Source organism: Ramlibacter sp., assembly GCF_035554825.1.
Lineage (GTDB): Bacteria > Pseudomonadota > Gammaproteobacteria > Burkholderiales > Burkholderiaceae_C > Ramlibacter.
Genome location: NZ_DATMHS010000040.1, coordinates 1 through 54,731 on the forward strand (window position 1 = coordinate 1; position 54,731 = coordinate 54,731).

The following is a 54,731-nucleotide window of genomic DNA, read 5'->3' on the forward strand; positions in this document are numbered from 1 at the left end:
CCTCGGGAGCGCGGCGATGAACGCGCCGCTGCCGACCGGCGTGGCGCGGGGAGGCGCCAGGGCGTACGAGACCGTTTCGCAGCAGCACAACGAGGTGGCTGGCACGCTGGCGCAGCGGCTCGCGGCCGAGACCCAGGGCGACGTGCTGTTCTCCGCCGCCGATCGCGGCCGCTATGCCACAGACGCGTCGATCTACCAGGTGGTGCCGGTCGGCGTGTTCGTGCCGCGCACGAGCGAAGACGTGAAGGTCGCGCTGGACATCTGCCGCGACCTGCACGTGCCGATCGTGCCGCGTGGCGGCGGCACGAGCCAGTGCGGCCAGACGGTGGGCGCCGGCCTCGTGATCGACCATTCGCGGCACGTGCGCCGCATCCTGAACGTCGACGCGGACGCCCGCACGGCGGAGGTCGAGCCGGGCATCGTGCTGGACCACCTCAACCAGGCACTGAAGAAGACGGGGCTCTGGTATCCGGTCGACGTGTCGACCAGCGCCCAGGCCACGCTGGGCGGCATGGCCGGCAACAACTCGTGCGGCAGCCGCAGCATCGCGTACGGCAACATGGTGCACAACGTGCTGGGCGCGCAGGCCTGGACCTCCGACGGGCAGCTGCATCGCTTCGGCCGCTTCGACCGGAGCGTGGGCGCGGCCCGCGCCCTGGGCGAACAGGTGCGGCAGCTGGCGCAGCAGCTCGCCCCCGAGATCGAGCGGCGCTGGCCCAAGGTGCTGCGGCGGGTGGGCGGCTACAACCTCGACATCTTCCACAACCAGAGCCAGCGGCCGTACACCGACGACGGCTCGGTGAACCTGGCCCACCTGCTGGTCGGCAGCGAAGGCACCCTGGCCGTCACCAGGTCGCTGACGCTGCGCCTGGCCGAGCTGCCGCGCACCAAGGTGCTGGGCGTGGTGAACTTTCCCACCTTCTACAAGGCGATGGACTCGGCCCAGCACATCGTCAAACTCGCCGGGGATGCCGGCGCGACGCTCACGGCGGTGGAACTGGTCGATCGCACGATGATCGAGCTGTCGCTGCAGAACCCGGCGTTCGCCCCGGTGATCCGCACCGCCGTCATCGGCCAGCCGGACGCCGTGCTGCTGGTCGAATTCGCCGGCGCCGACAAGGCGGCGCTGGTGCGCAAGCTGGACCAGCTGGTGGAGCTGATGGGCGACCTGGGCCTGCCCAACGCCGTGGTGCGGATGGAGGACGAGGCGCCCCAGAAGAACCTGTGGGAGGTGCGCAAGGCCGGCCTCAACATCATGATGAGCCTCAAGGGCGACGGCAAGCCGGTCAGCTTCATCGAGGACTGCGCGGTGCCGCTGGAACACCTGGCCGAATACACCGACGCGCTGACCCAGGTGTTTCGCAAGTACGGCTCGCGCGGCACCTGGTACGCGCACGCCTCGGTCGGCACGCTGCACGTGCGGCCGATCCTGGACATGCGCCACGACGGGGCCGGCAAGATGCGGGCGATCGCCGAGGAGGCCTCGGCGCTGGTCGCGCGCTACAAGGGCGCCTACAGCGGCGAGCACGGCGACGGGCTCTGCCGCGGCGAGTGGATCGGCTGGCAGTTCGGACCCAGGATCAACGACGCCTTCGCGCAGATCAAGGCGCTGTTCGATCCGGCGCGGCTGCTGTGCCCGCAGCGCATCGTCAATCCGCCGCGCATGGACGACACGCGCCTGATGCGCTTTCCGCCGTCCTACCGCGTGATCCCGCTGGAGACCGCGCTCGACTGGAGCGGCTGGAACGTGCAGAACGATCCGGCCACCGAGCGCGTCACGCCGGCCGGCACCGGCGGCGATCCGGCCCACGGCTTCGCCAAGGCGGTGGAGATGTGCAACAACAACGGCCACTGCCGCAAGTTCGACGCCGGCACCATGTGCCCCAGCTACCGGGTGACGCGCGAGGAAAAGCACTCCACCCGCGGCCGCGCCAACACGCTGCGGCTGGCGCTGTCGGGGCAGCTGGGGGTCAGGCCGCTGCCGGCCGGCGGCCACGGCATCGAGCACGGCCAGGCCTGGTCGGCGTCGACCAGCTTCGGCAACAGCGTCGCCAGCACGCTCGACACGGTGACGCCGCACACCGGCACCTGGGACGACGGCGCGCTGGAGGCGGTGAAGGACGCGCTGGAGCTGTGCGTGAGCTGCAAGGGCTGCAAGCGCGACTGCCCGACCGGCGTCGACATGGCCAGGATGAAAGTGGAGTTCCTCGGGCACTACAAGGCGCGCTTCGGCTTCACGCTCAAGGACAAGCTGATCGGCGGACTGCCCGATTACGCGGCGACGGCGAGCCGCTTCGCCGGCCTGCTGAACCTGCGCAACCGCAGCGGCTGGCTGGCGGCGGCCGGCGAGAAGATGCTGGGGCTGTCGGCCAAGCGGTCGCTGCCCGAATGGCGCTCGACGCACTTCTTCACCGCGCCCTCCGACACGGCCGGCCGTGACGAGGTGCTGGCCGCCGCGCGGCCGGTGGTGCTGTTCGTCGACACCTTCAACGGCTACTTCGAGGCGCCCAACGCCCATGCCGCGGTGAAGGTGCTGCGCGCGGCCGGCTACACGGTGCACGTGGCGACCAAGCTGCGCGCGGACGGCAAGCACCTGTGCTGCGGCCGCACCTATCTGTCCAGCGGGATGGTCGAGCGCGCCAGGGCCAAGGCGCGCGAAGTGCTGGACGCCCTGCTGCCCTTTGCCGAGCGCGGCATCCCGATCGTCGGCCTGGAGCCGTCCTGCCTGCTGACGGTGCGCGACGAGATGCTGTCCATGGGCCTGGGCGACGGCGCCCAGCGGCTGGCCAAGGCCTCGATGCTGTTCGAGGAATTCCTGGCGCGCGAGTCGCGCGAGGGCCGCCTGGACGAACTCAAGGCCAAGCTGCGGCCGGTCACCCGGCAGGTGCTGCTGCACGGCCATTGCCACCAGAAGGCGTTCGCCGCCACCGCGCCGATCGTGGAAGTGCTCAAGCTCATTCCCGGCGCCAAGCCGGAGCTGATCGAGACCAGCTGCTGCGGCATGGCCGGCAGCTTCGGCTACGAAGCCAGCCACCACGAGGTCTCGATGAAGATGGCGGAGCTGAGCCTGCTGCCGGCGATCCGCCGGGCCCCCGATGCGATCGTCGTCGCCGACGGCACCAGCTGCCGGCACCAGATCGAGGACGGCGCGCAGCGCGAAGCCGTGCACGCGGCGCTGCTGCTGGCGCGCCAGTTGTAGCGGCCCGCCAGGCTCCAGGTTGCGCTTGGTCGCCAGGGTCTCTGCCTGCGCTGCGGACGTGACCGGCGCGCTGCCGGCGCCACTGCCCTGCCCTGGCCGTCGACCGCACGCGGCCGGCCGGCGTCACGAAGCGTGGTGCTGCGTCGCGCGCTGCGTCACCGCGGACAGCAGGCCCTCGCGCTGCCACGGGACGGACAGCCAGACGCAGGTTCCGCCTTCGGGCACCTGCTCGATCCTGAGCGTGCCCCCGAGCAGCCCGGCGCGGCGCGCCATCCCTTCCAGCCCGCGGCCGCTCGGGGCCGACTGGCCGATGCCGCGGCCGTTGTCGACGATCCGCAGCACCAGCGCGCCCGGCGGCCAGGCACAGCTCAACTCCACGATCAACCGGGTCGCGTGCGCATGCTGCATCACGTTGCTGAGCGCCTCCTGCACGATCTTGGTGAAGTGGTACGCGGCCGCGCCGCGCAGCACATCGCTCGGGATGTCGTCGCGCACCCGCCAGACCAGCTCCAGCCCCTGGCGCTCGACCACCTTCTGCAGGCGCCCGCGCAGGCTGCCCATCGTGTGCACGATCGGCACGCTCTCGGAGTGCATGAAGTGGATCACCGAATGCAGCTCCATGAGCGCCAGGTCGACCGCGAGCCAGGCCTCGGCATCGGTCTTGCGCGTGTTGCCGGCCAGGGCCAGCGCCGTGGTCAGATGGAAGCCCAGGCCGTCATGCAGGTCGCCGGCGATCCGGTCGCGCTCGGCCCGAACCACGCGTTCCTCCCCGAGCAGCTGCATCCCGTAGCCGGCGACCAGCAGCAGCACCAGCCCGCAGTTGGCCAGGAGCACGAACTGCGGCGGCACCCGCAGGCCCTCGTCGATCCGCGCCAGCACCTCCATCAGCACCCGGCACAGGACAAGGCTGATGCTCGCGGCGAAAAGCTCCTTCGTGGCCATGCGATGCCTCGGACGGGGGGCGGCGGCCTACAGCAACCCCCATCGACTGGCCCAACTGACGGCCTGTGCCCGATTCTTGACGTGAAGCTTCTGGTAGATGTTCTTCACGTGCGAGTTGACGGTCATGTGGCTGATGCCCAGACGCTCCCCGATCTCGGCGCTCGTCATGCCGACGGCGATCATGCGCAGCACTTCGCCCTCGCGCCCGGTCAGCGCGCATCGCGCCTGCATGGGGAAGCGCCGCGTCACCGCGTTGCCGCGGTCGAGGCGCTGCAGCAGCCGTCGCGCCAGGCTCGGCGTGATCGACGCGCCGCCGTTGGCCACCTGCAGCACCGACTGCACGTATCCGCCGAACCAGGAGCTCTTGACGATGAATCCGGACGCGCCCAGCTCGAAGGCCCGCATCACGTCCTCGTCGGCCTCGAGCACCGACACCACCACCGCTTCGACGCCGCCGCCCCGAAGCTCCTTCGCGTAGGCGATCAGGTCGTAGCCGCGGCCGTCGCCGAGGTTGAGGTCCACCAGGATCACGTCGAACTCGCGCTCGCGCACCACCCGCTTGCCCTCGCGCAGCGAGTCCGCCTCCCCCACCAGCAGGGTCCGCGGATCCCCCATCAGCTCCTGCGCGATCACCCGCCGAATGTGGGCGTCGTCATCGACGACGACGACGCGCACCGGCCGGTCGACCTGCCCCGCCATGAAGCTGGGCCACACGGCCGCCGAATTTTCATGCATGGGAGCCGTCGACGGTGTCCGCCGCCACGCCTGCGGCCAGGGATGCGGCTCCAGCGGCGGCGCGTCCCGCTCGAGCCAAGGGCCGTCGCGCGACGTGAGCGGCGTCTCCGGTCGAGAACTCCAATGTCGTTGCGGCGCGCATGTTGGCTCCCAGTGTCCCGAAGAAGCATAGGTATCGGCTGCAACGACGGACAAGGGGCAACCCTCGCGACTGGCGCGTGACAAATATCCCGCGTCTTCCCGGGAGCAAGGCGCGATCTCGCCCAGGGCGGCCGGCGTGCTCTCAGTGACGCTGCGCGGCGGGCCGGCCTCGCGAGTGTCCGGGCGCGGGTGCTGGCTCATACGGCGGCGAGGCGGGTTCCGGATCGTTCGGCGTGACTGCCCCGCCCGCCGGTCAGAAGAAGCGCCGGGCGATGCTGCGAAGTACCGCCACCTGGTCCGGCGCCATGTCCCCGTGGTGCGTGGCGGCCTGGCGCAGCGCCGCGCGCGCGCCCCGGCCATCCAGCGCGGTGGCGTGCGAATAGGCGACCAGGTGCGCGAACGCGGCGCCCAGGGTCCGTGCCATCGCGATGATTTCGGGCCGCCCGTCCGCCGCTCTTTCAGCCTGCTCCGTGAGCGCGGCGACCGCCTCGATCGCGACCGCGAGCTGCGCTGCGGAGACGCACGGGTGCGGCGCCGGCTCTGCCGCCGGCCGGCCGGTGCGGTGCGCGCAGGCCGATGGCGCACGCGCCGTCGCCCCGTCCCTGGCGCATTGGTGTCGTGGTGCAGTGGGCATGGTGTTGTTCGCGTCGACGCGCTGGCAGCCCCCACGGGGCCGTCTTCGCAGCTCCGGGGCCAGTGTCTGGCCGCAGCGCCGGGCAGGCAATCACGAGAACTGGGTACGTCGAATTGTTGAAGCCACCGGCGTGCGCCGCGACCGGCCGCAACGACCGCAGGGAGAACACCCCGCGGCCGGGCGGCTCGCTGCGGCATTCCTGGGCAGTAACCGAGGACAAGCCACGCAACCAGGTGTGCGCCGCGGGCCTATGATCGCGCAGCCACGGAGGCCAGCCATGTCCCAGCACGCGATCCGGACCCTCGAGCAGCTGCAGGCGCTGTACGGCGCCGTCGGCGAGGCCTCGAGCCGCAAGGAAGTCGACCACGTCCACCCGCTCTACCGCGCGATGATCGAGGCCTCCCCCTTCGCCGTGCTGGCGACGGCGGGCCCCGGCGGGCTGGACGCCTCGCCCCGCGGCGACCCGCCGGGCTTCGTGATCGTGCAGGACGAGCGGACGCTGCTGCTGCCCGAGCGGCGCGGCAACAACCGCATCGACAGCCTGCGCAACCTCCTGGCCGATCCGCGCGTCGCGCTGCTGTTCCTGATCCCCGGCACGGGCGAGACGCTGCGCGTCAACGGCAGGGCGTCGATCACGGTCGATCCGGGCCTGCTGGAGCGTTGCGCCGTGGACGGCAAGCGGCCGCAGTGCGTGCTGGTGATCCAGGTCGAGACCGTGTTCTTCCAGTGCGCACGGGCGATCCAGCGCGCCAAGCTGTGGCAGTCCGCGCCGCTGCCGGCGGTGCCTTCGGCCGGCGCCGTGCTCGAGGCGCTGACCGAAGGCGCCATCGACGGGCGCCGGTACGACCAGGAACTGCCGGCGCGCCAGCGCGCGACGCTGTACTAGAGCGCGTCGCGCAGCCGGTAGTACATCATCCCCAGCACCAGGGCCGGCGTTCGCATCAACGCGCCGCCGGGGAAGGCGTGGTGCCGCAGCCGCGCGAACAGGTCGAAGCGCTCGGCCTGGCCGGCGACGGCCAGCGCTACCAGCTTGCCGGCCATGCCCGCCAGCGCCAGCCCGTGCCCCGAGAAGCCCTGCAGGTAGTAGACGTTGTGGCCGAGCCGGCCGAAGTTGGGCGCCTTGTTCATCGTGATGTCGACGAAGCCGCCCCAGGAATACGGAATCGCCAGATCGGCCAGCTGCGGGAACACCTTGAGCATGCTGGCGCGGATGCGGCCCACCACGTCGCGCGGCGCATTGGCGCTGTAGCTGTCGCCGCCGCCGAACAGCAGGCGGTGGTCGGCGCTGAGGCGGAAGTAATCGAGCACGAAGTTGGTGTCCGAGGCCGCGGGCCGCCCGCGCATCAGGGCGTCGGCGCGGGCCGGCTCCATCGGCTCGGTGGCGATCATGTAGGTGCCCACCGGCATGATGCGCGCCGCCACCTCGGGCGCGATGTCGTCGCCGTACTCGCCGAGGTAGACGTTGCCGGCCAGCAGCACGTACTGGCATTCGCACTCGCCTTGCGCCGTCTTCACCCGCGGCTGGCGGCCCCGCTCCACGACGAACACCGGCGAGTTCTCGTGCAGCCGCGCGCCGGCCCGCGCCGCCGCTTCCGCCAGTCCCAGGCAGTATTTCAACGGGTGCAGGTGGCCGGAGGCCTCGTCGAGCACGGCGGCGTGGAAGCGCCGGCTCTCGATCCACTGGCCGATCTCGCCGGGGCCCAGCCAGCGCAGCGGATAGCCGTACGCCGCCTGGACATGGTCCATCCAGCGCCGCAGCGCGTCGGACTTGCGCGGCTTCACCGACAGGCTGAGATAGCCGCGCCGCAACTCGCAGTCGATGGCGTAGCGGCGGATGCGCTCGTCGAGCAGCTTCAGGCCCTCGACCGAGACGTCCCAGGCGCGGCGCGCGTCCTCGCGCGAGAACTGCTTCTCGATGGCGCATTCGCCGTCGCCGCCGAAGCCGACGATCACCTGCCCGCCGTTGCGCCCCGACGCGCCCCAGCCGATCCGCTGGGCCTCCAGCACCACGACGCGGTAGCCGCGCTCGGCCAGCTCCAGCGCCGCCGACAGCCCCGCATAGCCGCCGCCGACCACGCACACGTCGGCCGTGATCCGCTGCGCCAGCGGCGGCGCCGGTTCGGGCCGGCTGACGCTGGCCTCGTAAAAGGAGTTCTCGACGACCCCGAGTTCTTTCTTGAGCAGCATGAAGCGCCCGCGCGGCCGGCTCAGCCCACGCGGAAGTTGAGGAACTGCCAGGGATCGTCGGGGTCGATCGGCTCCGGAAAGAGGCGGCTGCGACCCTGCAGCGGGGTCCAGTCGCCCCATTCGCCGACGACCTCGCCCAGGTACGGCAGCGCCACCTCGAGCACCGTTTCGTGGTCGAGGTCGTCGGGCTCCACCAGCCCCGAATCGGGATTGCGCAGCGCCCACACCATGCCGCCCAGGATGCCGGCCACCACCTGCAGGCTGGTTGCGTTGTTGTACGGCACGAGCTCGCGCGCCTGCTCGATCGACAGCCGCGAGCCGTACCAGTACACGCCTTTCGGATTGCCCATCAGCAATACGCCGAGTTCGTCGACGCCGCTGCCGATCTCGTCGCGCATGATCCGCTGCCGGTGCTGCAGCTGCCAGTTCTTGCCGGCCACTTCGTGCAGCGACAGCACGGCGTCGTCGCACGGATGGTAGGCGTAGTGCACCGTCGGCCGGTACACCACCTGGCCGTTCTCGCGCAGCGTCAGGTGGTCGGCGATCGAGATCGACTCCGCGTGGGTGACCAGGAAGCCGTGGTACGGCCCTTCCAGCGGCGTCCAGCTGCGCACCCGCGTGGCGATGCCGGGCCGGTCCAGATAGACCGCCGCGTCGCTGCCGAAGCCGTGCCGCGCCGCGTCCGGCGGCCAGTGCCGCTCGTGGCTGCCCCAGCCCAGTTCCGCCGGCTGCAGGCCCTCGTCGACGAAGCCGGTGACCGACCAGGTGTTGACGAATTCGTCGCGCTCCTTGCGCCGCTCCGTGCTCTGGGTGTCGCGCTCGGCGACGTGGATCACCTTCACCTGCAGCCGGCGCGCCAGTTCCGCCCATTCCTCGTAGCAGGTGGGCGGCGCCACCTCGACATGCGTCTGCCGCGCCATCTCCAGCAGCGCCCGCTTGGTGAACGCGGACACCAGCCCGGGATTGGCGCCCTGCGTCAGCACCGCCGTCGGTCCCGACCGCTTGTCGAGGCGGAAGGCCAGCGCCTCCTCGCGCAACGCGTAGTTGGAGCGCTGCGAGGCGGTGAGCTGCGGATTGTCGTAGCGGCCGGCCCACGGCTCGTTGCAGGTGTCGAGATAGAACGCCCCGCGCTTGCGGCAGAAGCGGATCAGCGCCAGGCTCGACACATCCACCGAGAGGTTCAGCAGGAAGTCGCCGGCGCCCAGCAGCGGCTCGAGCACCGCCTCGTAGTTGCCTTCGTTGAGGGCGACGGCGATCACTTCGACCCCTTGTTCGGCGGCGATGCCGCTGCCGTCGGGCGTGGCCTTGACGATGCGGATGCGGTCCGGCCCGACCCCCAGCTCGCGTGGCAGCAGCGGCAACATGCCCTGGCCGATGCTGCCGAACCCGAGCATCACCAGCCGTCCGGAAAAGTTGGTCCGCTGCCGCCCCTGCTTCATCCGCCGCACTCCCCGGTCACGGATTGCCGGCCGGCCACACGAAGGTGGCGCGAGCGGTCTTGCCCTTGGCGGTGGTCAGGGTCTGTTGCCGGGTCTGGCCGTTGGCGGTGGCCTTCACCCGCCAGCTGCCGGCGCCCGGCAGGTCCAGCAGCATGATCGGCCCTTCGCACTTTGCCTCGAGCACGATCGCGCCCCGGCGGTCGGTGATCTGCACGTCCACGTCGGCCAGGTAGGCGCCGGTGCGTTCCGCGAACGTCAGCATGGCGTCGTGGTCGCGCGCCTGCGCCTTCATCGACTCCGATTCCGGCTGGCTGATGCCACCGCAGACAAAGCTCGCCGCGGCGCCCGCCGGGGCGGCGGCCTGGGCCAGCGCCACGGCGGCGGCCTGGGCGAGCAACAGCGAGACGGCCATCTTCTTCATCGGAGACTCCTTGTGCGCGGAACGGATGCCGCCCATCAGTGTCCGCGCTCCACCGGGGGCGGGCGTCAGCAGTTCGTGCGACCTGCTGTAGGACGCAGCGAATCGCCTCTCCAGTTGTAGTCGCTCGGGCGAATTTCTGCCGGCCTGCTACTCTTGACTGGTGTCCCCGCGGCCGCGAGCCGCGCTCCAGGAGGCCGGCGATGGATCTGCAATTTCTCGGCGCAACCGACACGGTCACGGGCTCCAAGTACCTGTTGCGCACGGCGCGCAGCAAGGTGCTGGTGGATTGCGGGCTGTTCCAGGGCTACAAGAACCTGCGGCTGCGCAACTGGGGCGCGCTGCCGGTGCCGGCGGTCGACATCGACGCGATCGTCCTGACCCATGCGCACATCGACCACAGCGGCTATGTCCCGCTGCTCGTCCGCCAGGGCTTCCAGGGACCGGTGTTCTGCACCCCCGCGACCTTCGATCTCTGTCGCATCCTCCTGACCGATTCCGGTCACCTGCTCGAGGAGGAAGCCGATTACCTCAACGAGCATGGGCTGAGCCGCCACAAGCCGGCGCTGCCGCTGTACACGCGGGAGGACGCGGTGCGCTCGCTCAAGCTGTTCAAGCCGGTGGAGTTCGACACCGCCTGGCACGCCAGCGGCGACCTGCAGGTGCGGTTCTCGCGCTCTGGCCACCTGCCCGGATCGGCCTTCACCCAGGTCGACGACGGACGGGTCTCGGTGCTGTTCTCGGGCGACCTCGGCCGGCCCGCCGATCCGGTCCTGCAGCCGCCGGTGCGGATGCGCAAGGCGGACTACCTGGTGGTGGAGTCCACCTACGGCGACCGGCTGCACGAACGCGAGGACGTGCTGGCGGAACTCGCGGGCGTCCTCAACCGCACGGCGGGGCGCGGCGGCGTGGTGCTGATCCCCGCCTTTGCCGTCGGCCGCACCCAGGCGCTGATGCACCTGATGCACCTGCTGCGCGAGCGGGGCGCGATCCCGCCGATCCCGATCTACCTCAACAGTCCGATGGCCGCCAGCGCCACCCAGATCTACCGCCGCCACCTGAAGGAACTGCGGCTCGGCGCCGAGGACTGCGAGGCGATGGCGCGCGACGTGCAGGTGGTCACGACGCCCGAGGAGTCGCGCGAGCTGAACCGCCGGCACGGTCCGATGATCATCATCGCGGCCAGCGGCATGGCGACCGGCGGGCGCGTGGTGCACCACGTCAAGGCATTCGCGCCGGACAAGCGCAACACCATCCTGCTGACCGGTTTCCAGTCAGGCGGAACCCGCGGCGCCTCCATCGCCAGCGGCGCGCCGACGGTGCGCATCCACGGCGAAGACGTGCCGGTGCGGGCCGAGGTGCACATGGTCCACTCGCTGTCGGCGCACGCCGACGCCGGCGAGATCATGGACTGGCTGCGCGGCTTCGAGCAGCCGCCGCGCCGGACCTTCATCACGCACGGGGAGCCGCCCGCGGCCGACGCGCTGCGCCTGCGCATCGAGCGCGAACTGCACTGGGCCTGCCACCTGCCCTACTACCTGGAAAACGTGACGCTGAACTGAGCCTCAGGCGGCGCACCACAACGCGATGCGGTGCGACAGGTCCATCCACAGCGCCCAGAGGGCCACCAGCACCAGCAGCGCGCCGGCGGCGCGGGTGCCCCAGTCCTGACGGAAGCGGTTGCCCCAGTGCGCCAGCTTCGCCAGCAGCGCCGGCGCCAGCGCCAGCGAGACGCCGCTGCCGAGCGCGAACAGCGCCATGGCCGCGGCGCCTTCGAGCGGGCCGCCGCTGAGCGAGGCCACCAGCAGCGCCGAATACAGCAGGCCGCAGGGCATCAAGGCCCACAGGGCGCCGGTGGCGAACACGCCGCCGCGCGCCGTGGCCACCGGCCGCACGCGCGACCAGATGCTGCGCCCGGCGCTGCTCACCCACATCGGCTGGCGCGCCTGGGCCACCAGCATCAGCCCCCAGGCCAGCACCGCCAGGTGAAACAGCGTCCAGACGGGACGCAGCGCCGCCAGGTTGGCAGTGAGCCAGCCCAGGCTCTGCACCGTGAACGCGGCGGCGGCCCCGGCCGTCGCATAGCCGGCCAGCCGCCCGGCGTGGAACGCCAGCAGCGAGCGCGAGGGGGTGCCGCGGCCGGCGCGGCTGAGGCCGGCGCACGCGGCGCCGCACATCGCGATGCAGTGGGGGCCGCCCGCCAGCCCCATCAAGAGCGCCGACAGCGCGAGCGCGAACGACATCGCCTCAGATGATCCGGGAGAACCGTGCGCGGTTGCGGTCCGCCTGCAGGTACTTGTCGAACACCATGGCCACCGCCCGCACGAAGTACCAGCCCATGGCGGTCACCTGGATGCCGGCATCGTCGACCACCACCAGGCCCTGCTCCTGCAGGGCCTTGAGCTGCTCCAGCTCGGGCGCGAAGTACTCGCGGAAATCGAGCAGCCACGCCAGCTCGATCGATTCGAACAGCACCTGGCCCTGGCACATGATGGCCATGATCACGGCGCGCCGCGTCAGGTCGTCGCGGCTCAGCGCCAGGCCGCGCACGACCGGCAGCCGGCCGTGGTCGATCAGGTCGCAGTACTCCTCCATCGTCTTGGCGTTCTGGCTGTAGGTGGCGCCCACCTTGCCGATCGAGGACACGCCCAGGCCGATCAGGTCGCAGTCCGAATAGGTGCTGTAGCCCTGGAAGTTGCGGTGCAGCCGGCCCTGCCGCTTGGCCACCGCCAGCGAGTCGTTCGGCAGCGCGAAATGGTCCATGCCGATGTAGACGTAGCCGGCGTCCTGCAGCGTGTTGAGCGACTGCGACAGCATGCTCACCTTGTCGGCCGCCTGCGGCAGCTCGGAGCCGATGATGCGGCGCTGCGGCTTGAAGCGTTCCGGCAGGTGGGCATAGGCGTAGACCGCGATCCGGTCCGGCCGCAGTTCCTTGATCTGCTCCAGGGTGCGGTCGAACGACTCGGCGGTCTGGCGCGGCAAGCCGTAGATCAGGTCGACGTTGATCGATTCGAAGCCGATCTCGCGCGCCTGCGCCACCAGCTGGAACACCTGTTCGGCCGGCTGGATGCGGTGCACCGCCTTCTGCACGTCCGGATCGAAGTCCTGGACGCCGAACGACAGGCGGTTGAAGCCGAGCTGCCACAGCGACTGCAGCCGGGCCTGGTCGATGGTGCGCGGATCGACCTCGATCGAATACTCGCCGCCGGGCGCCATCGCGAAGTTGCGGCGCAGCATCGCCATCAGCTCGCCGAGCTCCTCGTCGGACAGGAACGTCGGGGTGCCGCCGCCCAGGTGCAGCTGGCTCACCGACTGGCCGGTGCCCAGCCGGTCGACGTGGAGATCGACCTCGCGTGCCAGGTACTTGAGATAGCTCGCGGCCCGGTCGTGGTGTTTGGTGATGATCTTGTTGCAGCCGCAGTAATAGCAGAGCGACTCGCAAAACGGGATGTGGACGTACAGCGACAGCGGCATCGCCAGGGCGGCCGGCCCCGCCTTGCGCTGGGCCAGGGCCTGCGCGTAGTCGGTATCCGTGAAGGCTTCCACGAAGCGGTCCGCCGTCGGATAGGAGGTGTAGCGGGGGCCGTTGACGTCGTAGCGGCGCAGCAGCTCAGGCGAGATCTGGGTCATCGTGGCGAAAAACTTGAGAGTATGGCTCTTACTTTGCAGGCCTGCATGCCCTACAAGCTTGATCTGGATCAACCCGGGGGCAGCAGGCTCCCGGACAATTTGACCTAGATCAGAAGTGACCTCGGCCATGAACGAAACCCCTCTGCACGCCCACGAGGCGACCCTGCTACCGTCGAGCGACACACCGCTGTTCGACGGCCACAGCATGAAGGTGGCCTGCTCCAACTGCAACCTGCGCGAGCTGTGCATGCCGGTCGGACTGAGCCCGCACGAGCTCGCCCGCATCGACGAAGTGGTGGCGGTGCGCCGCAAGGTCAAGCGCGGCACCACGCTGTTTCGCAACGGGGAAGCGTTCCAGTCGCTGTTCGCGATCCGCACCGGATTCTTCAAGACCTGCGTCACCGCCGAGGACGGCCGCGACCAGGTGACCGGCTTCCAGATGGCCGGCGAGATCATCGGGCTGGACGGCATCGTCAACGACCACCACACCTGCGACGCGGTGGCGCTCGAGGACGCCGAGGTCTGCGTGATGCCGTTCGACCGCATCGGCGAACTCTCGCGCGAGGTCAATGCCCTGCAGCACCATGTGCACCGCATCATGAGCCGCGAGATCGTGCGCGAGCACGGCGTGATGCTGCTGCTGGGCAGCATGCGCGCCGAGGAGCGGCTGGCCGCGTTCCTGCTGAACCTGGTGCAGCGGCTGCACGCGCGCGGCTTCTCGCGCTCGGAGCTGGTGCTGCGGATGACCCGCGAGGAGATCGGCAGCTACCTGGGCCTGAAGCTGGAGACCGTGAGCCGCACCTTCTCGAAGTTCGCCGAGGACAACATCGTCGAAGTGCGGCAGCGCCACGTCCGCATCCTCGACACCTCGGCGCTGCGCCGCATCGTCAACCAGCAGCCGATGAGCTGACCGGCCGGCCGCCGCGCCAGCCACTCGCGAGCGCGGGCGCCGGCCGCCGGCTACCGCAGTACCAGCCGCATCGCCATCACGCCGCCGGGCTGGGCCGTCACCTCGAAACCGAGCTGGCGCGCCAGCGCCGCCATGCCGGCGTTCTCGGACAGGCACTGCCCCACCACCTCCTGCGTGCCGCGGGCACGCAGGTACGCCAGCAGCTTGCCCAGCAGCGCCCGGCCCAGTCCCTGGCGCTGCCACGGGCCGGCGACCTGGATCGCGAACTCCGCCTGCCGGTTGTCGGGATCGCACACCGCCCGCACCTCGCCGGCCATCGCCGCGGCCGGGCCGGTGCCGGCCAGCGCCAGGAAGGTCATGTCGCGGTCGTAGTCGATCTGGCAGTAGCGCGCCAGCTCGGAGTGCGGCACCTCGCGCCGCGCCAGGAAGAACCGCAGCCGCATGTCGGCCGGCGACGCCTTGCCGTAGAAGGCCGCGAGCCGCTCGCCGTCCTCGGGCCGGATCGGCCGCAGCAGCAGTTCGTGGTCGCCCACCTGCAGGCGCTGCTCCAGCCCCGACGGATAGGGGCGCACGGCCAGCCGGCTGGCCTCGCCCGGCGCCGGACGGCGCACCCGCACCCGGGCATCGAGCGCGATCACGCCCTCGGCGTCGGCCAGCAGCGGGTTGATGTCGAGTTCCATCAGCGCCGGCAGGTCGCAGGCCAGCTGCGACACCCGCAGCATGGCGCCGACCAGCGCCTGCCGGTCGACCGGCGGATGGCCGCGGTAGCCGGCCAGCAAGGCGCCGACATGGGTCTGGTCGATCAGGTCCCGGGCCAGCCGTCCGTTCAGCGGCGGCAGCCCCACCGCGCGGTCCTTGCGCAGTTCGACCGCGGTGCCGCCCTCGCCGAACAGCACCACCGGGCCGAACACGCCGTCGCTCGCGATGCCGACGATCAGTTCCTGCGCGTGGCGCCGCTGCGCCATCGCCTGCACGGTGAAGCCCAGCACATGGGCGTGCGGCTGCGCGTGGGCCACCCGCTGGCGCATCCGCACGGCGGCCGCCCGCACGTCGTCGGCCGATCCCAGGCCGAGGGCCACGCCGCCGACGTCTGATTTGTGCACGATCTCGGGCGACACGATCTTGAGCGCCACCGGGTAGCCGATGCGGGCGGCGGCGAGCACCGCTTCGTCGACGTCACGCACCTTGGCCGCGGCCACCGCCGGGATGCCGTAGGCCTGCAGCAGCTGGGTCGCCTGCGCGTTGTCCAGCCATTCGCGGCCCTCGCGCAGCGCCGCCTGCAGGATGGCCTCGGCGGCCGCGACGTCGGGCCGGAAGTCCTCCAGCGTGTCCGCCGGCAACTGCAGCAGCGCCTCCTGGTTGCGGGCATAACTCGCCCGCTGCAGCCAGCCGGCGACGGCGCGCTCGGGCGTGTTGTAGGTGGCGATCCCGGCGCCGCTGAAGGCCCGGCGGGCCGACGCCACGGCGTCGCCGCCGAGCCAGCAGGCCAGCACCGGTTTCGTGGCCTGCTGCACGATCGGCAGGCAGGCGGCGGCAATCTCGCCGGCCGGCACGATGGCGGTGGGCGAATGCATGAACAGCACGCCGTCGACCTCGGGCGCGTCCAGGACGATCCGCAGCGCCTCGCCATAGCGCGCCACCGGCGCGTCGCCGACGATGTCCACCGGGTTGCCGCGCGGCCAGGTGGCCGGCAGGCACCGATCCAGGGCCTGCACCGTCGCCGGGCTCAGCTCGGCCATCCTGCCGCGGCCCATCGCCAGCGCATCGGCGGCGAGCACCCCCGCGCCGCCGCCGTTGGTGAGGATGGCCAGGCGCTCGCCGCGCCATGTCTTCACATGGGCCAGCGTCTCGGCCGCGTCGAACAGCGCCTCCAGCGTGTCGACCCGCAGCATGCCGGCGCGCCGCACCGCGGCGTCGAACACCGTGTCGGAGCCGGCCAGGGCGCCGGTGTGCGAAGCGGCGGCCCGCGCCCCTTCGGCCACGCGTCCGGCCTTGACCACGATCACCGGCTTGTTGCGCGCGGCGGCGCGCGCCGCCGACATGAACTTGCGTGCCGACTGCACCGCCTCCATGTACATCAGGATCGCGCGGGTCCCGGGATCGCTGGCCAGGTAGTCGAGCACGTCGCCGAAGTCGACGTCGGCGCAATCGCCCAGCGACACGAAATGCGAGAAGCCGATGCCGTGGCTGTTGGCCCAGTCCAGCATCGCGGTGGACAAGGCGCCCGACTGCGTGACGAAGGCCAGCGAGCCCGGCAGCGCGTTGCCGGGCGAGAAGCTGGCGTTGAGGCCGGCGCCGGGCACCAGCACGCCCAGGCAGTTGGGTCCGAGGATGCGCAGCAGCGCCGGCCGCGCCGCCGCCAGCATCGCCTGTTCCGCCGGCGTGCCGCGCAGGCCGGCGCTCAGCACGGCGGCCGCCCGCGTGCCCTTGCGCGCCAGCGCTTCCACCAGGCCGGGCACCGAGGCCGCGGGCGTGCAGATGACGGCAAGGTCCGGCGCCTGCGGCAGCGATTCGATGTCGGGATAGGCCTGCTGGCCGGCGATCAGCCCCTGGCGCCGGTCCACGATCCAGAGCGGCCCCGGGAAGCCGCCGGCGCGCAGGTTGCGAAAGACCACGTGGCCGACGTTGTCGGGCCGCTCCGAGACCCCGATCACGGCCACCGCGGCAGGCGCGAACAGTGCGTCGAGGTTGCGCACGCTCATGACAGCTCCCTTCAGCGCCGCGCACCGGGCTGCGGACCCGCCGCAGGCGCACTTCAGGTTAGGTGCGGGCCGCGGGACCACGGTTGTTCCAGATCAAGGACAGGAAGCCGCATGGCCCACAGAATGAGGCATCCCCTATCAAGGCTGTGATGGACACCTATACCCGTGGTCTGGCCCCGCGCTTCGCGCAACTGCTGGCGCAGCGCGAAGCCGAGCTGCGGTCGATCCTGCGGCCCACCGGCGAGGTCGCGGTGCAGGCCCCCGATGCCCAGTCCCGCGACGTCCAGGATTTCAAGGACATGGCCGTCGAGGAGAGCCAGTCGGTGGTGGACGAAGCCAAGGCCGACCACGCGATGGAGGAGCTCGAGCTGATCGTCGCCGCGCGCCGGCGGCTGGCCGACCAGTCCTACGGCGAGTGCCTCGACTGCGGCGAGCCGATCGACCTGCGGCGCCTGCTGGCGCTGCCAGCGACGCGCTTTTGCACCGCCTGCCAGGACATTCACGAGCATGGCCGCGCCGTTGGCGCCCGCCGCAACGGCACCCAGTTTCCCAAGAGCCGCCAGTGAACACGCCGGCCCGCGCCGGCCGCCGCACCCTGGCGGCCCGATCCCCTTCCCGCATCGGCGCCGCCGATCTCCCGGCCGACCTCGGCCGCGAGCAGGTGGCGCTGGCGCTCGAGGCGTCGAGCGCGCTGTGGCGCGGCTTCGAGACGATGCGCGCGGTCCAGCAGCGCGCCGTCCACGAAAGCTCGCAGCGCCACCAGGCCGCGGCACGCCAGCTGGGCCGGACCGCCAATGCCAGCGAGCTGATGATCATCCCGTTCACGCTGCTGCAGCAGGACCTGCAGGGCGCCAGCCGCTGCTGGCAGGACCTCGCCGCCGCCGCGCTCGAAACGCAAACCGAGATGATCGAGTGCGCCCTGGCCCATGCGGTGGAGGCGGACCAGGCGATCGAAGCCGTCGCCGCGGTGGCCCACCTCCAGGCGGTTCCAGGCGTGACTGCACCGCTCGCGCCGGACGCACCGGCCAAGCGCCGCCGCCGCGCCCGCGCCCGCCGCTGACTCGCGCCTCGCGTTTCAGCGCTGGTGCACGTAGCTGCCGGGCGCGGCCAGCGCCGTCCCCTGTTCCACCAGCCCGGCCACCTCGCGCGCCGCCACCGGCCCGGACGAATGCTGCGCCAGCCATTCGTGCCAGCGCGGCCACCATGAGCCGGCGAACGCCGGTGCCGCGGCCAGCCAGGCCTGCGGATCGGCCGGCGCTTCGCCCGGCGGATGCGACGCGAAGCGGTAGCTGGCATGCGGATGGGCCAGCGGGCCGGACGGCGCGCTGACGATGCCCACGTTGTGGCCGCCGGAAGCGAGCAGGAAGCTCACCGGTGCGTGCGCCAGGGCATGGATCTTGTAGACCGAGCGCCAGGGCGAGACGTGGTCGCGCTCGGTGCCGGCGACGAAAAGCGGCAGCCTGAGGTCGCTGGGCGCGACCCAGCGTCCCGCCGCCGGATAGCGGCCTTCGGCGAAGTCGTTGTGCAGGTACAGCCGCCGCAGGTACTCGCTGTGCATGCGCGCCGGCAAGCGCGTGGCATCCGCGTTCCATGCCCCCAGCGCGGTGACCGCCGTCTGCGCGCCCATCAGGTACTCGTGCACGAGCTTGGACCAGACCAGGTCGCGCGAGTTGATCAGCTGGAAGGCGCCGGCCATCTGCCGGCCGTCGAGGTAGCCGCGCTCGGCCATCAGGTCTTCCAGGAACGCCACCTGGCTCTCGTCCATGAACAGCCCGAGCTCGCCGGGTTCGTGGAAGTCGACCTGCCCGGCCAGGATGCTCACCGTCTGCAGCAGATCGGGTTCGTCGCGGGCCAGCACGGCAGCGGCGATCGCCAGCAGCGTCCCGCCCAGGCAGTAGCCGGCAGCGTGCAACCGCACCGCCGGACACAGTCGCGCCACCGCATGCACCGCCGCCAGCGGCCCCTGCTGCAGGTAGTCCTCCATCCCCAGGTCGCGGTCCTCGGCCGCGGGATTGCGCCACGACACCATGAACACGGTGTGCCCCTGCTGCACCAGGTAGCGCACCAGGGAATCGTCGGGCGTGAGGTCGAGGATGTAGTACTTCATGATCCACGAGGGCACGATCAGCACCGGCTCGGCATCGACCTGCGGCGTCTGCGGCTGGTACTGGATCAGCTCGATCAGGTGGTTGCGAAACACCACCTGGCCCGGCGTGACCGCCACGGCCTCGCCGGGGCGGAAGCGCTCGACGCCGCGCGGTGGCCCGCCGGCGAGCACCGCCAGCGCATCGCGCGACCAGTTGGCGAAGCCGCTGACGAGGTTCCTCCCGCTGCTGGTGACGACCGCCTTGAGCACCTGCGGATTGGTCGCGACGAAGTTCGACGGCGAAACCAGGTCGGCCAGCTGGCGCAGCGTGAACGCGACCACGTCTTCATGGTGCTGCGACACGCCGCGCACGCCGCTGGCGGCCTCGGTCCACCAGCGCTCCTGCAGCAGGAAGGCCTGCGCCAGCGCGGCGAAGAAGGGGATCTCGTGCCACTCGCCGGGCGAGAAACGCTTGTCCTGCGGCAGCGGCTCGATGCAGCGCTCGCAGTCGCCCTGCCAGGCGTGCGTCGCGTAGTGCATCCAGCTCAGGCTCTTGCGCCAGGCGCTGGCGCCGAGTTCGGCGCCCTTGGACGGCGAGGCCGCCAGGTGTGCCAGCCAGTCGGCGTAGGCCATCGCCACCGACGCCGGTGAGATGCCGTTCGCCAGCCGGGCCAGCCCGAGCTTGAGCGGCAGGTCGAGCGGCTCCGGGCCCGGGCGCGTGAGAGGCTTGGCGGCGGTCATGGAGAGAGAACCTCCGCTTTCATGGTGGGCACTGCCGCACCCCTGCGGTTTGCGCGAGGTCAAACCGGCGGCCGATGGCCGGGCGCGTGGCCGGCACCCCCCTTACCATCGTCGCCCATGATGCCGGCATTCATGCGCGCCATGACGGTGGCGCCGTCCGCAGGATCGCTGCTCGCCGCGCGCAAGCCGCTGCCGACGGCGCAGGGGCACGAGGTGGTGGTGCGCGTGCTGGCCTGCGGCGTCTGCCGCACCGACCTGCACATCGTCGATGGCGAGCTGCCGCCGCACCGCGCCGGCGTCGTGCCCGGCCATGAAATCGTCGGCCGCGTCGTCGCCCGCGGTCCGCAGGCCAAGCATTTCGCGCTCGGCCAGCGCATCGGCATCCCCTGGCTCGGCCACACCTGCGGGCGCTGCTGGTTCTGCGTCACCGACCGCGAGAACCTGTGCGACGAACCCTCCTTCACCGGCTACGACCTGGACGGCGGCTTCGCCGAATACGCCGCCGCCGACGAACGTTTCTGCTTCGCGCTGCCCGACCGCTACGACGACGCGCACGCGGCGCCGCTGCTGTGCGCGGGGCTCATCGGCTTTCGCGCGTGGCGCATCGCCGGGGCCGCCACGCCCAGGCGGCTCGGCCTCTACGGATTCGGCGCCGCCGCCCACATCATCTGCCAGGTGGCGGTCGCGCGCGGCCAGGAGGTCCATGCCTTCACGCGCGACGGCGACGCCGCCGGCCAGGCGTTCGCCCGCAGCCTCGGCGCGGCGTGGGCCGGTGGGTCCGGCGAGCCGCCGCCGCAACCGCTCGATGCCGCGCTGATCTTCGCGCCGGTGGGCGCGCTCGTGCCGGTGGCGCTCGCGGCCACGCGCAAGGGAGCGGCGGTGGTGTGCGCGGGCATCCACATGAGCGAGATCCCGGCGTTCGACTACCGCCTGCTGTGGGGCGAGCGCGTGCTGAAGTCGGTCGCCAACCTCACGCGCGCCGACGGCGAGGCGTTCTTCCGCCTGGTCGCCGAGCTCGGCCTGCGCACGCACGTGCAGACCTTCGCGCTGGACGACGCCAACGCGGCGCTCGACGCCGTGCGCGCCGGCACCGTCAGCGGCGCGGCCGTGCTGGTCCCCTGACGCCGCGCATTCGCGCCGCGCGCCAGCTCCTTTCTTGAGCCGCGTCAAGGCCGCCGGCGCGCGCCGTGCGGCTTGCGCCACGTCAAAGATGTTGCCCCGCCCCTGACTAGATTTCAGTCGCGAGGCGGCTGCGCACCAGCGCGGCGGCCGCGAGATCAAGGAGCTTCTCGTGAAAACAGACGCGCAACTCAGGGCGGACGTCACCGACGAACTGGCGTGGGACCCGGCGGTGAACGCCAGCAACGTCGGCGTGATCGTGCAGGACGGCGTGGTCACGCTCACCGGCCATCTCGACAGTTTTGCCGAAAAGCATGCGGCTGAACGGGCCGTTCGGCGCGTCGGCGGGGTACGCGGCATCGCCATCGACCTGGAGGTGAAGCTTCCCGCCAGCCAGCAGCGCAGCGACGCCGAGCTGGCGCTGGCCGCCAGCGCGGCGCTGCGGCTGAATTCGCTGGTGCCCGAGGGCCAGGTGCAGGTGCAGGCGGAAAACGGCTGGATCACGCTGACCGGCGAAGTGGAGTGGGGCTACCAGTTCGCGAGCGCGGAGCAGTCGATCCGGCCGCTGCCGGGCGTGCGCGGCATCTACAACCGCATCACCATCAAGGCCCGGGTCGACGGCAGGAACATCGGCGAGCAGATCACGGCGGCACTCACGCGCCAGGCCGCCCGCGAGGCGCGGCACATCGACATCAAGGTCGAAGGCGGCGTGGTGACGCTGAGCGGGAAGGTGCATTCGATGGCCGAGCACGATGCCGCGCTCGGCGTCGCCTTCTCGACCAAGGGGGTGTCGCACGTGGTCGACCACCTCCAGGTGACCGGCTGACGCCGGCGACGCCAGGCGCGCGGCCGCGGCCCGCGTCCCGTTCTCAATCCCACAGGAGCCATCATGAGCAACCTCCGACTGCTGGACCCCGCCTTCGGCGAAAACCTGGAACACCAGATGCGCCGCTTTTTCTCGCCGATGGCCTGGGAGGCCGACCTGCCGTCCCTCAAGATGCGGGTGGACGTCACCGAGAAGGACAACGGCTACGAAGTCAAGGCCGACATTCCGGGCGTGAAGAAGGAAGACATCAACATCCGCATCGACGGCAACGTGGTGCAGATCGACGCCGAGGTCAAGCGCGAAAGCGAAACCAAGGACACCGGCGGCAAGGTGCTGCGCAGCGAGCGCTACTACGGCACGGTGTCGCGCACGTTCAGCCTGGCCGACGACATCGACGAAGCCAAGGCCGAAGCCAGGTATGCCGACGGCGTGCTGACGCTGCAGCTGCCGAAGAAGACCACCGCGGCCGCGCGCAAGGTCACGGTGCAATAGGAGCGGGGCGATGCCGGGCCCGGGACGCGATTCGGCGGTCCCGGTGCTGAGCATCCGGTCGCTGTGCAAGACCTACGGCGCCGGCGAAACCGCCGTGCGTGCCTTGCGCAACGTCGACCTCGACGTGGCGCAAGGCGAATTCGTGGTGCTGCTCGGCGCCTCCGGCAGCGGCAAGTCGACGCTGCTGAACATCCTGGGCGGCCTCGACCGGCCCTCCAGCGGCGAGGTGCGCTTCCTCGACCACCGGCTCACCGACGCCTCGGACGACGACCTGACCCGCTACCGGCGCGAACACGTCGGCTTCGTGTTCCAGTTCTACAACCTCATCCCCAGCCTCACGGTGCGCGAGAACGTCGCGCTGGTGACCGACATCGCCGCCGAGCCGATGCCGGTGGACGAGGCGCTGGCGCTGGTGGCCCTGATGCCGCGGCGCGACCACTTCCCGGCGCAGCTCTCGGGCGGCGAGCAGCAGCGCGTCGCCATCGCCCGGGCCATCGTCAAGCGGCCGCAGCTGCTGCTGTGCGACGAGCCGACCGGCGCCCTCGACTACGCGACCGGCAAGCTGGTGCTGGAGGTGATCGCCCGCATCAACCAGGAGCTGGGCACGACGGCGGTCGTGATCACCCACAACGCGGCGATCGCCGGCATGGCCGACCGCGTGGTGCGGCTGTCCGACGGCGCGATCGCCAGCATCGAGGTTCCCGAGCGCCGGCTGACGCCGGCCGAACTTTCGTGGTGACCCGATGAAGGCCCTCGACCGCAAGGTGCTGCGCGACCTGCGCCTGCTGTGGAGCCAGGCGGTGACGATCGCGCTGGTCGTCGCGAGCGGGATCGCCGGCTTCATCGCGTGCCTGTCGGCCGTCGACTCGCTCGCGCTGGCGCGCGACCGGTTCTACGAGCGCGGCCAGTTCGCCGAAGTCTTCGCGGCCGTCAAGCGCGCACCGGACTCGCTGGCGCGGCGCCTGGCCGACATCGACGGCGTGCTGGTGGTGCAGACCACCGTCGAGGCCGGCGCCCGGGTGAGCCTGCCGCACAGCGCGGACCCGGTGATCGGCCAGCTGATCGGCCTGGACCTGCGCCGGCCGCAGCAGCTCGATCGGGTGAGCCTGCGCGTGGGCCGTTTCCCCGATCCGGGCAGCCGCCCCGGCGGCGCACTCGAAGCGCTGGTGTCCGAAGGCTTCGCCGACGCCCACGGACTGCAGCCGGGCGCCACGGTGACGGCGCTGGTGAACGGCAAGCAGCGCCAGCTGCGCATCACCGGCAAGGCGCTGTCGCCGGAGTACATCTTCGCCGGGCTCTGGGGCATGCCCGACCTGCGCGCGTTCGGCGTGTTCTGGGTCGACCGCGACGAGCTCGCCGCGGCCATGGACATGCGCGGGGCCTGGAACCGCGTGGCGCTCAAGCTCGCCCCGCGCGCCTCGGCCGAGGCGGTGATCGCGCAGGCCACGCGGCGCCTCGCCGACTTCGGCGGCATGCCCGCGCATGGCCGCGACGAGCAGGTCTCGCACGCCATGCTCGACAACGAGATCCGCGAGCAGCAGGTCATCGGCACCGTGCTGCCGGCGATCTTCCTGGGCGTGGCCGCCTTCCTGCTGCATGTGGTCGCGGCGCGGCTGGTGGCGACCCAGCGCGAGCAGGTGGCGGCGCTGAAGGCGCTCGGCTACCCCAACCGCACGATCGCCCTGCACTACCTCAAGCTGGTGGCGCCGATGGTCGGCGGCGGCTACCTGCTCGGGCTGCTGCTGGGCAAGTGGCTGGGGGTCGGCCTGATGGGGCTGTACGCCGAGATCTTCCGCTTCCCGGTGTTCGAGCACCACATCGCCCGTTCGCTGGTCGGCGTCAGCTTCGCCATCGTCGCCGTCACCGGCCTGCTGGGAACGCTCACCGCGATCGCGGCCACCGTGCGGCTGCAACCGGCCGAGGCGATGCGGCCGCCGGCCCCGGGGCGCTACCGGCGTTCGCTGCTGGAACGCCTGCCGCGGCTGCGCACCGGGCCGGCGCTGCGCATGATCCTGCGCAACATCGACCGGCGCCCGCTGCGCGCCGCCGTGACCGTGGGCGGCATCGCGGCGTCCGTGGCGATCGTGATCATGGGCACCTTCTTCCGCGACGCGATGGAGGTGATCGTCGACGCCAACTTCAACCTGGCGATGCGCAGCGACATCGCGCTGTGGACCGTGGAGCCGGTCGGCGCCGACGCCGCCCGGCTGCTGGCCCGGCTGCCGGGCGTGCTGCAGGTGGAAGCCGGACGCCGGGTGGCGGTGCGCTTCGTCCATGGCCAGCGCAGCGAGACCGGCTCGATCGTCGGCCATGCCGATCCGCCGGTGCTGCAGCGCATCGTCGACGTCGACCGGCACCTGGTGCCGATTCCGCCCGAGGGCTTGCTGATGAGCGACCGGCTGGCCGAGAAACTGCGGCTGCGGCCCGGCGACCACGTCACCGTCGAGGTGCGCGAAGGCCGGCGGCTGGTGCGCGAGGTGGTGGTCGAACGCACCGTGCGCGACATGATGGGCCTGAACGCCTACATGGACCGGCGCGCGCTGAACCGGCTGCTGCGCGAGGGCGACCTCGCCACCCAGTTCACGCTGCGCGCGCCCGGCGCCGCCGCGCGCCCCGCGCTGCGGGCCACGCAGGCCATGCCCGGCGTGGCGGGCGCGTTCAGCAAGGCGACCATGCTGCGCAACATGGAGGAAGTGACGGCGCGCAACGTGCTCGTGATCAGCACCATCCTGTCGGCGTTCGCGGCGGTGATCGCCGTCGGCGTGGTCTACAACAACGCCCGCATCGCCCTGGCCGAGCGCAGCTGGGAGCTGGCCAGCCTGCGGGTGCTGGGTTTCACGCGCGGCGAAGTCTCGGTGCTGCTGCTGGGCGAGCTGGCACTGGGCATCGCCGTGGCGCTGCCGCTGGGCATGGCGCTGGGCTGGGGCCTCACGGTGTGGATCGTCGATCTGATGCGCTCCGACCAGTTCCTGTTCCCGGTCGTGATCCGCCCGCGCACCTACGCCTGGGCCGCGCTGTGCGTGCTGGCGGCCGGCGCCGGCAGCGCGCTGGTGGTGCGCCGGCGCATCGACCGCCTCGACCTGGTCGGGGCGCTGAAGACGAGGGAGTAGCCGTGGCGATCGGCAAGAGCGCAGGCATCTGGGCGGTGGCCGGCGCGGCGGCGCTGGCGGCGCTGGCCTGGGCCTTCTGGCCGCGGCCGGTCGAGGTGGAAGCCGCGCCGGTGCGCCAGGGCCGCTTCGAGCAGGCGATCGAGGAAGACGGCCGCACCCGGCTGAAGGACCGCTACACGGTTTCGGCCCCGGTGGCGGCGCGGCTCGAACGCATCACGTTGCGCGAAGGCGATCCGGTCGCGGCCGGCCAGGTGGTGGCCTGGCTGCGGCCGCTGATGCCGCCGATGGTGGACGAACGCAGCCGCCGCGAGGCGCAGGCGCGGCTGGAAGCCGCCGCCGCCGGCGTCGATCGCGCCCGGGCGCGGCTCGAGCGCGCCCGGCTGGCGCTGCGCGAGGCGCAGCTGGAACAGCAGCGCACCGAGCGGCTGGCCGCCGACGGTTTCCTGTCCGCCTCCAAGCTCGACAGCGTGCGGCTGGCGCTGGCGGGCACGCGCCGCGAACTGGACGCCGCCAGCGCCGAGGAGGACCAGGCCATGCACGAACGGGCCCTGGCGGCGGCGACGCTGCAGTCGTTCGCCGGCACCGCCAGCGTCGCGCGCGCGCTGGCGGTGCGCAGCCCCGTGGCCGGGGTGGTGCTGCGGCTGGCGCAGCCGAGCGCCAGCGATGCCACGCTGCCGGCCGGCACGGCGCTGATCGACGTCGGCGACCCGCGCCACATGGAGGTCGTGAGCGAACTGCTCACCACCGATGCGGTGCAGGCCCAGCCCGGCCGCCGGGTGGTGATCGAGCGCTGGGGCGGCCCGCCCGTGGAAGGCACGGTGCGCCGGGTCGAACCGGCCGCGTTCACCAAGGTCTCGGCGCTGGGCATCGAGGAGCAGCGCGTCAACACGGTGATCGACATCGCCAGCCCGCCACGCGAGTGGCTGGCGGTGGGCGACGGCTTCCGCGTCGTCGTGCGCGTGATCACCAACAGCGCCGAGCCGGCGCTGCTGGTGCCGATCGGTGCCCTGTTCCCGCGCGGCGAGCAGCAGGCCGTGTACGTGATCGACGGCCGCCGCGCCCGGCTGCAGGTGGTCGAGACCGGCGGCCGCAACGCAAGCGACGCCTGGGTGCGCAGCGGCCTCGCGGCCGGCCAGCAGGTGATCGTCTATCCGCCGGCCACCGTGGCCGACGGCCAACGGGTGAAGGTGCGGCGGCCATGAGCAGGATGCTGACGGTCACCCTCAATCCGGCGCTGGACCTGTTCACCGCCACCGAGCGGGTGCTCGACACCCACAAGCTGCGCTGCGACGCGCCGCAGCGCCATCCGGGCGGCGGCGGCATCAACGTCGCGCGGGTTGTGCACCGCCTGGGCGGCGACTGCGCGGCGCTGTATCCGGCCGGCGGCCCGACGGGACGGACCTTGCGGGGCCTGCTGGACCAGGAGCAGGTGTCCAGCCACTGCATCGCGATCGCGGGCGACACCCGCGAGAGCTTCACCGTGCACGAGCGGGCCAGCGGCCGCGACTGGCGCTTCCTGCTGCCGGGGCCGGCGCTGGCCGCCGCCGAATGGCAGGCCTGCTGGGACGCCATCGTGCGGCTGGCTGCGCCGGCGCAGTGGATCGTTGCCAGCGGCAGCCTGCCGCCGGGCGTGCCGGCCGACTTCCACGCCCGGCTCGCGCGGCACGCGCGCGAGCGCGGGCTGCGGCTGGTGGTGGACACCTCGGGCGCGGCGCTGGCCGGCGCGCTCGCCGAAGGGGTCTACCTGGTCAAGCCCAGCCTGCGCGAACTGCGCGAATTCACCGGCCAGCCGCTCGCCACGCCGGCGGACCAGCTGGCGGCCGCGCGCGCGCTGGTGCAAGGCGGCCAGGCCCACTTGGTGGCGCTGTCGCTGGGGGCGGAGGGCGCCTTGCTGGTCACGCCCGAGCTGGCACTGCAGGCCGGCGGCGTGGCGGTGCCGGTCGCCAGCACGATCGGCGCCGGCGACAGCCTGCTGGCCGGCCTGCTGTGGGCGCTGGACAGCGGGGTGGCGCTGCCGGATGCGCTGGCCCATGGCATCGCCGCCGGCGCGGCGTCGCTGCTGGCGCCGGGCACGGCGCTGTGCCGCCCGGCGGACGTGCGCCGGCTGCGCCAGCAGGTTCGCGTCACGCGGCTGTGACCGCGCTCAGGCCTCCTGGCGCACCAGCAGCACCGGCACCGGGCTGGTGCGGGCCACCTGCTCCGCTTCGCTGCCCATGGCGATGCGGTTGAAGCCGCGGCGGCCATGCGTGCCCATGATGATCAGGTCGCAGCCGTGCTGCCTGGCCTGGTCGACGATCACCTGCGCCACCTGCTCGTTGGTCACCTCCCGCAGCAGGGATTCGCGGTGCACCCCGGCCTGCTCGGCCGCGTCCCTGGCCTTGGCCAGCACGTCCAGGCCGTAATGGCGCAGGCCCTTGAGCATCTCGTCGTAGCTGCGCACGGAGGTCATCTCCACCAGCATCCTGAAGTCGTCCACGACATGCAGGAAGAACAGCGTGGTCCCCGGCTGGCCGCTGGCCAGCTTGATCGCCTCGCGCAGGCCGCGCTCGGCGGTGGCGCTGCCGTCCAGCGGGACAAGGATCCGTTGGTACATGTGAGCTCCTTCCAGGCCGGTGATCGCGACGCCCGCCGCCGGCGTTCGGTCGGGTTCCTTGATTTTTGGCCACTGCCGCGTCTCTTCGCGTTGAGAAATCGCAAGCGGCGCCGCCGGGCCCGGTCCAAGATGGCACTGCGGCACAGGAGGCTCCATGAGCACAGACGGCATGCACTACGAACTGAGCTTCGCGCCCCTCTCCGGCGAGGGCCCGCGCTACGCGTTCCCGTGCGACGCGCGCGGTCGCGTGGACCTGGACCGGCTCAGCGAAGGGCTGCGCAACGACTATCTCTTTGCCCGCGCGCTGGTCGGGCGGCTGCTGGCCGCGCCGGCCGTGCGGGCCCTGGCGCCGCGGCCATGAGCGGGCGCAACGGCTGGGCACGCCCGCGCGGCGGCGGCGTCACGCGCCGCGCGGCGACCACTTGTCACCAGCGATGGCAGCGGCCCCGGGGCTGGCTTGCTGCAGCGCCCGCCCGAACGCTTGCAGCGACCTGGCGCAACTGCCGTCGAGTACCTCGCGCGATGTGAACGCCGCCGCGATCAGCGGCGCCCGGCCCGACAGCCGGTCGATCTCGGCCACCGCGTTGCTGGCGCCGGCGCTGCCCATCACCGAGATCACGGCGACGTTGCGCAGCTTGGCGCGCTGTTCGCCGACGAAGCTGCGCATCGGGCCGGCCAGGCCGTAGGCCCAGATCGGCGACACCAGCACCACGGCGTCGTAGCCGGCCGGGTCCGGACCGTCGTAGCGGATCGCCGGCCGGCGCCGCAGCAGGGTGTCGAGAATGCAGCGGACCGTGCCGCTGCCGCCCGCGCGCGATTGCCGCTCCACGATTTCGCCGCTGGGCCAGTCCAGTTGCGCGCACAGCAGTTGCGCCAGCCGCCGGCTGGTTCCCGTATACGAATAGAAGACCACCAGGATCTGGTCCATGACGCGCTCCCATGTCGTGTGGGACTATAGGAAGCGGCCGGCCCGCGACTTTGCGCGCCATCAAGGGCGCGCCGGCAACTGCTCAGCCCTTGAGCACGGCGCCCTCGCGATCGAGCACCCTGACCGCCACCGGGATCGCGCTGCGCACGCTCTGGGTCACGACGCAGAACTCCTCGAACTGGGCGATCGCCCGCTCGCCGTGCTGCAGCATCCCGCCGGCCACGCCGAGGCGGATCTCCACGCCGATGCCGCTGATGCGCATCCGGTTCTGCGCATTGCGGTCGAGCGTGACCGTCGCCACGGCGCGCAGCGGGCCCGGCTCGTTGCCGAACTTGCGCAGTGCGAACAGCAGGCTCGCGCAGAGGCAGTTGGCGACCGAGGTGCCCAGCAGCTGCGACGGCTTGGGTCCGACGCCCGTGCCCAACGGCGGCGGCTCGTCGGTGACCAGCGACGGCAGGTCGGTGCCGGGAAAGTGCACGTCGAAGCGATAGCCGCCCTGCTGCTGCAACTCGATCTGGAAGCTCTCGGCCATCGTTGTCTCCGCGGATTCACTGATGCATCGACCCTAGCCCGGCCGTGGCCGGCACGGGTTGCGGTGGGTCAACAAAGCGCCCGGGCCATGCACTAGGCTGGCGGCATGACGACCGCGCAGATCGATGCCTCGCTGGCGCTGGTGCGCGCGCTGGCGGCGACGCTCGGCGCGCAGCTGATCGCCACGCACATCTCCTGGGTCCTGCTCGCGCCGCAGCTGGCCTACAAGATCAAGCAGCCGGTGCGCCTGCCGTTCCTCGATTACGCCAGCCTGGAGGCGCGGCGCCGTTGCTGCGAAGAGGAGGTGCGGCTCAACGCCCGGCTGGCGCCGTCGCTCTACCTGGGCGTCAGCCGCATCACCGGCGACGCGGAGGCGCCGCAGATCGACGGCAGCGGCCCGGTGCTCGAGTACGCCGTGCGGATGCGCCGCTTCGAAGCGGGCGCGCTGTTCAGCGAGCAGCTGGCCGCCGGCACGCTCGCGCCGGCGCAGGTCGACCGGCTGGCCGCGCTGCTGGCCGGCTTCCACCAGCAGGCGCCGGCAGCGCTGGCCGGCAGCGGCTTCGGGACACCCCAGGCGCGGCGCCAGGTGGCGTTGGCCGCGCTCGAAGGAGCCGCGGCGCCGGCGACGCCGGTCGAGCGCGCGCTGCTGCAGGAATGGATCGGCCAGCGGTCGACGGCCCTCGCGCCGCTCTGGCAGGCGCGGCTGGCGGCCGGACGCGTGCGCGAGTGCCACGGCGACCTGCACCTCGACAACGTCGTCAGCCTGGACGGCGCGGTCGCCGCCTTCGACGGCATCGAGTTCGACCCGGCCCTGCGCTGGATCGACGTGCTGGACGACCTCGCGTTCGCGGTGATGGATTTCGGCGCGCGCGGGCGTCCCGACTTCGGCTGGCGCCTGCTCGATGGCTGGCTCGACGCCACCGGCGACCATGCCGGCGTCCCCGCCCTGCCGTTCGCGGCCGTGTACCGAGCGCTGGTGCGGGCCCAGGTGGAGCAGATGCGGGGGCCGCACCGTGCGGCCATGGCGCGGCGCTACCTGGCGGCGGCGCTGTGGTGGACCACGCCCCGGGCGCCGACGCTGACGATCACGCACGGCCTGCCGGGCTCGGGCAAGACCTTCCAGTCGCAGCGGCTGCTCGAACGCAGCGGCGCGATCCGGCTGCGCTCGGACGTGGAACGCAAGCGCCTGTTCGGCCTCGGGATGCTGACGCGCTCGCGCGAGCACGGGCTCGACCTGTACACCGCGCCGGTGACGGCCCGCACCTACCGGCACCTGTACGCAACCGCGCGGGACCTGCTGCTGGCGGGCTGGCCGGTGATCGTCGATGCGGCGTTCCTGCGGCGCGGCGAACGCGATGTCGCGCGCGCCCTGGCCGAGGAACTGCAGGTGCCGTTCGCGATCCTCCACTGCGAGGCGCCGCCCGAGGTGCTGCAGCAGCGACTGCTGGCGCGGCGCGACGATGCGTCGGAAGCGGACAGCTCGGTGCTGGCACGGCTCGCGCAGGCCGCCGAACCGCTGGCGCCGGACGAACTCGCCTGCGTCCTCAGGCCGGACGCGGCTTGAGCGGCGCCGGGCGCCCCGGCGCCGCGGCGGGGGCGCCTGCCGCGTCCCGCGACAGCGCCGCCAGGTCGGCCCATGCGCTGGCGCCGTCGGCGCCCGCCACGGCTTGCGCCAGCGCCGGCACCTGCGCCCCGCCGCCGAGCGCCAGCAGCGCGAACGCCAGCAGCCCGCCCGTCATCGATTCCTTCTGCCGCATGCCTGTGGTCCTTTCCGTCATTGCATGTGCTGTCCGCCGTTGATCGCCAGGTTGGCCCCGGTCACGAACGCCGCGCCCTCGGACGCGAGGTAGGCCACCAGCTGCGCCACCTCGTCGGGTTCGCCCAGCCGGCCCAGCGGGATCTCCGGCAGCACATGCTCCTGCAGCACCTGCGGCGAAACCTTCTCCACCATCGGCGTGCGCAGATAGCCGGGCGACACGGTGTTCACGGTGATGTTCTTGCGCGCCAGCTCCAGCGCCAGCGACTTGCTGAACCCGTGGATGCCGGCCTTGGAGGCGGCGTAATTCGACTGCCCGAACGCGCCGCGCTGCCCATTCACCGAGGAGATGTTGACCACGCGGCCCCAGCCCAGCGCCACCATGTCTTCGATCACCTGCCTGGTCATGTTGAACATCGAGTCGAGGTTGACCCTCAGCACGGTATCCCAGTCCTGGCGCGACATCTTGCGGAAGGTCACGTCGCGCGTGATTCCCGCGTTGTTGACCAGGACGGCGACCGGCCCGTGGCGCGCGCGGATCGCCGCCACCGCGCTCGCGCAGCTGTCGAAGTCCGCCACGTCCACCGGCACGGCGTCCAGGCGGCAGCCCGCCTGCGCCTGCTGCGCCAGCCAGGCGGGCACGCCGGCGTTGCCCGGCGTGTGCAGCGCCACGACATCGAACCCGGCCTCGGCCAGCCGGCGGCAGATCGCCGTTCCCAGGCCGCCGGTGCCACCGGTGACGGCGGCGACGCGCTTGCTTGCTGTCATGTTCGTCTCCTTGGCGCCGCTCAGGCGGCGCTCGCGTGGGCGGCGGCGGGCTTGCGGCGGCGCGGCGCCGGTGCGCCGCGCCCCATGGTCGCTGCCAGCAGCCGGCGCAGCTGCGGCAGCTCGCGCGTGTTCAGCACATCGCCGGGTTCCAGCCAGCCGCGGCGCGCCTGGGCGACGCCGAGCGCGAGGTGGCCGAATTCCAGGGTGCTGTGGGCGTCCGAAGCGATGCTCACCAGCACGCCCTCGTCTCGCGCCATCCGGCACGCGGTGTCGACCAGATCGAGCCGCGCCGGATGCGCGTTCAGTTCGAGGCAGCAGCCGCGCTGGCGCGCGGCGCGGATCACGCGGGCCAGGTCGATGTCGCACGGCGGCCGCTCGTCGATCAGGCGCCCGGTCGGGTGCGCCAGGATGCTGAAGTAGCGATGGTCCATGGCCCGCAACAGGCGCTCGGTCTGCTGTTCGCGCGGCAGCTCGAAACGGTGGTGGACGGCGCCGATCACCAGGTCCAGCCGCTGCAGGACCGCGTCGGGCAGATCGAGGCTGCCGTCCTCCAGGATGTCGACCTCGATCCCCTTGAGGATCACGAAGCCCCCGAGCGTCGCATTCAGCTCGTCGATGCGGTCGATCTGGCGCGCCAGCCGTTGCGCGTCGAGCCCGCGGGCCACGGCCAGCCGCTGCGTGTGCTCGGTCACCGCCAGGTAGCGCCAGCCGCGCGCCATGGCCGCGCGCGCCATGGCCTCCAGGGTGTCGCTGCCGTCGCTCTCGCTGGTGTGCGAATGCAGGTCGCCGCGCAGGTCGGCCATCCGCACCAGATGCGGCAGCCGTCCGGCGCGCGCCGCCTCGATCTCGCCGCGGTCCTCGCGCAGTTCGGGCTCGATGAAGGGCAGGCCCAGCGCGCGGTAGACCGACACCTCGGTCTCGCCCGCCAGCCGCTCGCTGCCGCGGTACAGGCCGTATTCGTTCAGCTTCAGCCCCGCTTCCTGCGCGGTCCGGCGCAGCGCGATGTTGTGCGCCTTGGAGCCGGTGAAGTACAGCCACGCGGCGCCGAAGCTCGCCTGCGGCACCGCCCGCAGGTCGGCCTGCATGCCGCTGCGCAGCACGACGCTGGCGCGGGTGCTGCCCTTGGAGAGCACGCGATCGACGTCGGGCGCCGTCACGAAGCGCTGCATCACCTCGCTGCCGCGGTCGATGGTGACCAGCAGGTCCAGGTCCCCCACGGTGTCGCGCATGCGCCGCAGGCTGCCGGCCGCCACCGCCTGCCGCACGCCCGGCACCTGCCTCAGGTCGGCCAGCAGGGCGTCCGACACCTGCCCGGCGACCGCCAGCTTGAAGCGCCGCTCCTGCGCCAGCCGCGCCGTGGCGGCATCGAGGATCAGCCGCTCCATCTTGGGGCCGAAGCCCGGCACCATGCGGATGCGGCGGCTGCGCGCCGCCTTGAGCAGTTCCGCGATGGTCTTGATCCCGAGTTGCTGGTGCAGCGTCCGCACCCGCTTGGGCCCGAGCCGCGGGATGGCCAGCAGTTCGGTGATGGCCGGCGGCAGCTCCTCGCGCAGCTGTTCGAGCTGCGCGCAGCTGCCGCTGGCCGCGATCTCGGCGATCTTGCCGGCCAGGTCGGGACCGATGCCGGGCAGCTCGTCGAGGTTCTCGCCGGCCTCCAGCATCGCGGACACGCTGCGGCCCAGCTCGCCGACATTGCGTGCCGCGTTGCGGTAGGCGCGGATGCGGAACGTGTTGGCGCCCTGCACTTCCAGCAGATCCGCGATCTGGCTGAACACCGCGGCCACATCGGCATTGACGATCGTCACTTCAGGTCCTTCCGGGGCGATGGCACCGCCCGCCCGTGGCGGCGCGTCAGTACATCGACGGTGGTTCGGGCGGCGCCGCGCCGGGCGGCGGCTCCTGGCGCGGCGCGTTGGCGATCAGGCAGTCCACGGTGAGGATCAGGCTGGCGATCGACGCCGCGTTCTGCAGCGCCAGCCGCGTGACCTTGGCCGGGTCGATGACGCCCATCTCCAGCATGTCGCCGTACTCGCCGGACGCGGCGTTGTAGCCGAAGCTGCGCTGCGTCGATTCGGCGACGCGGGCCAGCACGATCGACGGCTCCTCGCCGGCGTTGGCGACGATGCGGCGCAGCGGCTCTTCCATGGCGCGGGCGACGATGCGCACGCCCGAATCCTGGTCGAGCGAGGGCAGCTTCGTGGCCTGCAACACGCGCCGGGTCCGCAGCAACGCGACGCCGCCGCCCGGCACGATGCCTTCCTCGACGGCCGCGCGGGTCGCGTGCAGCGCATCCTGCACCCGCAGCTTGCGCTCCTTCAGCTCGGTCTCGGTCGCCGCGCCGACCTTGATCACGGCGACGCCGCCGGAGAGCTTGGCCATCCGCTCGTCGAGCTGCTGTCGGTCGTATTCGCTGGTCAGCCCGTCGCGTTCGCGCTTGAGCGCGGCGATGCGGTCCTTGATGCGCTGCGGGTCGCCGGCCCCGCCGACGATGGTCGTGCGGTCCTTGTCGATCTCGACGCGGTGCGCGCGCCCGAGGTGCTCCAGCCGTGCCTTCTCCAGCGACAACCCGGTCTCGGCCGAGAACACCTGGCCGCCGGTGAGGATCGCCATGTCCTGCAGCATCGCCTTGCGCCGGTCGCCGAAGCCCGGCGCCTTGACCGCGCAGGTCTTGAGCACGCCGCGGATGGTGTTGACCACCAGCGTCGCCAGCGCGTCGGCTTCCACTTCCTCGGCGATCACCAGCAGCGGCCGGCCGGCCTTGGCGGCGGCTTCCAGCAGCGGCACCAGCTCCTGCAGGCCGCTGAGCTTCTGGTCGTACAGGACGATGCCCACCTCCTCCAGCACCGCCGACTGCCGCTCGGCGTTGTTGATGAAGTAGGCGGAGAGGTAGCCGCGGTCGAACTGCATGCCTTCGACCACGTCCAGCTCGCTGGCCATGCCCGAGCCGTCCTCGATCGACACCGCGCCTTCGCGCCCCACCTTGTCCATGGCGCGCGCCACCAGGTCGCCGATGGAGCGGTCGTTGTTGGCCGAGATCGCCGCTACATGGGCGATCTCCTGGGAGCTGGCGCAGGGCTGCGCCAGTTGCTTGAGTTCGCCGACCACGGCCTCCACGGCGGCGTCGATGCCGCGCTTGAGGTCCATCGGGTTCATGCCGGCGGCCAGGTATTTCAGGCCCTCGCTGATCATGCCGTGCGCCAGCACCGTCGCGGTGGTGGTGCCGTCGCCGGCCATCTCGCGGGTGCGCGCCGCGACCTCGCGCAGCAGCTGCGCGCCCATGTTCTCGAAGCGGTCCTCCAGCTCCACCGACTTGGCGACGACCACGCCGGAGTTGACGATCTGCGGCGGCCCCCACTCGCGGTCCAGGACCACGGTGCGGCCGCGCGGGCCCAGCGTCACCTTGACCGCGTCGGCGAGCGCGTCGACACCGCGCCGGATCCGGTCGCGGGCGTCCTGCCCGAACAAGAGCTGTTTCGCTGCCATGGCTGGCCTCCCCGATCGACGGGGCGCGGCGAGCCGGGGTGGCGCATGCCGCACGCGCCGGGCGGCCTCGCCCGCCCTCCTTCATCGGCAAACCTAGTGCAGGCGATGGCGCCCCGCGTTGACTTGGCGCAATGCAGGCGAGGCGGCGCGAGCCGACCTGCTCGAGTGTGAAGTTCCGGCCGGGCTCACACGGCGCCGACGCCGTCCAGGCTCGCAACGCGGGCGCCCAGCGCACGCAACTCGGCGATGGCGGCGGCGCCGTCGCCGGGTCGCAGATTCACCGGCCGCATCGCATCGGCCAGCAGCACCACGGCGAAGCCTGCCGCCAGCGCGTCGCGCGCCGTGTGCAGCACGCAGTAGTCGGTGGCCAGGCCGGCGACGAAGAGCCGCTGCACGCCGGCCGCCCGCAACAGCTGGACCAGGGACGTGCCGGAAAAAGCGGAGTAAGCGTCGTGCTGCGGGTCCTGGGCCTTGGAGACGACGACGGCATCGGGCGGCAGCTGCAGCCCCGGCGCGAAGCCGGCGCCGGGCGTGCCGGCGACGCAGTGCGCCGGCCAGGGTCCGGCCGGCTGGAACGAGCAGTGCCGCGGCGGATGCCAGTCACGGGTGGCGAAGACCGGCAGCCCGCGCTGCCGGAAGCGGCGCAGGTACTGGTTGACCAGCGGCACGATCTGGTCCCCGCCGCGCACGGCCAGCGCGCCGCCCGGCAGGAAGTCCTGCTGCAGGTCGACGACGATCAGCGCATCGCCGTCGGCCGGATCGAAACTGTCGGGCTTGGTATCCATCGGTCGTGCTCCGCAGACCCAGCAACCGTAGGCGCGCCGCGCCGGGCGCTCCTTGACGGCGGTCAAGCGACCGGCCGCGCCGTCAACGCGGGGCCGGCGCGAAGGCGCGGTCGAACGCGGCGAGGAAGACGGCCAGCCCCTCGCGCGGCAGGCGGTCGATGCCGGCGGCGGCGGCCCGTCCGCCGCCGGTGGGGAACCGGCGGCAGAGCTCGTCGGCGCCGGTGGGCCGCGCCACCGGCGCCCGCACGCTGACGCGGTAGCCGTCCGCCAGCGCGCACAGTACGGCGTGGGCCTGGCCGGGCTCGGCCGTGGCGAGTTCGTTGGCGAACTCGCCTTGCACCCGGCGCGCCCACGCCGCGTCGGGCAGCGCCAGGATGCGGCCGGCGGCGCTTCGCGCCAGCGGCGGGATGGCCCGCGCCAGCGCCATGTCCTGCGCGCGCGCGGCGACCAGGGCCAGTGCCGTGGCGTGGCGCGCGAAGTCGAGCGGATCGGCGAAGGGCCGCAGCGCGCGCCAGAGCGCGGCGGGCGCGATCGGCAGGTCGGCCTCGCTGTCGCCGTACCCGTTGTAGTTGATGGCGCGGCCGAGGTCGCGCAGCGTGGCCAGCTCGCCCGGCCCCAGGCCGCAGGTCCGCGCCAGGGCCCGGGCGCTGCGGTCGAGGTTGTCGCCGAAGGCGGCGACGATGGCCCACGGCCGATGCCGGCCGCCCAGTTCGCGGTCGACCAGCATGCTGGTGCACACGCCGGGCGCGGTGTCGATGTGGCTGGCCAGCGCCGGATGCTGCGGGACGACGCCGGCGAAGTGGTGGTCGAAGTACGCCACCGACACGCCGTCGGCCAGCAGGCGCAACAGCGCGCCGCGGTTGCGGTCGAGCGACACGTCGAGCACCGTCACCGAGTCGCCGGCGCGCCCCGGCACCCGCTCCAGCAGCGCGATGTCGCGCTTCGGACCGGTCACCAGGATCGCCTCGCGCGGCTCCGCCAGGCGCAGCTGCTGCAGCGCGCAGATGCCGTCGGCGTCGCCGTTGAAGACGTCGTAGTGGCTCATCGGGCGGGCTCGGCCGCGCGGAGCGCGTGGCGCGGGCACAATGTCCGCAGGAGGGTCATCGATGCAAGACTCCGATCTGGCGCTGTTCGCACTCCATGCTTCCGGCGACTTCGGCGCGGCCGTGGCGCGCCACCTGGGCACCGGGCTGATGCCGCACGAGGAGCGCTCGTTCGTCGACGGCGAACACAAGGCCCGCCCGCTGGCCAACGTGCGCGGCCGCGACGTCTTCGTGCTGCACTCGCTCTACGCGGACGACGCGCAGAGCGTGGACGACAAGCTCTGCCGGCTGCTGTTCTTCATCGGCGCGCTCAAGGATGCCTCCGCCGCCTCGGTCACCGCGATCGTCCCCTACCTCGGCTACGCGCGCAAGGACCAGAAGTCCAAGCCGCGCGACCCGGTGACCACGCGCTACGTGGCCGCCCTGTTCGAGGCCGTCGGCACCGACCGCGTGGTGACCCTGGACGTGCACAACCTCGCCGCGTTCCAGAACGCCTTCCGCTGCCGCACCGAGCACCTGCAGGCCAACGGCCTGTTCGTCGCCCACTTCGCGCCGCTGGTGGGCCAGCGGGAGGTCGTCGTCGTCTCGCCCGACGCCGGCGGCCTCAAGCGCGCCGAGCGCTTCCGGACGCGGCTGGCCAAGGCGCTCGGCCGTCCCGTCGCCGCGGCCTTTGCCGAAAAGCACCGCAGCGAGGACGTGCTGACCGGCGACCTGATGGTCGGGCCGGTGGCCGGGCGTTGCGCCATCATCATCGACGACCTGATCGGCAGCGGCAGCACCATCGCGCGCACCGCCGGCATGTGCCGCAGCCAGGGCGCGACCGCCGTGTACGCCGCGGCGTCGCACGGCCTGTTCGTCGGCGAGGCCGCCCAGCTGCTGGCGGACGAGGCGCTCGACCGGCTGGTGGTCACCGACTCGGTGCCGCCGTTCCGCCTCGCCGGCACGGCGACGCTGGGCAAGCTGGACGTGCTGCCCGTCAGCGGCCTCTTCGCCGAAGCCATCCACCGCATGCACGCCGGCGAGTCGCTGGTCCAGCTGCTCGAACAGGGAAGCGCCGAATAGGTCGCGTCGCGCGCCGCCGGATCCGTTCGGAGCTTCCTCAGCCGGCCGGCGCGCAGGCGAGCGCGTGGCGCGCGGCCAGCTGCAGGTAGTCGGCCGCGCGCTGGCGCCACCGGGGCGAGCCGCGGTAGTGCGCTTCCTTCAGGTGCCACAGCGCCAGGCCGGCCCGCACGAAGGCGCGCAGCCCCTGGTAGAAGTGGACCAGCGCCGGATCGACGGCATCGTCCGCCAGCGCGGCGTACCGTTCGAGCAGCACGCGGCCGAGGTCGGCGGCGCCGGCGCGCTCGCACTCCATGGCCAGGAAGGCGGCCTCGTCGATCCCGTCGACCGTGCGCAGCGCCAGCGAGAACTCCAGGCAGTCGATGATCGCCGGCGGCGTACCCAGCCACACATGCTCGGGCCGCAGGTCGCCATGGCCTTCGACCACCCGCCCGGCCGCGACCCGCGCGGCCAGCACCGCGCCATTGCCGCGCAGGAAGCCGCGCAAGCGGGCGGCCACCGGCCGCACTTCGCGCTCGTCGAAGGCCAGCTCGGGGTCGCACAGCCGGCGCTCCTGCTCGGCGAGTTCGCCCGCCAGGCGCTCGCCATACAGCATCGGATCGTGCAGCGCGGGCGGCAGCCGGCGATGGAAAGCGGCCAGTTGCGCGGCCACCTGCCGCATCTGGTCGACGCCGGCGCGGCCGCGCGCCAGCAGCGCGTCCAGCATCAGGTCGGCCGCCAGCCGCCGCATCATCACGAGCCAGTCGACCACGACGCCTCCGGTGGCGGCAAGCGCCAGCGTGCCGTCGGGCCCCTGCCGCAGCGCGACGACGTCGAGGTAGACGGCCGGCGCCAGCCGGCGATTGAGCCGCAGTTCCTCCGTGCAATAGAAGCGCCGCCGCTCGAGCGTGCTGAAGTCCAGGCCGTCCGACCGGACCGGCTTCTTCAGCTTGAAGACATGGTCTGGCGTCAGGAACACCCAGGACATGTGGGTCTCGATCGCTTCGATGCTCGCCGGCCGGGCCGGATAGGTCGCGGGCCGGCGCAGGCTGGCCACCTTCGCGGCGAGGCCGACGTCTGCTTCAAGCACCTTGCGTCTCCGCCGCCTCAGCGGCCAGGCCGAGGCGCTCGTCGACCGCGCGCGCCAGCGCTGCGAGCGAATCGGACACCGCGACCGGATACGGCGGCGCGGGCTCCAGCGCCCGCAGGGCCGGGGGCAGCGCGGCCACTTGCCGGCGCGCCAGCTCGCGGCTGGCGTCGAGCGTCGGAGCGGCGCCGGTGCGCACGCCGCCGGCCATCACCTGCTGCAGCAGCGGCGCCGCGCCGCCAGCGCCGTCGCCCTCCAGCGTCAGCAGGTCTCCCACGAAGCGGCCGTCGCCGGCCGCGCGGCGCAGCACCTGCTTGCGGCCGGGCCAGGTGGCCTTGCCCTCCGATTGCTTGCGCCGTCCGATGCCGTCGTATTCGGTGAGCTTGTAGGCGCAGTCGAGATAGGCCGCGTCGGCCGACGTGTTCATGCGGGTGCCGACGCCGAAGCCGTCGATCGGCGCGCCGCCGTCGACCAGCTCGCGCAAGCGATGTTCATCGAGGTTGCCGCTGGCCAGGATGCGCACGCCGGCCAGCCCGCCGGCATCGAGAATCGCGCGCACCCGCCGCGCGTGCAGGCCGAGGTCGCCGCTGTCCAGCCGCACCGCGTGGATCGCCGCCGGCCCGCCGGCGAGTCCGGCTGCCAGCCGCACCACCTTGCGCGCCGCCGCCTCGGTGTCGTAGGTGTCGATCAGCAGCGTCGCGTTGCCCGGCTGCGACCGCACGAAATGAGCGAACGCCGCGGCCTCGTCGTCGAACGCCTGGACGTATGAATGCGCCATGGTCCCGTACAGCGGGATGCCGAAGTCGCGGCCCGCCTGCACCGTCGCCGTGCCGGCGAAGCCCGCGAGGTAGCTGGCCCGCGCCGACAGCAGGCCGGCCTCGCCGCCGTGGGCGCGGCGCAGGCCGAAGTCGATCAGCAGCCGTTGCGGCGCGGCGAGCACGCAGCGCGCCGCCTTGCTGGCGACCAGGCTCTGGTAGTGCAGCAGGTTGATCACCCGGCTCTCGGCCAGTTGCGCCTGCCCCAGCGGCGCCGTGATGCGCAGGATCGGCTCGGCCGGGAAGAACACCGTGCCTTCCGGCATCGCCCACACGTCGCCGGTGAAGCGCAGCGTCGCCAGCGCCCGCAGGAACGGCGCGCTGAAGCGGCCGGTCTGCGCCAGCCACGCCAGGTCAGGCGGCTCGAAGCGCAGCTGTTCGAGGTACTGCAGCACCTGCTCCAGGCCGGCGGCCAGCAGGAAGTTGCGGCCGGCGGGGAGCTTGCGCACGAACAGCTCGAAGCTGGCCGGCCGGTCCATCCCGCGGTCGAAATACGCCTGCAGCATCGTCAGCTGGTACAGGTCGGTGAGCAGCGGTCCGAACATGGCCGTCAGCCGGCGCGCCGGCCCGCTTGGCGGCCCGCGGCCGCCGGCGCCCGCCTGGCCCAGGCGACGCGCACCAGATCTTCGCCGGCCGCCTCGGCGTGCGTGCCGAGGGCGCGCCCTTCGCGTTCCAGCATCTGGGCGAGCCAGCTCGCCTCCCCCGCCGCCGCCGGCTCCAGCCGCAGGCGGCGCCGGCGCAGCGGCACCAGCAGCAGTTCCTGCAATTCGCCGGTGGCGGCAGCCAGCTGCGGGAAGTACATGACGGCGAGCTCCGGATGCCAGGACTCGTGGCCCTCGATCCCTTCGTAGTCGTTGATGAGATCGCCGCAGCCGTACAGCACGAGCCGGTCGCGGTGCACCTCGACGCCTTTCGGATGATGCGACGAATGGCCATGCACGATGTCGGCGGCGCCGGCGTCGATCAGGGCCTGGGCGAAGCCGCGCTGCTGCGGCCCGATGCCGAAACCCCAGTTGCCGCCCCAGTGCACCGAGACGACCACCAGGTCGCCGGGCCGGCGCCGTTGCAGCACCAGGCCCGCGATGCGCTGGGCCGACTGCGGCGACGCGGTCGCCAGGAAATTCACGCCGCAGCGGGTGCCGCTGGCCGCCCAGTCCTCCGGCACGCCGCTGTCCGCGGTGGCATAGGCGAACACCAGCAGCCGCCCGCCCGCGGCCAGCGGCAGCGCCGCCGGCTCGGCCGCCTCGTCCGCGTCGGCGCCGGCCCCGGCCGTGCGCAGCCCGGCGGCGTGCAGGCTCGCCAGGGTCTCGCGCAGTCCTTCGCGGCCCCAGTCGAGCACGTGGTTGTTGGCCAGGACGCAGCAGTCGGTGCCCGCCGCCGTGAGGCACGGCACGTTGGCCGGGTGCATGCGGTAATGGATGCCCTTGCCGGGCTGCGCGTCCTCGCTGAGCGTCACCGCGGTTTCGAGGTTGACGATGCGCAGCGCCGGCTGCATGCGCTCGAGCCACGGCAGCGCTTCGCCCCAGGGATAGCCGTAGGCGGCCCCCCGCGCGATCGGGCCGCCGGCGCGTTCGGCCAGTGCCACGTAGCCCTGGGCGGAACGCATCCAGGCTTCGAACAGCTGCGGCGGCGCCGGGTGCGGCAGCACCTGGTCGATGCCGCGGCCGGTCATCACGTCGCCGCAGAGGAACAGCCGCACGGGCGGCGCGCCGCCCGCGGCGGCGGCCGTGTTCATGACGGCTGCGCCGGCGGCTGGCCCGCCTGGCGCAGCAGCGCGATGGCCTCCTCGTCGTCGACCTGGCCGAACGTCCGGTAGAACTGCCCGACCGCGTAGAAGTCCGGCGGCGCGTGCAGGCACACGACTTCGTCGGCGTACGGCCGCACCAGTTCCAACGCCTCGATCGACGCCACCGGCACGGCGCACACGAGGCGCTCGGGGCCGCGCGCCCGCACCGCGTGCAGCGCCGCCACCATGGTGGCTCCGGTGGCGAGCCCGTCGTCGACCACGATCGCCACCCGCCCCGCCGGGTCGATGCCGGCGCGGCCGGGCGTGTAGCGGTTGCGGCGCTCGTGCAGCACGGCCAGCTGCTCGCGCTTTTCCTGCTCGATGTAGCGGTCGCTGGCGCCCGTGCCGTGCGCGTGCGGCGCGATGTAGGTCCAGCCGTGCTCGTCGACCGAGCCGATCGCGTACTCCGGCGAGAACGGCGCGCGCAGCTTGCGTACCAGCACGACGTCGAGTTCGCCGCCCAGCCGCTGGGCCAGCAGGTCGCCCATCGGCAAGGCGCCACGCGGGATGGCCAGGATCAACGGGCGGCGGCCGCGATAACCCGCCAGGGCCTCGGCCAGACGCTCGGCAGCGTCGGTGCGGTCGGCAAAGCGCATGATGCCTCCCCGGAACAATCGCGGCTTGCACCGTCGAGCACGCGCCCGCGCCGCCGCTTCTCCATTCTGGTGGCCGCGGGTGCACCCGCCTTGCGCTGCCTCAATCAGCCCCGACGGCGCAGCGGCCACCCTCCTTTGCGCTACCTCAATTTGGCCGCCACGACCGTGTGCCATTGTTGATGCGAGGCGGCGCTGCTGCCGCCGCCAGGGGGAACGGCGATGAAACAGGCACCGGACATCCGGTTCATCGGCATGGAGCCATCCGACGCGCTGGCGTCGACGGTGCGCGAGAAGACGGCCAAGCTCGAGCTGTTCTGCCCGCAGATCATGGCCTGCCGCGTCACCATCGAACAGCCGCACCGGCATCGCAACCAGGGCCGCGCGTTCACCGTGCGGCTGGACCTCACGCTGCCCGGCCGCGAACTGGCGGTCTCCCGCGTCGAACAGGAGGACGTCTACGTGGCGCTGCGGGACGCCTTCGACCACATGAAGCGGCAGTTGGAGGCCGCGCTGGACCGGATGCAGGCGTTCACCGGCGGCCCGGTCAGCGCCGCCGGGGAAGGCCCGGCCGAACCGGAGCGCGCGCCGTGAACGAAAAGCTCAGCGCCGGCGACATCTGCAGCCGCACCGTCGCCATCGGCTATCCGAGCATGGCGCTCAACGAGGCGGCCCGCCTGATGCGGGCCCGGCACGTGGGCTGCCTGGTGGTGGTCGAGGAGGCCGCGCCCGGCGAGACGCTGGTGGTGGGCATCCTCACCGACCGCGACATCGCGATGTCGGTGGTGGCGGCCGACCGCGATCCGCACGGGCTGCGCGTCGGCGACGTGATGACCAGGGACGTGGTGACGGCGCGCGAGCAGGACTCGCTGCTCGACCTGCTGGCCTGCATGCGCCGCCGCAAGGTGCGGCGCATCCCGGTCGTGGGCGCGCGCGACGTGCTGGTGGGCGTGGTCGCGCTCGACGACGTGCTCGCCGTCATGGCCCGGCAGATGCAGGCCGTCGCCGGCGCCGTGACGGCGGCGACCAGTCACGACCGGACCGCCCTGTCGTGAAGGCCGGCGCCGCGCCGCTGCTGGCAGGCCCCGCGGCGGGCCAGCCGCATGGCCTGCCGGCCAGCCAGCTGTGCACCGCATGCGACGCCGGCCAGTTCGGCTTCGAGACCACCGAGTCCCTGCCGGAGCCGGACGCCCCCTTCGGCCAGCGGCGCGCCGTCGATGCAGTCTCGGTCGCGCTCGACATCGCCGGCCCCGGCTACAACCTGTTCGTGCTGGGCCGGCCCGGCAGCGGCCGCCATGAAGTGGTGCGCGGCCTGGTCCGGGCCCACGCCCAGCGCCGGCCGGCGCCGGTGGACTGGTGCTACATCTACAACTTCGGCGATCCCACCAAGCCGCGGGCGCTGAACCTGCCGGCCGGCGAAGGCACGCGGCTGCACACCCAGATGCAGCGCTTCGCCCAGGAGGTCGGCAAGGCGATCGAAGTCGCCTTCGACAGCCAGGAATACCGCTCGCGGATCGAGGCGATCGAGAAGGACTACAAGCAGCGCGAGACCGATGCGCTGCAGGCGCTGGTGCACGACGCCGCGGCGCTGGGGGTGGCAGTGCTGCGCACGCCGCAGGGCTTCGCCTTCGCCCCGACCAAGGACGGCGAGCCCATGACCGAGGAGCAGATCGAGGCGCTGTCGGACGAGGAGCGCCAGCGCATCTCGCAGGCGGTGGAGCGGATGCGCACGCCGCTGCTCGACCTCATGCACCAGTTGCCGCGCCTGCGCCGCGAGATGCAGACGCGCATCCGCGAGGCCAGCCGCGACACCATGGGCTACGCCGCGGGCCACCTGATCGAGGAGCTGAAGGAGCAGTTCAGCGCCCATCCGACGGTGCTGGCGTTCCTCGACGAGGTCCACAAGGACATCCTGGAAGCCGGCGAGCAGTTGCGCGAGCAGCACAGCGAGGACGAGGAAACGAGCGGCCTGACCGGCAGCCTGGCGCTGATCCGCTACCAGGTGAACCTCTTCGTCGCGCACCAGCCGGGCGACCACGCGCCGGTGCTCTCCTGCGACAACCCGACCTATCCCAACCTGGTCGGCCGGGTCGACCACCTGCCCCACATGGGCACGCTGCTGACCAACTTCACGCTGATCAAGCCGGGCAGCCTGCAGCGCGCCAACGGCGGCTACCTGCTGCTCGACACGCTCGACGTGCTGACGCAGCCGTACGCCTGGGACGGCCTCAAGCGCGCGCTGCGCACCCGGCAGGCCGTGATCGAGTCGCTGCCGCAGGTGCTGGGGCTGGCCAGTTCCGTGGCGCTCGAGCCGGAGCCGATCCCGCTGGCGCTGAAGATCGTGCTGTTCGGTGAACGCCGCCACTACTACCTGCTGCAGGCGCTCGATCCCGACTTCGACGACCTGTTCAAGGTTGCCGCCGACTTCGAGGACGAGGTTCCGCGCGATGCGCCGCAGACCGCGGCCTATGCCAGGCTGCTGGCGTCGATGGCCCGCGCGGCCGGCCTGCGGCCGCTGGACCGCGGCGCCGTGGCGCGCCTGGTGGAACAGGCGGCGCGGCTGGCCGAAGACGCCGGCAAGCTCTCGACCTCGACCCGCGGCCTCGACGAGCTGCTGCACGAGGCCGACCTGATGGCCGCGCGCGCCAGCCGCGCCGTCGTCAGCCGCGACGACGTGATCCAGGCCCTGGCGGCGCGCATCCGGCGCGCCGACCGGCTGCGCGACACGCTGCACGAGGCGGTGCTCGCCGACACCCTGGTGATCGCCACCGGCGGCGCGCAACTGGGCCAGGTGAACGGCCTGGCCGTCCACGAGCTGGGCGGGTTCCGCTTCGGCCATCCGGTGCGCATCACGGCCACCGCCCGCGTGGGCGACGGCGACCTGGTGGACATCGAGCGCGAGTCGGCGCTGGGCCAGCCGATCCACTCCAAGGGCGTGCTGATCCTGGCCGCCTTCCTGCGCTCGCGCTACGCCGGGGAAGTGCCGTTCTCGCTGTCCGCCAGCCTGGTGTTCGAGCAGTCGTACGGGCCGGTGGAGGGCGACAGCGCGTCGCTGGCGGAACTGTGCGCCCTGCTGTCGGTGCTGGCCGGGCTGCCGGTGCGCCAGTCGCTGGCCGTGACCGGCTCGGTCGACCAGGCCGGCGCCGTGCAGGCGATCGGCGGCGTCAACGAGAAGATCGAGGGCTTCTTCGACGTGTGCCGCGGGCGCGGCCTCACCGGCGAGCAGGGGGTGCTGATCCCGCACGCCAACATCCGCCACCTCATGCTGCGCGAGGACGTGGTCGACGCGGCCAGCCGCGGGCTCTTTCACGTGCACGCCGTCGGCCATGTCGACGAGGCGATCGAACTGCTCACGGGCCGTGCCGCGGGCGAGCGCGACAGCACCGGCCGGGTGCCGGCCGGCAGCGTCACCCAGCTCGTGACGGCGCGGCTGGCGCAGCTCTCGCTGGACCGGCAGGCCTATGCGACCGGCCAGCCGCGGCGGCTCTCCGCGCGCTGGCGCAAGCCGGTGCCGGGCGGCCGGCGCAGCAGCGATCCGCGCTGAAGCCGGGCGCTGGGCGCCCGGCACGGCGTGCCTACCCCTTGATGCACACCAGCGGTCGCAGCCGCGCCACCTTGCGCGCGAGGCCGGCTGCATCGGCGGCATCGACCACGGCCGCGACGTCCTTGTAGGCGCCCGGGGCCTCCTCGGCGATGCCGCGCGACGACGGGCTGCGCACCAGGATGCCCTCGGCGGCGAGCTCGTCGACCACCTGGCGGCCGCGCCAGCGGCGCAGCGCCTGGTGCCGGCTCATGGCCCGGCCGGCGCCATGGCACGCCGACGCGAACGCCAGCGTCGCCGACTGCGCGGTACCCGCCAGCACGTAGGAGCCGGTGCCCATGGAGCCGCCGATCAGCACCGGCTGCCCGGCCAGGCTGAACGCCTCGGGCAGCTCCGGATGGCCGGGGCCCCAGGCCCGGGTCGCCCCCTTGCGATGCACGTACAGCTCGCGCCGCTCGCCGCCGACGCGGTGCTGCTCGAGCTTGCAGGTGTTGTGCGACACGTCGTACAGCAGCGGCATGCGCACCCCGGGAAAGATGGCCGCGAACACCTCGCGCACCAGATGGGTGAGGATCTGCCGGTTGGCCAGGGCGCAGTTGATCGCGGCGCGCATCGCGCCGAGATAGCGCTGTCCCAGCGCCGAGTCCAGCGGCGCGCAGGCCAGTTCGCGGTCGGGCAGCACGATGCCGAAACCGGCCGCCGCCTCCGCCATCAGCCGCAGGTAGTCGGTGCCGATCTGGTGGCCCAGCCCGCGCGAGCCGCAATGGATCATCACCACGATGTCGCCGGTGTGGAGACCGAACGCATCGGCGGCGGCCGGCGCGAAGATCTCCGCCACCTCCTGCACCTCGAGGTAGTGGTTGCCGCTGCCCAGCGTCCCCATCTCGTCGCGCTGGCGGCGCTTGGCCAGCTCCGGGACGTCGGCCGGGTGGGCGCCGGCCATCCGCCCGCCCTCTTCGGTGCGGGCCAGGTCTTCCTCGCTGCCCCAGCCGTTCGCCACCGCCCAGCGGGCGCCGCCGGCGAGCATCTGGTCCATCCGGTCGGCGTCGAGGCGGATGGCGCCGGTGCTGCCGACGCCCGCGGGGATGCCGCTGAACAGCGCCTTGGCCAGTCGCTGCTGCTGGGCGCGCACGTCGGCCCGCGCCAGCCCGGTGTGCAGGCAGCGCACGCCGCACGACACGTCGAAGCCCACGCCGCCGGCCGAAATCACACCGCCCTCGTGCGCGTCGAAGGCGGCGACGCCGCCGATCGGGAAGCCGTAGCCCCAGTGCGCGTCCGGCATCGCATACGAGGCGCCGACGATGCCCGGCAGGCAGGCCACGTTCACCGCCTGTTCGCGCACTTTCTCGTCCATCTCGCGCAGCAGCGCCTCGCTGGCGTAGATCACTACCGGCACGCGCATCGGCCCGGACGCCGGCAGTTCCCACTGGCAGGGGCCGCGCTGGACGAACGATGAAGGATGCATCTCACACGTCCACGACGGTCTGCGCGAGCCAGCCGCCATCCGCCGTCCGCGCCACCCGCAGCGCCGTGTACGTCGCGCCCTTCACTTCGACCGCCGGCCGGTGGCGCTCGACGGACACGCGCTCGCCGGCGGCGCGGCCGGCCAGCCGATGGTCGCTCAAGCGCACCTCAAAACTGGAAAACAGCATGTGGCGCACGGCCATCTCCGCGATCAGGGCGTTCAGCCAGGCCGCGAACAGCAGTTCGTGGTCCCCGGCCTCGCAGGCAATGGCGACGCTTTCCTCGGCGGCGACGCACGCCGGATCGGTCACCACCGCCGTCAGGGCGAGCGCCGCCTGCTCGAAGGCGGCGGCCTCGGTCGGCCCGCAGCCGCGCACGCCGATGTCGGCGCCGTGGTCGAAGTGCTCCCAGCGCGGCGCGGCGGCGCCGATCGCGCCCATGGCATCAGTGCATGCCGAGCATGCCCAGCGGCAGGAACACGGCGTCGTCGTCGGGCGGCGTGGCCGACGGCCGCTCCGCGGTCTCGCGCTCCATGCCGCTGCGCAGGGCGCGCGCCAGGCCGGCGACTTCCGCCGCCAGCGCCTGCACCAGATCGTCGGCCGAGAGAAAGCCGATCACGCGACCGTCATCGCCGGTGACCAGCAGCCGCCGTACGCCCGCCTGCTCCATGGCGGCCACTGCCTCGCGCAGGCTGCCGTCGCCGGGCACCGACACCGGCGCGCGCCGCACCAGCTGGCCGATGCGGATGCTGCCGGCGTCGAGGTCGCGCGCCAGCACCTCGATCGCCAGGTCGCGGTCGGTGACCACGCCGGCCACCCGCGACGGGGCCGTGGCATCGGTGACGACGAGCGCGCCGACATGGCGTTCGCGCATGGCGCCGGCCGCGTCGCGCAGCGACGCATCGGCCTCGATGGTGACGACGTCGCGCTGGCAGAAACTGGCGATGTTCACGGCTGGCTCCTGGAGACGGCCCGACCGGGGCTGGCCACCGCGGGCCGGGCCGCCCCGCCGTGCCATTGGCGAATCTAGGGCGCGCGGGCGTCGCCACCATGATGCAGGTCAAGCCGCGGCATTGCCCACGGGCCGTCGCACCGCTGCCTTGCCGAGCAGCTGGGCTGGACAGGCGCGGACCGCGCGGCGCGGAGTTTGCGTCACGTCATGGCGTCGGCACCGGCGCCCACTAGATTCAGCAGCGCACTGGCCGTGGGTGCCAGTCAACGCGAAGGGAGCGCCCCATGAAGACCGACCAGCAACTGAAACAGGACGTGTTGTCCGAACTCGCCTGGGATCCGGCGGTGGAGCCCGCCGCGCTCGACGTGACGGTGCAGGAAGGCATGGTGACCCTCACCGGCCAGCTCCCCAGCTACGCGCAGAAGCACCTGGTCGAAAAAGCCGTGCGCCGCGTCGCCGGGGTGCGCGGCGTCGCCCTCGATCTCGACGTGGTCGTGCCGGCCCAGCAGCGCCGGCCGGACTCCGACATCGCCAAGGCCGCGCTCGCGGCGCTGCGCTGGCATGCGTGGGTGCCGCACGAGCGGCTCCAGGTGCAGGTGGAGGACGGCTGGGTCACGCTCACCGGCGACGTCGACTGGCACTACCAGCTGACCAGCGCCGAGCAGTGCATCCGCCACCTCGTCGGCGTGCGCGGGCTCACCAACCGGGTGGCGGTGAAGCCGCGCGTGACGGAGCAGGACGTGTCCTCGGAGATCGTCGGCGCGCTGTTGCGGCACGCCAGGCGCGAGGCGAGCCGGATCGAGGTCGAGGTGCAAGGCGGGGTGGTGACCCTGCAAGGCGCGGTCGACTCGCTGCGCGAACACGACGCCGCGCTGGCCGCGGCCGCCGCGACGCGCGGCGTCTCGCGCGTGGTCGACCACCTGTCTGTCGCCGGTTAGGCCCGGCGCGGCGGTCGCCGCGCCGGCACCGCGGATGTCAGGGCGCCATCTCCTGCGCCAGCCGGTGGCCGAGCTCGGCCTTCCCCACCATGGTCAGGTCCAGATCGTGGGTGTCGCCCAGCAGGCGGCTGGTGGCCGCGCCCAGCTCCGCCTTCAGCTCGCCCAGGAACGGACTCGACGCGAACAGCTCGATCCGGCGGTAGTTGCCGAGCTGCGCCTGCTGCTCGAGGAAGGCCGCCAGCTCGCGCGCGAAGCGCTGGTGCTCCTTCTGCTTGGCGTCGGTGCGCGGCTGGTAGGCGGCGGAGCCGGCGCCGCTGCTCACGGCCTCGTAGCCGGCGCGGTCGTCGGCGAGATCGCCGATCTTGCTGCGGCCCTGCGGATGCTCGAAGCTGTGCAGCTCCTTGACGCGCTCATTGGTGTCCTGCTGCAACAGGCGGGCCCTGGTGGCGTTGGCGATGAGGATCCAGTCGGGTTTCATGGCTCCCTCGAGAGAAAGTGGCGCGCCGCGACGCGGTTGCGCCGGGCTGCCTTGAATCTAGGCCGCGGCCCCGGGGGCGCCGTGACCCAGATCAAGGACGGGGGCACGCGTCCGCGCGGCCGGCGGGTTGCGAATTGTCAAGGCTTTCCGAAGCCCGCCGCCTAGATTGAGCAATGTCGGCGCGCAGCGCCGGTACCGCCCTGTCGACAAGGAGCCCCAGATGAAAACGGATGCGCAACTGAAGGCCGACCTGATGGCCGAACTGGCCTGGGACCCGGCGATCAACGCGGGCGCGATCGGCATCGCCGTCGACAACGGCGTGGTCACGCTGACGGGCCACCTCGACACCTTCGCGCAGAAGCATGCCGTGGAACGGGCGGTGCGCCGCGTCTCCGGCGTGCGCGGGCTGGCGATCGAGCTGGACGTGAAGCTGGCGCCGGAACACCGGCGCAGCGACTCGGACATCGCGCAGGCCGCCATCGCGGCGCTGCGCTGGAACTCGCTGGTGCCCGACGACAAGGTGCAGGTGCAGGTGGAAGACGGCTGGGTCACCCTCACCGGCGAAGTCGACTGGCCCTACCAGTTCAGCAGCGCCGAGCAGTGCATTCGCCCGCTGACCGGCGTGCGCGGCGTGACCAACCTGGTGAGCATCAAGCCCCGCGTGCGCGGCAACGACATCGCCCGCCAGATCACGGACGCGCTCACCCGCCATGCCGAGCGCGAGGCCCGCCACATCGACGTCGCCGTCGAGGAGGGGACGGTGACGCTGAGCGGACGGGTGGACTCGCTGGCCGAGCACGACGCGGCGGTGGGCGCGGCATTCGGCACGCGCGGCGTCACCAGCGTCATCGACAAGCTCGAGGTCGGCCTCGAGTGAAGGCGGCGCCGGCCCCGATCGCCATCGGGCCCAGCCGGATCCGCCTGCGGCGGCTGGGCATAGACACCTACCAGGAGCCGGTGCTGTACATGCACCGCGACTGCCACGTCTGCCGCTCCGAAGGCTTCGAGGCGCAGTCGCGCATCGAGGTCGCCCTGCGCGAGCGCACCATCGTCGCCACGCTCAACGTGGTGACCGGCGAGTTCCTGTCGCCCGACGAGGCGGCGCTGTCCGAGGCGGCCTGGCGCCTGCTGCAGGCCGCCGAAGGCGACGTCGCGACCATGCGACACCCGCCGCCGCTGGAATCGCTGGGCCACGTGCGCGCCAAGGTCTACGGCCGCCACCTGACGCCCGGCGCCTTCGGCGCGATCATCGCGGACGTGGCGGCCGGCCGCTACTCGGACCTGCAGCTGGCCGCCTTCGTCACCGCCTGCGCCGGCGAGGGGCTGGACCTGGACGAAACGGCCTCGCTGACCCGCGCCATGGTGGACGTCGGCGAGCGCATGAGCTGGGGCCCGGGCCTGGTGCTGGACAAGCATTCCGTGGGCGGCCTGCCGGGCAACCGCACCACGATGCTGATCGTGCCGATCGTCGCCGCCTGCGGGCTGCGCATGCCCAAGACCTCGTCGCGCGCCATCACCTCGCCGGCGGGCACCGCCGACACCATGGAGACGCTGGCGCCGGTGGCGCTGGACGTGCCGCAGATCAAGCGCGTGGTCGAGCGCACCGGCGGCTGCATCGTCTGGGGCGGCGCGGTGCGCCTGAGCCCGGCCGACGACATCCTGATCCGCGTGGAGCGGCCGCTCGACCTCGACAGCCAGGGCCAGCTGGTGGCTTCGGTGCTCTCGAAGAAGGCGGCCGCCGGCGCGACCCACGTGGTGATCGACATGCCGGTCGGCCCCACGGCCAAGGTGCGCAGCGCCCGCGACGCGCAGCGGCTGGGCCAGCAGTTGGAACAGGTGGGCGCCGCCCTCGGGCTGCAGGTGCGCGTGATCCACACCGACGGGCTGGCGCCGGTGGGGCGCGGCATCGGTCCGGCGCTGGAAGCGCGCGACGTGCTGGCGGTGCTGCAGCGGCAGCCGGACGCGCCTGGGGACCTCGCCGTGCGCGCGGCTGGCCTGGCCGGCCAACTGCTGGAAGTGGGCGGCGCCGCCGCTGCCGGCCAGGGCGCGGAACTGGCGCTGGCGGTGCTGCGCGACGGCCGCGCCTGGCGCAAGTTCCGCGAGATCTGCGCGGCCCAGGGCGGGATGCGCGAGCCGCCGGTGGCGGCGCACCGCCACCAGATCGCCGCGCAGCGCAGCGGCTGCGTGGTGGCGGTCGACAACCGGCGGCTGGCCCGCATCGCCAAGCTGGCCGGCGCACCGCAGACGCCCAGCGCGGGCATCGACCTGCATGTGCGCACCGGCCAGTTCGTCGAGCGCGGCGAGCCGCTGTTCACGCTGCACGCCGATTCGCCGGGCGAACTGGCGTATGCCGTCGAATACGCCCGCACGCAGCCCGACACGGTCCATGTGACCGAGGACGCATGAGCACGCCCGGCCTGCTGATCGTGGCCCTTCCGGACGGCGGGCGGCTGCCGGGCCTGCTCGCCGCCGACCTCGGCTGCGAGCGCAGCGAACTCGCGCTGCACCGCTTCCCCGACGGCGAGAGCCTGGTGCGGTTCGACCTCCCGCTGCAGGGACGCTGCGTCGTGCTCGCCGGCAGCCTCGACCATCCCGACACCAAGGCCCTGCCGCTGCTGTTCGCCGCCGACGCCGCGCGCGAGCTCGGCGCCGCTCGGGTGGGGCTGGTGGCGCCCTACCTCGGCTACATGCGCCAGGACGCGCGCTTCCGCCCCGGCGAAGCGGTGACCTCGCGCAGCTTCGCGCGCCTGCTGTCCTCGTCGCTGGACTTCCTGGTCACGGTCGACCCGCACCTGCACCGCTGGCGCAGCCTCTCGGACATCTATTCGATCCGCACCAGCGTCGTGGCGGCAGCGCCGCTGATCGCCCGGTGGCTGCGGCGCCACGTGCCCGAGCCGGTGCTGGTCGGCCCCGATGCCGAGAGCGAGCAATGGGTCGCCTCGGTGGCCCGGCTGGCCGGCGCGCCGTGGGCCGTGATGGCCAAGGCGCGGCGCGGCGACCATGACGTGAGCGTGGCGCTGCGCGGCGGCGGCCAGTGGACCGGCCGCATCCCGGTGCTGCTGGACGACATCGCCTCGACCGGCGAAACGCTGGCGGCCGCGGCGCGGGTGCTGGAGCGGATGGGGTTGCCACGGCCGGTGTGCGTGGTGGTCCACGCGCTGCTGACGCCGCAAGGCCAGGCGAAACTGCTGGACGCCGGCGTCGCGCGCATGGTCAGCTGCGACACCATCGCGCATCCCACCAACGCGATCGAAGTGGCGCCGCTGCTGGCGCAGGCCGTGCGCGACGTCACGGCGGCGACCGGCTGAACCGCCGGGCGTCAGGCGAGGAAGTCCGCCGGATCGCGCCACTCGTAGCCCAGCGCGGCCGCCACCGCGGCGTGGGTGACGGCGCCGCGGCACACGTTCAGGCCCGCCCGCAGGTGCGGATCGCCGGCCAGCGCGCGCTGCCAGCCCTGGTCGGCGAGCGCCAGCACGAAAGGCAGCGTCGCGTTGTTCAGCGCATGGGCCGAGGTGCGCGCCACCGCGCCGGGCATGTTGGCGACGCAGTAATGAATGATCCCGTCGACCACGAACGTGGGCTGCGCGTGCGTCGTCGGACGCGAGGTCTCGAAGCAGCCGCCCTGGTCGATCGCCACGTCGACCAGCACCGCGCCGCGCTTCATCTTCGCCAGCATGGCGCGGGTCACCAGCTTGGGCGCCGCCGCGCCCGGCACCAGCACGGCGCCGATCACGAGCTCGGCCTCGGCCAGCGCCGCCTCGATCCCGTGCACGGTCGAGAAGCGCGTCTCGACGCGGTTGCCGAACACCAGGTCCAGCTCACGCAGGCGCTGCACGTTGCGGTCGATCACCGTCACGCGGGCACCGGCCCCCACCGCCATCTGCAGGGCGTTGCTGCCGACCACGCCGGCGCCGATGACGACGACGTGGGCCGGCGGCACGCCCGGCACCCCGGCCAGCAGCACGCCCATGCCGCCGGCGGGCAGTTCCAGGTGCGCCGCCCCGGCCTGCACGGCCAGCCGCCCCGCCACTTCGCTCATGGGCGCCAGCAGCGGCAGCCCGCCGCCGGGCGCCGTGACGGTCTCGTAGGCGATGCAGACGGCGCGCGACCGAACCAGATCGGCGGCCTGCTGCGGATCGGGCGCGAGGTGCAGGTAGGTGAAAAGCACCTGGCCCTCGCGCAGCAGCGCCCGCTCGGCGGCCTGCGGTTCCTTCACCTTCACGATCAGGTCGGCCCGCTCCCAGACCTCGCGCGCCGTGGCGGCCACGCGCGCGCCCGCCGCCGCGTATTGGCCGTCGCCCAGCCCGATCGCCTGGCCGAGCCCGGCTTCCACCAGCACCGAATGGCCGCGCGCCGTGAGCTCGCGCACGCTGGCGGGCGTCAGCCCGGTGCGGTATTCGTGGTTCTTGATCTCCTTGGGGACACCGACGAGCATGGCCTTTCCTTCCAGGGGGCGCGGCCCTCGGCCGCCCGCTGTCGATTCTGCATCGGCGGGTGGGCGCCGACCTTGCAGCCGGTCAACGGATGCCACAATCGCGCACGCCATGAAAGCCACGTCCGCCCGCCGCCAGCTGATCGTCGCCATCCTGCTGGCGCTCGCCGTCGTCGGGGCCGCGATGCGCCAGCTCGCGCCCGATCCCTCGCTGGCCCGCGACGTGGGCACGCTGCTGCTGGTGCTGTGGCTGCCGGTGATCGGCAACCTGATCGCCTTCGTCGCCGCGCGGCTGCCGCGGCGGGCCGCCGGCGGCGGCTTCGCGCCGGCGGCGCCGTTCACCCCGCAGCTGCTGGTGGAACTCACCGCCCTGGCGGGCGCCACCGGCCCGGCGGCGGACGAGGTGCGCT

The 54,731-nt window shown here is 72.5% G+C and carries 52 protein-coding genes (1 of these 52 running past the window's edge); 24 read left to right on the forward strand and 28 right to left on the reverse strand.

The features are described 5' to 3' along the window. Positions 1–16: 16 nt before the first annotated feature. Positions 17–3,199: an FAD-binding and (Fe-S)-binding domain-containing protein gene (locus VNT59_RS03680; RefSeq protein WP_325496732.1), complete on the forward strand. Its 3,183-nt coding sequence runs from the start codon at positions 17–19 to the stop codon at positions 3,197–3,199. Positions 3,200–3,322: 123 nt separating this feature from the next. On the opposite strand, the gene VNT59_RS03685 is transcribed toward VNT59_RS03680, so the two are convergent. The 3 genes from VNT59_RS03685 to VNT59_RS03695 all read right to left on the reverse strand — a co-directional run bounded on the left by VNT59_RS03685 (position 3,323) and on the right by VNT59_RS03695 (position 5,441). Continuing rightward, positions 3,323–4,141, reverse strand: coding sequence for a sensor histidine kinase (locus tag VNT59_RS03685; protein WP_325496734.1), 819 nt, complete (start codon positions 4,139–4,141; stop codon positions 3,323–3,325). Between the two features lie 27 nt (positions 4,142–4,168). Then, positions 4,169–4,876, reverse strand: coding sequence for a response regulator transcription factor (locus tag VNT59_RS03690; protein WP_325496737.1), 708 nt, complete (start codon positions 4,874–4,876; stop codon positions 4,169–4,171). 394 nt (positions 4,877–5,270) lie between these two features. Next, positions 5,271–5,441 (reverse strand): hypothetical protein, encoded by a 171-nt coding sequence (locus VNT59_RS03695; RefSeq protein WP_325496739.1) that lies wholly within the window; start codon positions 5,439–5,441, stop codon positions 5,271–5,273. A 487-nt stretch (positions 5,442–5,928) separates the two neighbouring features. Between VNT59_RS03695 and VNT59_RS03700 the strand changes: the two genes are divergently transcribed. Continuing rightward, on the forward strand, positions 5,929–6,537 hold the full coding sequence (locus VNT59_RS03700) for a pyridoxamine 5'-phosphate oxidase family protein (RefSeq protein WP_325496740.1): 609 nt from the start codon (positions 5,929–5,931) through the stop codon (positions 6,535–6,537). Here the strand turns inward: VNT59_RS03700 and VNT59_RS03705 are convergent. Genes VNT59_RS03705 through VNT59_RS03715 form a run of 3 tightly spaced genes read right to left on the reverse strand, consistent with a single transcriptional unit; the run spans position 6,534 to position 9,698 of the window. After that, complete coding sequence (locus VNT59_RS03705) at positions 6,534–7,838, reverse strand: FAD-binding oxidoreductase (RefSeq protein ID WP_325496742.1); 1,305 nt, start codon at positions 7,836–7,838, stop codon at positions 6,534–6,536. The genes VNT59_RS03700 and VNT59_RS03705 overlap by 4 nt on opposite strands. Positions 7,839–7,858: 20 nt before the next feature. Next, on the reverse strand, positions 7,859–9,277 hold the full coding sequence (locus VNT59_RS03710) for a homospermidine synthase (RefSeq protein ID WP_325496744.1): 1,419 nt from the start codon (positions 9,275–9,277) through the stop codon (positions 7,859–7,861). 16 nt (positions 9,278–9,293) lie between these two features. After that, positions 9,294–9,698, reverse strand: a complete 405-nt coding sequence (locus VNT59_RS03715; protein ID WP_325496746.1) for a carboxypeptidase regulatory-like domain-containing protein — start codon at positions 9,696–9,698, stop codon at positions 9,294–9,296. A gap of 200 nt (positions 9,699–9,898) precedes the next feature. On the opposite strand from VNT59_RS03715, the gene VNT59_RS03720 reads away from it, so the two are divergent. Continuing rightward, positions 9,899–11,257, forward strand: a complete 1,359-nt coding sequence (locus VNT59_RS03720) for an MBL fold metallo-hydrolase (protein WP_325496747.1) — start codon at positions 9,899–9,901, stop codon at positions 11,255–11,257. Positions 11,258–11,260: 3 nt separating this feature from the next. Here VNT59_RS03720 and VNT59_RS03725 read toward each other — a convergent pair whose 3' ends face one another. Continuing rightward, entirely contained in the window at positions 11,261–11,938 is a 678-nt protein-coding gene (locus VNT59_RS03725; protein WP_325496749.1) for a sulfite exporter TauE/SafE family protein, read from the reverse strand. Between the two features lie 4 nt (positions 11,939–11,942). Beyond that, the gene (hemN, locus tag VNT59_RS03730; protein ID WP_325496751.1) at positions 11,943–13,325 is read right to left on the reverse strand and encodes an oxygen-independent coproporphyrinogen III oxidase; all 1,383 of its coding nucleotides are present in this window, start codon (positions 13,323–13,325) and stop codon (positions 11,943–11,945) included. Positions 13,326–13,530: 205 nt separating this feature from the next. Here hemN and fnr point away from each other — a divergent pair, with 205 nt between their 5' ends. Further along, positions 13,531–14,235 (forward strand): fumarate/nitrate reduction transcriptional regulator Fnr, encoded by a 705-nt coding sequence (gene fnr, locus VNT59_RS03735; protein ID WP_325496926.1) that lies wholly within the window; start codon positions 13,531–13,533, stop codon positions 14,233–14,235. A 50-nt stretch (positions 14,236–14,285) separates the two neighbouring features. Here the strand turns inward: fnr and VNT59_RS03740 are convergent, their stop codons facing one another. After that, positions 14,286–16,937 carry a bifunctional acetate--CoA ligase family protein/GNAT family N-acetyltransferase gene (locus VNT59_RS03740; RefSeq protein WP_325496753.1) on the reverse strand — a complete coding sequence of 884 codons (2,652 nt, stop codon included), beginning with the start codon at positions 16,935–16,937 and terminating at the stop codon, positions 14,286–14,288. 149 nt (positions 16,938–17,086) lie between these two features. Between VNT59_RS03740 and VNT59_RS03745 the strand changes: the two genes are divergently transcribed. Beyond that, on the forward strand, positions 17,087–17,503 hold the full coding sequence (locus VNT59_RS03745; RefSeq protein ID WP_325496755.1) for a TraR/DksA family transcriptional regulator: 417 nt from the start codon (positions 17,087–17,089) through the stop codon (positions 17,501–17,503). Continuing rightward, the gene (locus VNT59_RS03750; RefSeq protein WP_325496757.1) at positions 17,500–17,997 is read left to right on the forward strand and encodes a phasin family protein; all 498 of its coding nucleotides are present in this window, start codon (positions 17,500–17,502) and stop codon (positions 17,995–17,997) included. The genes VNT59_RS03745 and VNT59_RS03750 overlap by 4 nt, the downstream gene beginning before the upstream one ends. A 15-nt stretch (positions 17,998–18,012) precedes the next feature. Here the strand turns inward: VNT59_RS03750 and VNT59_RS03755 are convergent, their stop codons facing one another. Next, on the reverse strand, positions 18,013–19,764 hold the full coding sequence (locus tag VNT59_RS03755; RefSeq protein ID WP_325496759.1) for a PHA/PHB synthase family protein: 1,752 nt from the start codon (positions 19,762–19,764) through the stop codon (positions 18,013–18,015). A gap of 120 nt (positions 19,765–19,884) precedes the next feature. On the opposite strand from VNT59_RS03755, the gene VNT59_RS03760 reads away from it, so the two are divergent. From VNT59_RS03760 to VNT59_RS03790, 7 genes are all read left to right on the forward strand, one after another. Next, complete coding sequence (locus VNT59_RS03760) at positions 19,885–20,886, forward strand: zinc-dependent alcohol dehydrogenase family protein (protein WP_414708334.1); 1,002 nt, start codon at positions 19,885–19,887, stop codon at positions 20,884–20,886. A 169-nt stretch (positions 20,887–21,055) separates the two neighbouring features. Continuing rightward, the gene (locus VNT59_RS03765; protein ID WP_325496763.1) at positions 21,056–21,709 is read left to right on the forward strand and encodes a BON domain-containing protein; all 654 of its coding nucleotides are present in this window, start codon (positions 21,056–21,058) and stop codon (positions 21,707–21,709) included. Positions 21,710–21,772: 63 nt separating this feature from the next. Further along, positions 21,773–22,201: an Hsp20/alpha crystallin family protein gene (locus VNT59_RS03770; RefSeq protein ID WP_325496765.1), complete on the forward strand. Its 429-nt coding sequence runs from the start codon at positions 21,773–21,775 to the stop codon at positions 22,199–22,201. A 10-nt stretch (positions 22,202–22,211) separates the two neighbouring features. Beyond that, positions 22,212–22,940 (forward strand): ABC transporter ATP-binding protein, encoded by a 729-nt coding sequence (locus VNT59_RS03775; protein ID WP_325496767.1) that lies wholly within the window; start codon positions 22,212–22,214, stop codon positions 22,938–22,940. Positions 22,941–22,944: 4 nt separating this feature from the next. Continuing rightward, on the forward strand, positions 22,945–25,311 hold the full coding sequence (locus tag VNT59_RS03780; RefSeq protein ID WP_325496769.1) for an ABC transporter permease: 2,367 nt from the start codon (positions 22,945–22,947) through the stop codon (positions 25,309–25,311). Positions 25,312–25,313: 2 nt separating this feature from the next. Continuing rightward, positions 25,314–26,513 (forward strand): efflux RND transporter periplasmic adaptor subunit, encoded by a 1,200-nt coding sequence (locus tag VNT59_RS03785; protein ID WP_325496771.1) that lies wholly within the window; start codon positions 25,314–25,316, stop codon positions 26,511–26,513. Further along, on the forward strand, positions 26,510–27,448 hold the full coding sequence (locus VNT59_RS03790; RefSeq protein WP_325496773.1) for a 1-phosphofructokinase family hexose kinase: 939 nt from the start codon (positions 26,510–26,512) through the stop codon (positions 27,446–27,448). The genes VNT59_RS03785 and VNT59_RS03790 overlap by 4 nt, the downstream gene beginning before the upstream one ends. A gap of 6 nt (positions 27,449–27,454) precedes the next feature. On the opposite strand, the gene VNT59_RS03795 is transcribed toward VNT59_RS03790, so the two are convergent. Continuing rightward, positions 27,455–27,904 (reverse strand): universal stress protein, encoded by a 450-nt coding sequence (locus tag VNT59_RS03795; protein ID WP_325496775.1) that lies wholly within the window; start codon positions 27,902–27,904, stop codon positions 27,455–27,457. Between the two features lie 154 nt (positions 27,905–28,058). Between VNT59_RS03795 and VNT59_RS03800 the strand changes: the two genes are divergently transcribed. Then, a complete protein-coding gene (locus VNT59_RS03800; protein ID WP_414708333.1) occupies positions 28,059–28,265 on the forward strand; it encodes a hypothetical protein in 207 nt (68 codons plus the stop codon). A gap of 39 nt (positions 28,266–28,304) precedes the next feature. Here VNT59_RS03800 and VNT59_RS03805 read toward each other — a convergent pair whose 3' ends face one another. Then, positions 28,305–28,832, reverse strand: a complete 528-nt coding sequence (locus tag VNT59_RS03805; RefSeq protein ID WP_325496776.1) for a flavodoxin — start codon at positions 28,830–28,832, stop codon at positions 28,305–28,307. A gap of 82 nt (positions 28,833–28,914) precedes the next feature. Then, positions 28,915–29,364: an OsmC family protein gene (locus VNT59_RS03810; RefSeq protein WP_325496778.1), complete on the reverse strand. Its 450-nt coding sequence runs from the start codon at positions 29,362–29,364 to the stop codon at positions 28,915–28,917. Between the two features lie 105 nt (positions 29,365–29,469). Here VNT59_RS03810 and VNT59_RS03815 point away from each other — a divergent pair, with 105 nt between their 5' ends. After that, positions 29,470–30,927 (forward strand): AAA family ATPase, encoded by a 1,458-nt coding sequence (locus VNT59_RS03815; RefSeq protein WP_325496779.1) that lies wholly within the window; start codon positions 29,470–29,472, stop codon positions 30,925–30,927. Here VNT59_RS03815 and VNT59_RS03820 read toward each other — a convergent pair. The 6 genes from VNT59_RS03820 to VNT59_RS03845 all read right to left on the reverse strand — a co-directional run bounded on the left by VNT59_RS03820 (position 30,908) and on the right by VNT59_RS03845 (position 37,200). Continuing rightward, positions 30,908–31,120 (reverse strand): hypothetical protein, encoded by a 213-nt coding sequence (locus VNT59_RS03820; RefSeq protein ID WP_325496781.1) that lies wholly within the window; start codon positions 31,118–31,120, stop codon positions 30,908–30,910. The genes VNT59_RS03815 and VNT59_RS03820 overlap by 20 nt on opposite strands. 17 nt (positions 31,121–31,137) lie before the next feature. Continuing rightward, the gene (gene phbB / locus VNT59_RS03825) at positions 31,138–31,887 is read right to left on the reverse strand and encodes an acetoacetyl-CoA reductase (protein WP_325496783.1); all 750 of its coding nucleotides are present in this window, start codon (positions 31,885–31,887) and stop codon (positions 31,138–31,140) included. Positions 31,888–31,907: 20 nt separating this feature from the next. Next, the gene (polX, locus tag VNT59_RS03830; protein WP_325496785.1) at positions 31,908–33,692 is read right to left on the reverse strand and encodes a DNA polymerase/3'-5' exonuclease PolX; all 1,785 of its coding nucleotides are present in this window, start codon (positions 33,690–33,692) and stop codon (positions 31,908–31,910) included. Positions 33,693–33,738: 46 nt separating this feature from the next. Next, positions 33,739–35,370 (reverse strand): chaperonin GroEL, encoded by a 1,632-nt coding sequence (groL, locus tag VNT59_RS03835; RefSeq protein WP_325496787.1) that lies wholly within the window; start codon positions 35,368–35,370, stop codon positions 33,739–33,741. Positions 35,371–35,555: 185 nt separating this feature from the next. Then, a complete protein-coding gene (locus tag VNT59_RS03840) occupies positions 35,556–36,155 on the reverse strand; it encodes a nicotinamidase (protein WP_325496789.1) in 600 nt (199 codons plus the stop codon). Positions 36,156–36,237: 82 nt separating this feature from the next. Beyond that, positions 36,238–37,200 carry an acetyltransferase gene (locus VNT59_RS03845; RefSeq protein ID WP_325496791.1) on the reverse strand — a complete coding sequence of 321 codons (963 nt, stop codon included), beginning with the start codon at positions 37,198–37,200 and terminating at the stop codon, positions 36,238–36,240. Positions 37,201–37,261: 61 nt separating this feature from the next. Between VNT59_RS03845 and VNT59_RS03850 the strand changes: the two genes are divergently transcribed. Continuing rightward, entirely contained in the window at positions 37,262–38,260 is a 999-nt protein-coding gene (locus VNT59_RS03850) for a ribose-phosphate pyrophosphokinase (RefSeq protein ID WP_325496793.1), read from the forward strand. A 37-nt stretch (positions 38,261–38,297) separates the two neighbouring features. Here the strand turns inward: VNT59_RS03850 and VNT59_RS03855 are convergent, their stop codons facing one another. Genes VNT59_RS03855 through VNT59_RS03870 form a run of 4 tightly spaced genes read right to left on the reverse strand, consistent with a single transcriptional unit; the run spans position 38,298 to position 42,520 of the window. Further along, the gene (locus tag VNT59_RS03855; RefSeq protein WP_325496795.1) at positions 38,298–39,326 is read right to left on the reverse strand and encodes a hypothetical protein; all 1,029 of its coding nucleotides are present in this window, start codon (positions 39,324–39,326) and stop codon (positions 38,298–38,300) included. Next, positions 39,319–40,683: a nicotinate phosphoribosyltransferase gene (locus tag VNT59_RS03860; RefSeq protein ID WP_325496797.1), complete on the reverse strand. Its 1,365-nt coding sequence runs from the start codon at positions 40,681–40,683 to the stop codon at positions 39,319–39,321. The genes VNT59_RS03855 and VNT59_RS03860 overlap by 8 nt, the downstream gene beginning before the upstream one ends. A 5-nt stretch (positions 40,684–40,688) precedes the next feature. Continuing rightward, positions 40,689–41,873, reverse strand: coding sequence for a CapA family protein (locus tag VNT59_RS03865; protein WP_325496799.1), 1,185 nt, complete (start codon positions 41,871–41,873; stop codon positions 40,689–40,691). Next, positions 41,870–42,520, reverse strand: coding sequence for a phosphoribosyltransferase (locus tag VNT59_RS03870; RefSeq protein ID WP_325496801.1), 651 nt, complete (start codon positions 42,518–42,520; stop codon positions 41,870–41,872). The genes VNT59_RS03865 and VNT59_RS03870 overlap by 4 nt, the downstream gene beginning before the upstream one ends. Before the next feature lie 219 nt (positions 42,521–42,739). Between VNT59_RS03870 and VNT59_RS03875 the strand changes: the two genes are divergently transcribed. From VNT59_RS03875 to VNT59_RS03885, 3 genes are read left to right on the forward strand one after another with little or no spacing between them, the layout of a single operon-like run. Beyond that, positions 42,740–43,111, forward strand: coding sequence for an HPF/RaiA family ribosome-associated protein (locus VNT59_RS03875; RefSeq protein WP_325496803.1), 372 nt, complete (start codon positions 42,740–42,742; stop codon positions 43,109–43,111). Continuing rightward, positions 43,108–43,572, forward strand: coding sequence for a CBS domain-containing protein (locus tag VNT59_RS03880; protein WP_325496805.1), 465 nt, complete (start codon positions 43,108–43,110; stop codon positions 43,570–43,572). The genes VNT59_RS03875 and VNT59_RS03880 overlap by 4 nt, the downstream gene beginning before the upstream one ends. Continuing rightward, positions 43,569–46,061, forward strand: a complete 2,493-nt coding sequence (locus tag VNT59_RS03885) for a Lon protease family protein (RefSeq protein ID WP_325496807.1) — start codon at positions 43,569–43,571, stop codon at positions 46,059–46,061. Before VNT59_RS03880 ends, VNT59_RS03885 begins: the two co-directional genes overlap by 4 nt. A 31-nt stretch (positions 46,062–46,092) precedes the next feature. Here VNT59_RS03885 and VNT59_RS03890 read toward each other — a convergent pair whose 3' ends face one another. From VNT59_RS03890 to VNT59_RS03900, 3 genes are read right to left on the reverse strand one after another with little or no spacing between them, the layout of a single operon-like run. Next, positions 46,093–47,523, reverse strand: a complete 1,431-nt coding sequence (locus VNT59_RS03890) for an RtcB family protein (RefSeq protein ID WP_325496809.1) — start codon at positions 47,521–47,523, stop codon at positions 46,093–46,095. 1 nt (position 47,524) lies between these two features. Next, entirely contained in the window at positions 47,525–47,962 is a 438-nt protein-coding gene (locus tag VNT59_RS03895) for an archease (RefSeq protein ID WP_325496811.1), read from the reverse strand. Positions 47,963–47,966: 4 nt separating this feature from the next. Next, on the reverse strand, positions 47,967–48,473 hold the full coding sequence (locus VNT59_RS03900) for a CBS domain-containing protein (RefSeq protein WP_325496813.1): 507 nt from the start codon (positions 48,471–48,473) through the stop codon (positions 47,967–47,969). 284 nt (positions 48,474–48,757) lie between these two features. On the opposite strand from VNT59_RS03900, the gene VNT59_RS03905 reads away from it, so the two are divergent. After that, positions 48,758–49,411: a BON domain-containing protein gene (locus VNT59_RS03905; RefSeq protein WP_325496815.1), complete on the forward strand. Its 654-nt coding sequence runs from the start codon at positions 48,758–48,760 to the stop codon at positions 49,409–49,411. Between the two features lie 37 nt (positions 49,412–49,448). On the opposite strand, the gene VNT59_RS03910 is transcribed toward VNT59_RS03905, so the two are convergent. Beyond that, entirely contained in the window at positions 49,449–49,889 is a 441-nt protein-coding gene (locus VNT59_RS03910) for a host attachment protein (RefSeq protein WP_325496817.1), read from the reverse strand. Positions 49,890–50,109: 220 nt separating this feature from the next. Between VNT59_RS03910 and VNT59_RS03915 the strand changes: the two genes are divergently transcribed. From VNT59_RS03915 to VNT59_RS03925, 3 genes are read left to right on the forward strand one after another with little or no spacing between them, the layout of a single operon-like run. After that, complete coding sequence (locus tag VNT59_RS03915) at positions 50,110–50,766, forward strand: BON domain-containing protein (RefSeq protein ID WP_325496819.1); 657 nt, start codon at positions 50,110–50,112, stop codon at positions 50,764–50,766. Further along, positions 50,763–52,295, forward strand: coding sequence for a thymidine phosphorylase family protein (locus VNT59_RS03920; protein WP_325496821.1), 1,533 nt, complete (start codon positions 50,763–50,765; stop codon positions 52,293–52,295). Before VNT59_RS03915 ends, VNT59_RS03920 begins: the two co-directional genes overlap by 4 nt. Next, positions 52,292–53,197 carry a ribose-phosphate pyrophosphokinase gene (locus VNT59_RS03925; RefSeq protein WP_325496823.1) on the forward strand — a complete coding sequence of 302 codons (906 nt, stop codon included), beginning with the start codon at positions 52,292–52,294 and terminating at the stop codon, positions 53,195–53,197. Before VNT59_RS03920 ends, VNT59_RS03925 begins: the two co-directional genes overlap by 4 nt. An 11-nt stretch (positions 53,198–53,208) precedes the next feature. Here the strand turns inward: VNT59_RS03925 and ald are convergent, their stop codons facing one another. Next, positions 53,209–54,324, reverse strand: coding sequence for an alanine dehydrogenase (gene ald / locus VNT59_RS03930; RefSeq protein WP_325496825.1), 1,116 nt, complete (start codon positions 54,322–54,324; stop codon positions 53,209–53,211). A gap of 109 nt (positions 54,325–54,433) precedes the next feature. On the opposite strand from ald, the gene VNT59_RS03935 reads away from it, so the two are divergent. Continuing rightward, positions 54,434–54,731, forward strand: the 5' portion of a protein-coding gene (locus VNT59_RS03935) for a hypothetical protein (protein ID WP_325496827.1). 233 nt of this gene lie beyond the right edge of the window; only the first 298 of its 531 coding nucleotides appear in the window; the start codon lies at positions 54,434–54,436; its stop codon lies off the right edge, out of view.

Excerpts from the sequence above, each read along its gene's own strand:
- VNT59_RS03820 (WP_325496781.1), bottom strand. The coding sequence starts at position 31,120 with ATGCGGCAGAAGGAATCGATGACGGGCGGGCTGCTGGCGTTCGCGCTG.
- VNT59_RS03695 (WP_325496739.1), bottom strand. The coding sequence starts at position 5,441 with ATGGCACGGACCCTGGGCGCCGCGTTCGCGCACCTGGTCGCCTATTCG.
- VNT59_RS03870 (WP_325496801.1), bottom strand. The coding sequence starts at position 42,520 with ATGCGCTTTGCCGACCGCACCGACGCTGCCGAGCGTCTGGCCGAGGCC.
- VNT59_RS03795 (WP_325496775.1), bottom strand. The coding sequence starts at position 27,904 with ATGTACCAACGGATCCTTGTCCCGCTGGACGGCAGCGCCACCGCCGAG.
- VNT59_RS03845 (WP_325496791.1), bottom strand. The coding sequence starts at position 37,200 with ATGAGCCACTACGACGTCTTCAACGGCGACGCCGACGGCATCTGCGCG.
- VNT59_RS03910 (WP_325496817.1), bottom strand. The coding sequence starts at position 49,889 with ATGAAACCCGACTGGATCCTCATCGCCAACGCCACCAGGGCCCGCCTG.
- VNT59_RS03790 (WP_325496773.1), top strand. The coding sequence starts at position 26,510 with ATGAGCAGGATGCTGACGGTCACCCTCAATCCGGCGCTGGACCTGTTC.
- VNT59_RS03800 (WP_414708333.1), top strand. The coding sequence starts at position 28,059 with ATGAGCACAGACGGCATGCACTACGAACTGAGCTTCGCGCCCCTCTCC.
- VNT59_RS03710 (WP_325496744.1), bottom strand. The coding sequence starts at position 9,277 with ATGAAGCAGGGGCGGCAGCGGACCAACTTTTCCGGACGGCTGGTGATG.
- hemN (WP_325496751.1), bottom strand. The coding sequence starts at position 13,325 with ATGACCCAGATCTCGCCTGAGCTGCTGCGCCGCTACGACGTCAACGGC.
- VNT59_RS03895 (WP_325496811.1), bottom strand. The coding sequence starts at position 47,962 with ATGGGCGCGATCGGCGCCGCCGCGCCGCGCTGGGAGCACTTCGACCAC.
- VNT59_RS03760 (WP_414708334.1), top strand. The coding sequence starts at position 19,885 with ATGCCGGCATTCATGCGCGCCATGACGGTGGCGCCGTCCGCAGGATCG.
- ald (WP_325496825.1), bottom strand. The coding sequence starts at position 54,324 with ATGCTCGTCGGTGTCCCCAAGGAGATCAAGAACCACGAATACCGCACC.
- VNT59_RS03875 (WP_325496803.1), top strand. The coding sequence starts at position 42,740 with ATGAAACAGGCACCGGACATCCGGTTCATCGGCATGGAGCCATCCGAC.
- VNT59_RS03770 (WP_325496765.1), top strand. The coding sequence starts at position 21,773 with ATGAGCAACCTCCGACTGCTGGACCCCGCCTTCGGCGAAAACCTGGAA.
- VNT59_RS03860 (WP_325496797.1), bottom strand. The coding sequence starts at position 40,683 with ATGTTCGGACCGCTGCTCACCGACCTGTACCAGCTGACGATGCTGCAG.
- VNT59_RS03700 (WP_325496740.1), top strand. The coding sequence starts at position 5,929 with ATGTCCCAGCACGCGATCCGGACCCTCGAGCAGCTGCAGGCGCTGTAC.
- VNT59_RS03715 (WP_325496746.1), bottom strand. The coding sequence starts at position 9,698 with ATGAAGAAGATGGCCGTCTCGCTGTTGCTCGCCCAGGCCGCCGCCGTG.
- VNT59_RS03815 (WP_325496779.1), top strand. The coding sequence starts at position 29,470 with ATGACGACCGCGCAGATCGATGCCTCGCTGGCGCTGGTGCGCGCGCTG.
- VNT59_RS03720 (WP_325496747.1), top strand. The coding sequence starts at position 9,899 with ATGGATCTGCAATTTCTCGGCGCAACCGACACGGTCACGGGCTCCAAG.
- VNT59_RS03810 (WP_325496778.1), bottom strand. The coding sequence starts at position 29,364 with ATGGCCGAGAGCTTCCAGATCGAGTTGCAGCAGCAGGGCGGCTATCGC.
- VNT59_RS03680 (WP_325496732.1), top strand. The coding sequence starts at position 17 with ATGAACGCGCCGCTGCCGACCGGCGTGGCGCGGGGAGGCGCCAGGGCG.
- VNT59_RS03705 (WP_325496742.1), bottom strand. The coding sequence starts at position 7,838 with ATGCTGCTCAAGAAAGAACTCGGGGTCGTCGAGAACTCCTTTTACGAG.
- VNT59_RS03740 (WP_325496753.1), bottom strand. The coding sequence starts at position 16,937 with ATGAGCGTGCGCAACCTCGACGCACTGTTCGCGCCTGCCGCGGTGGCC.
- phbB (WP_325496783.1), bottom strand. The coding sequence starts at position 31,887 with ATGACAGCAAGCAAGCGCGTCGCCGCCGTCACCGGTGGCACCGGCGGC.
- VNT59_RS03850 (WP_325496793.1), top strand. The coding sequence starts at position 37,262 with ATGCAAGACTCCGATCTGGCGCTGTTCGCACTCCATGCTTCCGGCGAC.
- VNT59_RS03925 (WP_325496823.1), top strand. The coding sequence starts at position 52,292 with ATGAGCACGCCCGGCCTGCTGATCGTGGCCCTTCCGGACGGCGGGCGG.
- VNT59_RS03915 (WP_325496819.1), top strand. The coding sequence starts at position 50,110 with ATGAAAACGGATGCGCAACTGAAGGCCGACCTGATGGCCGAACTGGCC.
- VNT59_RS03805 (WP_325496776.1), bottom strand. The coding sequence starts at position 28,832 with ATGGACCAGATCCTGGTGGTCTTCTATTCGTATACGGGAACCAGCCGG.
- fnr (WP_325496926.1), top strand. The coding sequence starts at position 13,531 with ATGAAGGTGGCCTGCTCCAACTGCAACCTGCGCGAGCTGTGCATGCCG.
- VNT59_RS03865 (WP_325496799.1), bottom strand. The coding sequence starts at position 41,873 with ATGAACACGGCCGCCGCCGCGGGCGGCGCGCCGCCCGTGCGGCTGTTC.
- VNT59_RS03690 (WP_325496737.1), bottom strand. The coding sequence starts at position 4,876 with ATGCATGAAAATTCGGCGGCCGTGTGGCCCAGCTTCATGGCGGGGCAG.
- VNT59_RS03780 (WP_325496769.1), top strand. The coding sequence starts at position 22,945 with ATGAAGGCCCTCGACCGCAAGGTGCTGCGCGACCTGCGCCTGCTGTGG.
- VNT59_RS03725 (WP_325496749.1), bottom strand. The coding sequence starts at position 11,938 with ATGTCGTTCGCGCTCGCGCTGTCGGCGCTCTTGATGGGGCTGGCGGGC.
- VNT59_RS03905 (WP_325496815.1), top strand. The coding sequence starts at position 48,758 with ATGAAGACCGACCAGCAACTGAAACAGGACGTGTTGTCCGAACTCGCC.
- VNT59_RS03775 (WP_325496767.1), top strand. The coding sequence starts at position 22,212 with ATGCCGGGCCCGGGACGCGATTCGGCGGTCCCGGTGCTGAGCATCCGG.
- groL (WP_325496787.1), bottom strand. The coding sequence starts at position 35,370 with ATGGCAGCGAAACAGCTCTTGTTCGGGCAGGACGCCCGCGACCGGATC.
- VNT59_RS03755 (WP_325496759.1), bottom strand. The coding sequence starts at position 19,764 with ATGACCGCCGCCAAGCCTCTCACGCGCCCGGGCCCGGAGCCGCTCGAC.
- VNT59_RS03840 (WP_325496789.1), bottom strand. The coding sequence starts at position 36,155 with ATGGATACCAAGCCCGACAGTTTCGATCCGGCCGACGGCGATGCGCTG.
- VNT59_RS03890 (WP_325496809.1), bottom strand. The coding sequence starts at position 47,523 with ATGCATCCTTCATCGTTCGTCCAGCGCGGCCCCTGCCAGTGGGAACTG.
- VNT59_RS03745 (WP_325496755.1), top strand. The coding sequence starts at position 17,087 with ATGGACACCTATACCCGTGGTCTGGCCCCGCGCTTCGCGCAACTGCTG.
- VNT59_RS03685 (WP_325496734.1), bottom strand. The coding sequence starts at position 4,141 with ATGGCCACGAAGGAGCTTTTCGCCGCGAGCATCAGCCTTGTCCTGTGC.